44 protein-coding genes, 16 tRNA genes and 3 rRNA genes (2 of these 63 only partly in view) are annotated in these 57,671 nt (G+C 36.9%); 52 read left to right on the forward strand and 11 right to left on the reverse strand.

Annotation, left to right across the window (positions count from 1 at the left end):
• Positions 1–60 carry the 3' end of a nucleoside tri-diphosphate phosphatase gene (gene ntdP / locus QRY57_RS04330; protein ID WP_026592530.1) on the forward strand. It extends 471 nt beyond the left edge of the window, so only the last 60 of its 531 coding nucleotides appear in the window; the start codon falls outside the window, past its left edge; the stop codon is at positions 58–60.
• A gap of 53 nt (positions 61–113) precedes the next feature.
• Positions 114–1,874, forward strand: a complete 1,761-nt coding sequence (locus QRY57_RS04335) for an ABC transporter ATP-binding protein (protein WP_208018675.1) — start codon at positions 114–116, stop codon at positions 1,872–1,874.
• A gap of 13 nt (positions 1,875–1,887) precedes the next feature.
• On the opposite strand, the gene QRY57_RS04340 is transcribed toward QRY57_RS04335, so the two are convergent.
• From QRY57_RS04340 to hemL, 3 genes are all read right to left on the reverse strand, one after another.
• Positions 1,888–2,976 carry an aromatic acid exporter family protein gene (locus QRY57_RS04340; RefSeq protein ID WP_026592532.1) on the reverse strand — a complete coding sequence of 363 codons (1,089 nt, stop codon included), beginning with the start codon at positions 2,974–2,976 and terminating at the stop codon, positions 1,888–1,890.
• A 298-nt stretch (positions 2,977–3,274) separates the two neighbouring features.
• On the reverse strand, positions 3,275–7,711 hold the full coding sequence (locus QRY57_RS04345; protein WP_286016742.1) for a glutamate synthase-related protein: 4,437 nt from the start codon (positions 7,709–7,711) through the stop codon (positions 3,275–3,277).
• 203 nt (positions 7,712–7,914) lie between these two features.
• Entirely contained in the window at positions 7,915–9,210 is a 1,296-nt protein-coding gene (gene hemL / locus QRY57_RS04350; RefSeq protein WP_026592534.1) for a glutamate-1-semialdehyde-2,1-aminomutase, read from the reverse strand.
• A 127-nt stretch (positions 9,211–9,337) separates the two neighbouring features.
• On the opposite strand from hemL, the gene QRY57_RS04355 reads away from it, so the two are divergent.
• The 6 genes from QRY57_RS04355 to perR all read left to right on the forward strand — a co-directional run bounded on the left by QRY57_RS04355 (position 9,338) and on the right by perR (position 13,646).
• Complete coding sequence (locus tag QRY57_RS04355; RefSeq protein ID WP_208018677.1) at positions 9,338–10,351, forward strand: ABC transporter ATP-binding protein; 1,014 nt, start codon at positions 9,338–9,340, stop codon at positions 10,349–10,351.
• Positions 10,344–11,135, forward strand: a complete 792-nt coding sequence (locus QRY57_RS04360) for an ABC transporter permease (RefSeq protein ID WP_026592536.1) — start codon at positions 10,344–10,346, stop codon at positions 11,133–11,135. Before QRY57_RS04355 ends, QRY57_RS04360 begins: the two co-directional genes overlap by 8 nt.
• A 4-nt stretch (positions 11,136–11,139) precedes the next feature.
• Positions 11,140–11,925: an ABC transporter permease gene (locus tag QRY57_RS04365; protein ID WP_208018679.1), complete on the forward strand. Its 786-nt coding sequence runs from the start codon at positions 11,140–11,142 to the stop codon at positions 11,923–11,925.
• 70 nt (positions 11,926–11,995) lie between these two features.
• A complete protein-coding gene (locus QRY57_RS04370; protein WP_286016743.1) occupies positions 11,996–12,400 on the forward strand; it encodes a potassium channel family protein in 405 nt (134 codons plus the stop codon).
• 45 nt (positions 12,401–12,445) lie between these two features.
• On the forward strand, positions 12,446–12,901 hold the full coding sequence (bcp, locus tag QRY57_RS04375; RefSeq protein ID WP_286016744.1) for a thioredoxin-dependent thiol peroxidase: 456 nt from the start codon (positions 12,446–12,448) through the stop codon (positions 12,899–12,901).
• A gap of 316 nt (positions 12,902–13,217) precedes the next feature.
• The gene (gene perR, locus QRY57_RS04380) at positions 13,218–13,646 is read left to right on the forward strand and encodes a peroxide-responsive transcriptional repressor PerR (protein ID WP_170833688.1); all 429 of its coding nucleotides are present in this window, start codon (positions 13,218–13,220) and stop codon (positions 13,644–13,646) included.
• A 62-nt stretch (positions 13,647–13,708) separates the two neighbouring features.
• Here perR and QRY57_RS04385 read toward each other — a convergent pair whose 3' ends face one another.
• Complete coding sequence (locus QRY57_RS04385; RefSeq protein WP_026592541.1) at positions 13,709–14,065, reverse strand: YgzB family protein; 357 nt, start codon at positions 14,063–14,065, stop codon at positions 13,709–13,711.
• 344 nt (positions 14,066–14,409) lie between these two features.
• On the opposite strand from QRY57_RS04385, the gene QRY57_RS04390 reads away from it, so the two are divergent.
• The 34 genes from QRY57_RS04390 to QRY57_RS04555 all read left to right on the forward strand — a co-directional run bounded on the left by QRY57_RS04390 (position 14,410) and on the right by QRY57_RS04555 (position 39,883).
• Positions 14,410–15,960, forward strand: a 16S ribosomal RNA gene (locus QRY57_RS04390).
• A gap of 145 nt (positions 15,961–16,105) precedes the next feature.
• Positions 16,106–19,026: ribosomal RNA gene (locus tag QRY57_RS04395) — 23S ribosomal RNA — on the forward strand.
• A 101-nt stretch (positions 19,027–19,127) separates the two neighbouring features.
• A 5S ribosomal RNA gene (rrf, locus tag QRY57_RS04400) occupies positions 19,128–19,243 on the forward strand.
• The 16S, 23S and 5S rRNA genes sit together here with 15 tRNA genes alongside, the layout of an rRNA operon.
• A gap of 9 nt (positions 19,244–19,252) precedes the next feature.
• A tRNA-Asn gene (locus QRY57_RS04405) sits at positions 19,253–19,327 on the forward strand.
• 5 nt (positions 19,328–19,332) lie between these two features.
• A tRNA-Ser gene (locus tag QRY57_RS04410) sits at positions 19,333–19,424 on the forward strand.
• Positions 19,425–19,434: 10 nt separating this feature from the next.
• Positions 19,435–19,509: transfer RNA gene (locus QRY57_RS04415), tRNA-Glu, on the forward strand.
• 4 nt (positions 19,510–19,513) lie between these two features.
• Positions 19,514–19,589 (forward strand) — tRNA-Val (locus QRY57_RS04420).
• Positions 19,590–19,619: 30 nt separating this feature from the next.
• A tRNA-Met gene (locus tag QRY57_RS04425) sits at positions 19,620–19,696 on the forward strand.
• 3 nt (positions 19,697–19,699) lie between these two features.
• Positions 19,700–19,775 (forward strand) — tRNA-Asp (locus QRY57_RS04430).
• A gap of 9 nt (positions 19,776–19,784) precedes the next feature.
• Positions 19,785–19,860: transfer RNA gene (locus tag QRY57_RS04435), tRNA-Phe, on the forward strand.
• A gap of 15 nt (positions 19,861–19,875) precedes the next feature.
• Positions 19,876–19,951: transfer RNA gene (locus QRY57_RS04440), tRNA-Thr, on the forward strand.
• Between the two features lie 10 nt (positions 19,952–19,961).
• Positions 19,962–20,045, forward strand: a tRNA-Tyr gene (locus QRY57_RS04445).
• A 14-nt stretch (positions 20,046–20,059) separates the two neighbouring features.
• Positions 20,060–20,133, forward strand: a tRNA-Trp gene (locus QRY57_RS04450).
• 15 nt (positions 20,134–20,148) lie between these two features.
• Positions 20,149–20,224 (forward strand) — tRNA-His (locus tag QRY57_RS04455).
• A gap of 112 nt (positions 20,225–20,336) precedes the next feature.
• Positions 20,337–20,411 (forward strand) — tRNA-Gln (locus QRY57_RS04460).
• A 5-nt stretch (positions 20,412–20,416) separates the two neighbouring features.
• Positions 20,417–20,491 (forward strand) — tRNA-Gly (locus QRY57_RS04465).
• A 10-nt stretch (positions 20,492–20,501) separates the two neighbouring features.
• Positions 20,502–20,572 (forward strand) — tRNA-Cys (locus QRY57_RS04470).
• A gap of 10 nt (positions 20,573–20,582) precedes the next feature.
• Positions 20,583–20,664: transfer RNA gene (locus QRY57_RS04475), tRNA-Leu, on the forward strand.
• Positions 20,665–21,340: 676 nt separating this feature from the next.
• Positions 21,341–22,060 (forward strand): YebC/PmpR family DNA-binding transcriptional regulator, encoded by a 720-nt coding sequence (locus QRY57_RS04480; protein WP_017149848.1) that lies wholly within the window; start codon positions 21,341–21,343, stop codon positions 22,058–22,060.
• Positions 22,061–22,845: 785 nt separating this feature from the next.
• Positions 22,846–23,622, forward strand: a complete 777-nt coding sequence (locus QRY57_RS04485; protein ID WP_286016745.1) for a transglycosylase domain-containing protein — start codon at positions 22,846–22,848, stop codon at positions 23,620–23,622.
• Between the two features lie 190 nt (positions 23,623–23,812).
• Positions 23,813–24,466 carry a DsbA family protein gene (locus tag QRY57_RS04490; protein ID WP_026593987.1) on the forward strand — a complete coding sequence of 218 codons (654 nt, stop codon included), beginning with the start codon at positions 23,813–23,815 and terminating at the stop codon, positions 24,464–24,466.
• A gap of 114 nt (positions 24,467–24,580) precedes the next feature.
• Positions 24,581–24,654: transfer RNA gene (locus QRY57_RS04495), tRNA-Gly, on the forward strand.
• Between the two features lie 208 nt (positions 24,655–24,862).
• Entirely contained in the window at positions 24,863–26,005 is a 1,143-nt protein-coding gene (gene queG, locus QRY57_RS04500; RefSeq protein WP_286016746.1) for a tRNA epoxyqueuosine(34) reductase QueG, read from the forward strand.
• Between the two features lie 47 nt (positions 26,006–26,052).
• Positions 26,053–26,940 carry an amidase domain-containing protein gene (locus tag QRY57_RS04505; protein ID WP_286016747.1) on the forward strand — a complete coding sequence of 296 codons (888 nt, stop codon included), beginning with the start codon at positions 26,053–26,055 and terminating at the stop codon, positions 26,938–26,940.
• Between the two features lie 58 nt (positions 26,941–26,998).
• Entirely contained in the window at positions 26,999–27,487 is a 489-nt protein-coding gene (gene trmL, locus QRY57_RS04510) for a tRNA (uridine(34)/cytosine(34)/5-carboxymethylaminomethyluridine(34)-2'-O)-methyltransferase TrmL (protein ID WP_026593984.1), read from the forward strand.
• 396 nt (positions 27,488–27,883) lie between these two features.
• Entirely contained in the window at positions 27,884–29,779 is a 1,896-nt protein-coding gene (locus QRY57_RS04515) for a PrkA family serine protein kinase (RefSeq protein WP_090693059.1), read from the forward strand.
• A gap of 676 nt (positions 29,780–30,455) precedes the next feature.
• Entirely contained in the window at positions 30,456–31,631 is a 1,176-nt protein-coding gene (gene yhbH, locus QRY57_RS04520; RefSeq protein WP_026593982.1) for a sporulation protein YhbH, read from the forward strand.
• Positions 31,632–31,917: 286 nt separating this feature from the next.
• Positions 31,918–32,466, forward strand: coding sequence for an NfeD family protein (locus QRY57_RS04525; protein WP_286016748.1), 549 nt, complete (start codon positions 31,918–31,920; stop codon positions 32,464–32,466).
• Positions 32,467–32,478: 12 nt separating this feature from the next.
• On the forward strand, positions 32,479–34,038 hold the full coding sequence (floT, locus tag QRY57_RS04530) for a flotillin lipid rafts scaffold protein FloT (RefSeq protein ID WP_286016749.1): 1,560 nt from the start codon (positions 32,479–32,481) through the stop codon (positions 34,036–34,038).
• 560 nt (positions 34,039–34,598) lie between these two features.
• Positions 34,599–35,312, forward strand: coding sequence for a response regulator transcription factor (locus tag QRY57_RS04535; RefSeq protein ID WP_026593979.1), 714 nt, complete (start codon positions 34,599–34,601; stop codon positions 35,310–35,312).
• A complete protein-coding gene (locus QRY57_RS04540) occupies positions 35,309–36,367 on the forward strand; it encodes a sensor histidine kinase (protein ID WP_286016750.1) in 1,059 nt (352 codons plus the stop codon). Before QRY57_RS04535 ends, QRY57_RS04540 begins: the two co-directional genes overlap by 4 nt.
• Before the next feature lie 120 nt (positions 36,368–36,487).
• Complete coding sequence (locus tag QRY57_RS04545; RefSeq protein WP_286016751.1) at positions 36,488–38,791, forward strand: binary toxin-like calcium binding domain-containing protein; 2,304 nt, start codon at positions 36,488–36,490, stop codon at positions 38,789–38,791.
• 304 nt (positions 38,792–39,095) lie between these two features.
• Positions 39,096–39,407 carry a heavy metal-binding domain-containing protein gene (locus tag QRY57_RS04550; RefSeq protein ID WP_000587631.1) on the forward strand — a complete coding sequence of 104 codons (312 nt, stop codon included), beginning with the start codon at positions 39,096–39,098 and terminating at the stop codon, positions 39,405–39,407.
• A gap of 206 nt (positions 39,408–39,613) precedes the next feature.
• Positions 39,614–39,883, forward strand: a complete 270-nt coding sequence (locus tag QRY57_RS04555) for a hypothetical protein (RefSeq protein ID WP_286016752.1) — start codon at positions 39,614–39,616, stop codon at positions 39,881–39,883.
• 148 nt (positions 39,884–40,031) lie between these two features.
• Here QRY57_RS04555 and QRY57_RS04560 read toward each other — a convergent pair whose 3' ends face one another.
• On the reverse strand, positions 40,032–40,826 hold the full coding sequence (locus tag QRY57_RS04560; protein WP_286016753.1) for an EcsC family protein: 795 nt from the start codon (positions 40,824–40,826) through the stop codon (positions 40,032–40,034).
• Between the two features lie 249 nt (positions 40,827–41,075).
• On the opposite strand from QRY57_RS04560, the gene QRY57_RS04565 reads away from it, so the two are divergent.
• The 3 genes from QRY57_RS04565 to QRY57_RS04575 all read left to right on the forward strand — a co-directional run bounded on the left by QRY57_RS04565 (position 41,076) and on the right by QRY57_RS04575 (position 43,259).
• Positions 41,076–41,330 carry a hypothetical protein gene (locus QRY57_RS04565; protein WP_090693041.1) on the forward strand — a complete coding sequence of 85 codons (255 nt, stop codon included), beginning with the start codon at positions 41,076–41,078 and terminating at the stop codon, positions 41,328–41,330.
• A 181-nt stretch (positions 41,331–41,511) separates the two neighbouring features.
• A complete protein-coding gene (locus tag QRY57_RS04570) occupies positions 41,512–42,456 on the forward strand; it encodes an alpha/beta hydrolase family protein (protein ID WP_090693038.1) in 945 nt (314 codons plus the stop codon).
• Positions 42,429–43,259, forward strand: a complete 831-nt coding sequence (locus tag QRY57_RS04575; protein ID WP_286016754.1) for an ankyrin repeat domain-containing protein — start codon at positions 42,429–42,431, stop codon at positions 43,257–43,259. The genes QRY57_RS04570 and QRY57_RS04575 overlap by 28 nt, the downstream gene beginning before the upstream one ends.
• 48 nt (positions 43,260–43,307) lie before the next feature.
• On the opposite strand, the gene QRY57_RS04580 is transcribed toward QRY57_RS04575, so the two are convergent.
• Genes QRY57_RS04580 through QRY57_RS04605 form a run of 6 tightly spaced genes read right to left on the reverse strand, consistent with a single transcriptional unit; the run spans position 43,308 to position 49,753 of the window.
• Complete coding sequence (locus QRY57_RS04580; protein WP_090693035.1) at positions 43,308–44,453, reverse strand: hypothetical protein; 1,146 nt, start codon at positions 44,451–44,453, stop codon at positions 43,308–43,310.
• A complete protein-coding gene (locus tag QRY57_RS04585) occupies positions 44,450–45,787 on the reverse strand; it encodes a F390 synthetase-related protein (protein ID WP_286016755.1) in 1,338 nt (445 codons plus the stop codon). Before QRY57_RS04585 ends, QRY57_RS04580 begins: the two co-directional genes overlap by 4 nt.
• Complete coding sequence (locus QRY57_RS04590; RefSeq protein ID WP_286016756.1) at positions 45,780–46,631, reverse strand: MBL fold metallo-hydrolase; 852 nt, start codon at positions 46,629–46,631, stop codon at positions 45,780–45,782. The genes QRY57_RS04585 and QRY57_RS04590 overlap by 8 nt, the downstream gene beginning before the upstream one ends.
• On the reverse strand, positions 46,628–47,614 hold the full coding sequence (locus QRY57_RS04595) for an NAD-dependent epimerase/dehydratase family protein (RefSeq protein ID WP_286016757.1): 987 nt from the start codon (positions 47,612–47,614) through the stop codon (positions 46,628–46,630). The genes QRY57_RS04590 and QRY57_RS04595 overlap by 4 nt, the downstream gene beginning before the upstream one ends.
• Entirely contained in the window at positions 47,611–48,774 is a 1,164-nt protein-coding gene (locus QRY57_RS04600) for an ATP-grasp domain-containing protein (RefSeq protein WP_286016758.1), read from the reverse strand. Before QRY57_RS04600 ends, QRY57_RS04595 begins: the two co-directional genes overlap by 4 nt.
• Positions 48,764–49,753 carry a beta-ketoacyl-ACP synthase III gene (locus tag QRY57_RS04605; RefSeq protein WP_090693023.1) on the reverse strand — a complete coding sequence of 330 codons (990 nt, stop codon included), beginning with the start codon at positions 49,751–49,753 and terminating at the stop codon, positions 48,764–48,766. The genes QRY57_RS04600 and QRY57_RS04605 overlap by 11 nt, the downstream gene beginning before the upstream one ends.
• Positions 49,754–50,352: 599 nt before the next feature.
• Between QRY57_RS04605 and QRY57_RS04610 the strand changes: the two genes are divergently transcribed.
• The 7 genes from QRY57_RS04610 to QRY57_RS04640 all read left to right on the forward strand — a co-directional run.
• On the forward strand, positions 50,353–51,450 hold the full coding sequence (locus QRY57_RS04610) for an ABC transporter ATP-binding protein (protein WP_286016759.1): 1,098 nt from the start codon (positions 50,353–50,355) through the stop codon (positions 51,448–51,450).
• On the forward strand, positions 51,450–52,382 hold the full coding sequence (locus tag QRY57_RS04615; RefSeq protein ID WP_286016760.1) for a carbohydrate ABC transporter permease: 933 nt from the start codon (positions 51,450–51,452) through the stop codon (positions 52,380–52,382). The genes QRY57_RS04610 and QRY57_RS04615 overlap by 1 nt, the downstream gene beginning before the upstream one ends.
• Positions 52,379–53,200, forward strand: coding sequence for a carbohydrate ABC transporter permease (locus QRY57_RS04620; RefSeq protein WP_286016761.1), 822 nt, complete (start codon positions 52,379–52,381; stop codon positions 53,198–53,200). The genes QRY57_RS04615 and QRY57_RS04620 overlap by 4 nt, the downstream gene beginning before the upstream one ends.
• A gap of 27 nt (positions 53,201–53,227) precedes the next feature.
• On the forward strand, positions 53,228–54,604 hold the full coding sequence (locus QRY57_RS04625; protein ID WP_286016762.1) for an ABC transporter substrate-binding protein: 1,377 nt from the start codon (positions 53,228–53,230) through the stop codon (positions 54,602–54,604).
• Between the two features lie 482 nt (positions 54,605–55,086).
• A complete protein-coding gene (locus tag QRY57_RS04630; RefSeq protein ID WP_208018378.1) occupies positions 55,087–55,791 on the forward strand; it encodes a metallophosphoesterase family protein in 705 nt (234 codons plus the stop codon).
• A 570-nt stretch (positions 55,792–56,361) separates the two neighbouring features.
• A complete protein-coding gene (locus QRY57_RS04635; RefSeq protein WP_026593961.1) occupies positions 56,362–57,033 on the forward strand; it encodes a response regulator transcription factor in 672 nt (223 codons plus the stop codon).
• A protein-coding gene (locus tag QRY57_RS04640) for a sensor histidine kinase (RefSeq protein WP_286016763.1) crosses the window boundary here: on the forward strand, positions 57,030–57,671 show its 5' portion. 630 nt of this gene lie beyond the right edge of the window; 642 of the gene's 1,272 nt are visible here — the first part of the coding sequence; the start codon lies at positions 57,030–57,032; its stop codon lies off the right edge, out of view. The genes QRY57_RS04635 and QRY57_RS04640 overlap by 4 nt, the downstream gene beginning before the upstream one ends.

Consider the following 57,671-nt stretch of genomic DNA (forward strand, 5'->3'; position numbering starts at 1 on the left):
CCTTTTGCGCCAGATTTTGTAGACATGTGGTATGAGCGGTATTTAATGTATAGAGATTAGAACAAACCTGCAGGGATTTTCCCGGCAGGTTTGTCCTATTGAGGGGGGATTACATGCAGGGAATAAAAAGATATTTACAATTTGTAAAACCATATCGGTGGCTTATTACGATTACAATTATTATTGGACTCATTAAGTTTGGTATTCCGCTTATTATGCCGTGGTTATTAAAGTATATTATTGATGATGTCATTCAAGGTGGTGGATCACTCAGTGAAAAAACATCCCAATTGATAACGGCAATCGGGATTGCCTTTTTCATTTTTGGTGTACTGAGACCACCTGTTGAATATTATCGTCAATACTTTGCGCAACGTATTGGTAATACGGTACTTTATGACTTACGAAAACATATTTTTGGGCATCTGCAAAAGTTGAGTTTACGTTACTATTCAAATACAAAAACAGGTGAAATTATTTCGCGTGTGATCCATGATGTAGAGCAGACGAAGGATTTTGTTATTACAGGGCTTATGAACGTCTGGCTTGATACAGCTACGATTTTTATTGCAATCGTAGTTATGTTTTCTATGAATATAAAATTAACGCTCGTTGCATTGTTAATTTTGCCAATTTATGCAGTTGCGGTGAAATATTTTTTTGGGCGTCTTCGTAAATTGACGAGGGAGCGCTCACAAGCATTGGCAACGATGCAAGGTTACTTACATGAGCGTATTCAAGGGATGCAAGTGACGCGTAGTTTTGCGTTAGAAGAGTATGAAAAGGGACAGTTTGATAAGAAAAATAATGATTTTTTAACTAAAGCATTAACACATACAAGCTGGACAGCGCGAACATTTTCTGCGGTGAATACGTTAACGGATTTGGGACCATTACTTGTTATTGCGTTTGCGGCGTATGAAGTGATTCAAGGTTCCTTAACACTTGGAACGATGGTTGCTTTTGTTGGCTATATGGATAGCTTATATAGTCCGTTACGCCGCCTTGTTAACTCTTCTACAACACTCACACAATCATTTGCATCAATGGATCGGGTATTTGAGCTTTTAGACGAAAAGTATGATATTGTAAATACGCCAAATGCGCTTGAACAAAAAAAGCTTTTTGGTGAAATTGTATTTGATCAAGTTTCGTTTCGGTATAATACTGATGAAAAAGATGTACTACACCATCTTTCTTTCTCAATTCGTCCTGGAGAAAAAATCGCTCTTGTTGGAGCGAGTGGAGGTGGAAAGTCATCCCTAGCTAGCTTAATTCCAAGATTTTATGATGTTTCTAGTGGTGCAATTTATGTAGATGGTGTGAATGTGAAAGATTATAATGTAAGAAATTTACGTAGTCATATTGGTATTGTCTTACAAGATAATTTGTTATTTAGTGATACGATTCAATCTAATATTTTATATGGAAATCCAAAAGCAACGAAAGAGGAAGTCATTGCGGCTGCAAAAGCAGCACAGATTCACAATTTCATTATGAAATTACCAGACGGCTACGATACAGTTGTTGGAGAGAGAGGCGTAAAATTGTCTGGTGGGCAAAGGCAGCGTGTAGCGATAGCGCGTGTGTTTTTAAAGAATCCTTCTTTACTTATATTAGACGAAGCAACTTCGGCTTTAGACTTAGAGAATGAAAGGTATATTCAAGAGGCGCTTCAAATATTAGCTGCGGATCGTACAACAATTATTATTGCTCATAGGTTAGCTACCATTACACATGTGGATACAATTATATATATCGAAGATGGTGAAATAAAAGAAAAAGGTTCTCATGAACAATTAATGCAAAAACGAGGATTTTATTATAATTTATATCAAATTCAACATATAGAAGAAACAGCCCATTCGAAATAAATGGGCTGTTTCTTTATTCATCATCTTTTTTTTCATCGATTTGTAGTTCATTCTCTGGTTTGTGATACGTATAAAAACTATCTACAAGTAAATCAAGATGCTCAACTTCTTCACTGTAATTGATAATGGAAGAAATAAGAGGGAAGAGATGTAACCATATTTTATACGATTCTTCATCATCCTTATTTTGATAGTCCATAAATATATCAATTAATTCTTGCTTACCAGTTTCTACTTCATCAAGCATTTCAACAGACTGTTGTTTTTTTGCTTTACCGATAAATTTTAACAAAACTTGTTCATGATAGTGTGTTAATGAATCTAATTCATTTTGAATGGATTCCTGAAATGACTCAGGCATATACCTCAATTCATTTTCCGTGCGATGTAATGCTTTTAGTGTACTTAATGCACGGCTGGTTGTTGCTAACATTTGTCTAAATAAAACGAGCTTACGAATTTTTGCAAATTGTACTTTTTTCGTATAGCTTCTTTCTTCTTTGTAAAGCAAGTAGTAATGATTTAATTTAATCATTTTTTCTTTCATACGATCAATATCTGTTTTTAGTGTTGTAAAATCAGAAGCTTGCCTGCTGTTCATACGAATCCATTTTACAATTTCTTCTGTATCATCAACGATGCGATGATATAGTTTTGTTTCGTATTTTGGTGGCATAAAGATTAAGTTTACAAGTGAAGCTGCAATAATCCCGACCATAATAGTTGCAAAGCGAAGCAAGGCGAAATCAAAGAAGTTTGCTCCTTGATATTCCATAATAGCAATAACCGTTACTAAAGCAATGGATATTGTATTTTCTAAACGTAATTGTAGTGTAATCGCAATAACTAATATACAAGTTAATCCAATGATAAAAGGATTGTGTCCAAAAGCAAATGCAAATCCGATAGCGAATACTGCACCAATTACGTTTGCTTGAATTTGTTCCAGTGCTGTCAAATACGAACGGTATACAGATGGTTGGACAGCAAAAATTGCTGAAATTCCCGCGAATACGGGACTCGGTAGTTGGAGCAAAGTACAAGCAAATAAAGCTAATGTAATGGCAATACCCGTTTTTAAAATGCGAGCACCAAGTTTCATACCCTATTTAATATCCTTTCTCTCTTGTCATAATGAATGTACAACATGATACTATACATTCATTACAATATGTTAGCAAGTGATATTTTAGTGATATTTTAGTCATATTCAAAATTTGAGTAAAAATAGCCTTCGCATTTCTTCGTTGCTTCGCTAGTAGGGTAAGTTATGTATCCTTCCTTTTGAATCTGCACTTTAGTGAAAAAAGCCCGCTGAAATTTAGCAGGCTTTTAAATGATTATAGATTACTACGGAATACTCACCTCATCGGTTTTAAACGAATGTAATTGAAATTGTATCATTCAGTTGAAATAGATGGATCTGCTTGTTCTTTTTTCGGAATGATTTCATAAAAGTGAAGCTGAATGTCATCTAATAACGGTGTTAAGAGAGCAACTTCTTCATATTGTTCATGCTCATTTAATACGCGAATGTAGTCTAATAATAATTCTGTAATGTCTGTTTCTCCATTTTTGCTAAGTGGACGTAATGTTACGTTTGCTCCTTTTGCGATTCTTCTTCGCAAAGCAGATTCTGTTAAACCGAGTTTAGGCTGATGGCGTAAATAAACGACACCACCGGTCATGCCTGCACAAATCCATGGACCAGGATCGCCAAGAACGAGAGCGCGACCATTTGTCATATATTCAAAAGCGAAGCCTTTAATATTTGCATGAACGCCAAGATTCCCATGTTCTTTTTCTCGAATTGGTTTTGTGATTCTCCCACCGATAATCATATCCGCTCCAGATAAGCGGATGCCAGCACGTGCATCGGCGTTACCTTGCACATATAAAGTTCCTTTTTGTGCACCGTATCCAAATCCTTTTCCGACAGAACCGTTATAATATGCTCCATCTTTTCCTTTTGCTTTTGTAATATAAATGCCGCCACCGAATGATGTTTTTCCGATGCCATCTTGCGCCCCGCCATTTACATGGATAAATAAGTTTTCACTATTGTAGGCACCTAACCCGTTTCCAGGAACAGAGCCATTTGTATATTTTAATGTAATTGGTTCAAGCGTATGATTGTCATATAATTTACTGCGAACGCGGTAGCATGATTCCAGACCACCCATTACGCGTTGATCTACCCCAACACCAACTAGCTCTTTTGATTGGAAAGAGTCAGTTGTTACATAATCTTGTTGCTGTACTCTGTCTGTTATTGTGTGAGACGTACTTTCCAATGTTTGTAATAAATGTTGTAAGTCTAATAGTTCTATTCCTCGCGTTTGTTCTAGTAAATCAGAACGACCAACAATTTCTTGTAAGTTCGTATAGCCGAGCTCACTTGTTAAACGTTTAAGTTCTGTTCCGAAAGTAGTAAATAGGTGTAATAAACCTTCTACAGCTTTTTCCAATTGACGTGGAACAAAACGGCGTAGTCCATGTTCTTTTGCTTGTGCTTCTGATTCAATTTGTGTTGCAATACCAACATGACAAGTATCTAAGTGACAGCCCCGGCACGTTGTACAGCCAATTGCAATCATGGATAAAGTACCGAAGCCAATACGGTTTGCACCAAGAAGCATAACTTTTAGTGCATCGTTTACACTCCGAATACCACCATCTGCCCAAATTTCTACGTTCTGTCTCATATTTGCTTCTAATAGAGCGTTATGAGCAGCTTTTACTCCAATTTCAACTGGAAGGCCTACATGCTGAAGGGCATGAATACGTGCAGCACCCGTGCCGCCATCAAATCCGCTAATATTAATAAAATCAGCACCAGCCTTTGCGATTCCTACAGCAATTGTTCCAATGTTAGGGACAACTGGAACTTTGACAGCGACTTTTGCAAGTTGATTGGCTGTCTTAATTTCCGTAATAATTTGCGCCAAGTCTTCAATTGAGTAAATATCATGATTATTGGACGGAGAAATTAAGTCTGAACCAATTGTTGCGTTACGTGCTTCTGCAATTTTGGAAGTTACTTTTGAACCCGGCAAATGTCCACCTTCACCAGGTTTTGCTCCTTGCCCAATCTTAATCTCAATTAAATTTGATGAGTTTAACAGTTCGGCATTCACACCAAAACGTCCTGACGCAATTTGTTGACCACGTGTATGTGGATATTTACCAATCATATCTTTAATTTCGCCGCCTTCACCGTTTAAACTAATCATATTGAGACGGTCTGCTGCTTCTGCATAGGCGCGGAATGCAATTTCATTTTGAGAGCCAAATGACATGGAACTAATAATAAATGGTAAGTCATGATTTTTTACGCTAATTGAAACGCGCTCAGTTGACACTGGTTGCTCTGCTGCTTTCATTTGGATAAGATGGCGAATTGCAATTGGGTTCTTATCTTCTACTTCCGCTAATTTCTCACGATAATTATCGTAAGCATTCCCTTTTGCGACATCACCAATTGCTTTCCAAATGCGAGGGAATACATGAAATGTTTTTCGCATTCTAACTTTTGGATTGTTATAATCAAGTGCCCGGACTTTCGCATCTTCTGCTAAAGATTCAAGTGAAAACGCTACAGTACGTGATCCTAAAAAGTTTGTAATCTGCAGTATGTTTGCAATTTCTTCGTGTAAACCAATTGAAGAGAAGAGACGGCCATAACCGCGCAGTTCATGAATGCCGATAGTTGAAATCACTTTTTCAAGTCCTTTGTTTAGCGCTTTATATAAATTAGAAATTGGTATCGTTGTCCCATCGTTTACGGTTGCAAACATTAAATATGGATTAATAACATCAGCACCTAATCCATATAGTGTAACAATGTCATGTAAAGAACGAAGAGCACCGGATCTTACAACAATGGAGCATTTGCGTCGTAATTTATGTTCAGTAAGTTCTTGCTGTACTTTAGCTGTAACTAAATGTGGATCAATCCATAATTGTTCATTTTGATGAGCTTTTGCATCATCAAGTAATAGTAGAGAAGCTCCTTTTTTGATAGCAGCTGTAGCTTCGGTGCTAATTCGATTTAATGCATCATGTAAAGTTTCCGATGCTGGAAAGGTAACGGATAACCTGTAGACTGTGCTATGAGTTGCAAATAGATGTATCAGTTGTTCATATGAGGTGATTTCTAAATCTTCTGATACAGATTGCGCTAAAGCACCTTCTATTATAATTGGTGACAAAAGTTCAGTAACAAAGGTTTGTTGTCCACCGCTAAATAAGCTAGGCCGCTCCCCCAGTACTGTACGTGTAGAGAAGTGTTCAACCTCCCTGTCACGGTCGATCGCTGGGTTTGTAACAACAGCAACACTCTCTTTTATAAAATCAGCGATGTTTCGTCTGTCTGGATCAAGTGCAGCTAGAGGGGCATCATGTCCGAGTGAACGAATTGGTTCAACGCCTTTTGTTGCCATTTGCTCAAGAAGTTGGATATGTTCACGATCCCATCCGAAAGCTACATATTGCTCTGTTTCAACTTGAGAAAGGTTAGATAACCCTTCAATTTTTTCCACAGCTGGAGTAGATAAGTTGAAATGATAATCTGAAAAATGAATGTGTTGTTTCATTCGTTTATATACTTCTTCTTGATATGTTTCATATTCGTAGAGAACAAGGTCACCTTGGGGGTTCCACTTTAAACCTACTTTTTCTCCAGGGGCAAGTGACTTTGGTTCTGCTACGTATTCAGATGGTGATACAACACCTGGTTCGGAAGAAAAGACATAGGAACTTTCTGTTTCAATTTTCCAAACAGGTCTTAAACCAAGTGAATCTACACTAAAAACGGCTTCATCTTTATAACGTGAAATAATGCCGGCTGGTCCTTGGGCGAAATGTCCCCATGCTTCACGAATATACGTATATAAATCTTGCATATGTGGCTCGTATAATTTAATCTCATTAATAATTGGTGGAAATAATATATCCATTGCTTCAAATAGACTGTAGTTGTAGCGAACGAGAAGAGTTTCTAAGGTGCGGTTTAAATCTTGAGAATCACTGCCTCCGGCAGTAAGTGGTACATCAATCATTTCAGCTTGATCACGTAACTTGGAAATTGTATTAATTTCACCATTATGCCCAAGGATGCTAAATGGTTGTACGCGAAAAAAATTAGATAATGTATTTGTAGAATAGCGATTATGTCCAAGGGTCATCGTTGATGCAATAAGTGGATGTTGCAAATCGTCATAATAGGCAACAAGTGTATCGCCAGCACCAAGAACTTTATACACAACATGGTCGTGACTTAACGATGCAACATGAATTGCTGTATTTTTCTCTATATCGATCGTTAAAGCGAATAGTACTTGATTGATGTCTTCAGTTGGTGTTTCTGAAAGAATGGCAATTTGCCAAAATAAAGGCTCTTCTTGTTTACCAAGAGGACCAAGGGCATCAGAGTTTATCACATCATCACTTTCGAAAATAACAGTGAGATTTTTCTTGTTTAATTTATTATGAATACTGTTTTTTAAGAGTGTAGGATCTTCTTTTTTGTTTAGAAAAAAATGTCCAACGATAAAGTGGGGATGATCCACAATCGCTGGATTATATCCGCTATTTTTTAATTTTTCTTTCCAAAGGGCTTTCGGTAAGTCGATATGAACGCCAATACCATCGCCTTCACCATTAATAAAGCCGGCGCGATGATTCATTTTTACAAGTGATTGTATACACAGATCGATGTTTTCTTTTGTTGGCACATTATGTTTTTCCATAACGGAAACGATTCCACACGCATCGTGTTCTGCATTTACGTAATCTCGAAATAAAGACGGTGACCATTTATTTGTATTGTTAGGCATCCGTCAATCCCCCCTCTGTTGTGAAGTTGTGAATAATCTGATTTTTAAAAGGCGTATATTGCCTTATAGACAACAAATGAATATAAAATTCGAAATAAAACAGATAATTATGAATAATTATACTATTGATGTGCGATTTATGAAATAGAAAAAAGAAAAAAATAGAGGGCATCCTCTATTTTTTTCTTTTGAATGTGTATTTTTTAGGCGTTTGCTAAGGCAGCAAATGCCTTGCCGACAGCTTCGACTGTATATTCGATATCCTCTTTTGTATGTTCTGTTGTTAAGAACCATGCTTCATATTTAGATGGAGCTAAGTTAATTCCTTCATTAAGCATAAGTTTGAAGAATTTGCCGAACATTTCTCCATCTGTATTTTGAGCAGCGTCATAGTCTTCAATTGTATCTGTTGTGAAGTAAACAGTTAATGCGCCTTTTAGACGGTTTACTGTAATATCGATATTATGTTTTGTAGCTTGTTCTAAAATACCTTTTTCAAGCATTGCTCCAAGCTCATCTAGTTTTTCGTATACACCTTCTTGTTTTAGTACTTCTAGGCATGCGATACCAGCCGCCATAGAAGCTGGATTTCCAGCCATTGTACCAGCTTGGTAAGCAGGACCGAGCGGTGCAACTTGTTCCATAATTTCCTTCTTACCACCATATGCGCCAATTGGAAGACCGCCGCCGATTACTTTACCAAGTGCTGTTAAATCCGGTGTTACGCCAAGTAAATCTTGAGCACCGCCGTACATAAAGCGGAAAGCTGTGATTACTTCATCATAAATAACAAGTGCGCCAGCTTCGTGGACAAGCTCATTTACTTTTTCTAGGAAGCCAGGTTTAGGCTCTACAATTCCGAAATTCCCAACGATTGGTTCTACAAGAATAGCTGCTACTTCATGTCCCCATTTATCTAGTGCCTCTTTTAATGTTTCCACGTTATTAAATGGAACGGTAATAACTTCCTGTGCAATACTTTGCGGTACACCAGCAGAATCAGGAGTACCAAGAGTAGAAGGGCCAGAACCAGCTGCTACAAGAACTAAGTCTGAATGACCGTGGTAGCAACCAGCAAATTTCATAATTTTTGTACGACCTGTATAAGCACGAGCTACGCGAATTGTTGTCATAACAGATTCCGTACCAGAGTTTACGAAACGAACTTTATCTAAAGCTGGCATTGCTTCTTTTAGCATTTTCGCAAATTTTACTTCTAGAGCTGTTGGTGTTCCGTATAATACACCATTTTCAGCTGCGATTTTGATTGCTTCTGTTACGTGAGGATGAGCGTGACCTGTAATGATCGGACCGTATGCTGCTAAATAATCGATATATTTGTTACCATCTACATCCCAAAAATAAGCACCCTTTCCGCGTTCCATTGCAACAGGTGCCCCACCACCAACTGCTTTAAAAGAACGAGAAGGACTGTTAACACCACCAACGATATGTTCTAACGCTTCTTTATGTAATGCTTCTGATTTTGTGAAATTCACTACAATTCATCTCCTTACAAAAATCTATGTATTATTCTAACATGTTTTTCAAAAAGACGTATTGTTTGTGATAGGAATGGCAGTTGGGTAAACTATTCGTTGTGGTATCGAGGAAGGGGGGCCGATTATGAAATCGGTAATTGAAGTACAAGGATTACGCAAAGAATTTACAGCGTATTCAAGTCGTTCTGGTTTAAAAGGTGCATTTCGCGATTTATTAAATCGTAATTATAAAATCGTACCAGCAGTTAATGATGTTTCCTTTACTGTAAAACAAGGAGAAATGGTTGGTTATATCGGTGAGAATGGCGCGGGTAAATCTACAACTATTAAAATGTTAACTGGAATTTTAACACCGACGTCTGGTCAGATTATAGTAAATGGTATGAACCCACATAAACAGCGAGAAGAATTTGTAAGAACAATTGGTGTTGTATTTGGTCAACGTTCGCAACTTTGGTGGGATATTGCAGTACAAGAATCATTTCGTTTATTAAAGAAAGTGTATGGTGTATCGGACGCGCAATATAATGAACATATGGAGCACGTTATTGAAACGTTAGATATTGGGCCTTTGTTAGATAAGCCAGTAAGAAAGTTATCGCTTGGTCAAAGAATGCGTTGTGAATTAGCAGCGGCATTAATTCATAATCCACCGCTTTTATTTTTAGACGAGCCAACCATTGGACTAGATGTTCTTGTAAAGTTAAAAATCCGTGAGTTTTTAAAGGAAATGAATGAACGTTATAAAACAACAATTTTATTAACGACGCATGATATTACTGACATTGAAGCTTTATGTGAACGTGTGATTATGCTGGATGAAGGAAGCATTATGTATGATGGATCATTAGAAAAACTTCGTTCGCAGTGGGGAGCAGAAAAAGAGATACATTTTCAATTTACTGCACCTGTTTCATATCAACAATTATCAGTGCTAATGCCTGATGATCATGTAGTTTGGTCGCAGGGGAAAGAAGAATATACATGGATTGCGAAAATACCCAATGAAGAAGTTGTAATTTCTATGCTCATTTCCAAAGTGGTCCAAGCTTTTCAAATTAAAGATTTGAAAATTAATGAAGTGTCGACAGAAGAAATTATCCGTAATATTTATGAAGAGGGTATGATTCATGGGTAAGTATATTGAAATGATTCGGATTCGTTTTTTAATGATGCTTGCTTACCGAACGAACTACTATAGTGGAATTTTAATTTATACAATTAATATCGGAGCATATTATTTTTTATGGCAAGCCATCTACAGTGGGAAAGAGAATATTGAAAGCTTATCAATTTCTCAGATGACAACATATATTGCTATTGCATGGATGGCTCGGGCTTTTTACTTTAATAACATTGACAGAGAAATTGCGATGGAAATTCAAGAGGGACGTGTAGCTGTTGAATTAATTCGTCCATACAATTATTTAGGAATGAAAGTTATGCAAGGTCTTGGAGAGGGAATCTTCCGTTTTGCTTTCTTTTCTATTCCCGGCATGATTATTGTTACACTGTTATTTTCATTGCAAATTACAACAAATTTTCAAACCTGGCTGTGGTTTTTCCTATCGTTAATATTCAGCTTTATTATTAATACGCAAATTAATTTAATGACAGGCATGCTTACTTTTTTCTTATTTAATAATAGTGGGATTATGTATGCAAAACGTGTGGTTATCGATTTATTTTCAGGTTTATTACTACCCATTAGCTTTTATCCTTTATGGGCACAAAAAGCAATGGTATTTTTACCATTTCAAGCAATCAGTTATATTCCGAGTATGATTTTCTCTGAGGGAATACAGGGAAGTAAGTTGTATCAGGCTTTATTATTTCAAATGATTTGGGCAGTTGTACTTATTGTTCCAATTGTGCTGATGTGGAAAACGGCGAGAAAACGCCTAATTGTACAAGGGGGATGATGGGATGCTGTATATAAAACTGTTTTTGCAATATGCAAGCCAATATATAAAAACGAAACTCGAGTATCGTGGTGATTTTATTGTTGGATTATTATCTGATTTACTATTACAAGCTGTTAATTTAATTTTTATTCTTGTTGTTTTCGGACATACACAAGCGTTAAAAGGATGGAACCGAGAAGAAGTTATCTTTATTTATGGCTTTTTCTTAGTACCGTTTGCTATCTTTTCTGCTTTCTTTAATATATGGGATTTTAATGATCGTTACATTATTAAGGGAGAAATGGATCGTGTTTTAACAAGACCGATTCATAGTTTATTCCAAATTATATTAGAGCGAATGGAACTGGAGTCTTTAATTGGTGCAGTTACTGGGATCATTGTAATGGGATATGCGGCAGTAGAGCTGCATTTATCCTTTTATTGGTATGATTACTTTTTGTTCTTGTTCATGGTAGCAGGAGGTGCTCTTGTGTATGGTGGGATATTTGTAACGCTTGCAAGTATTGGCTTTTGGTCAGATGCGAAAAGCTCTATTATGCCGCTTATGTATAACATTGGGAATTATGGGCGATATCCTGTAAATATTTATAATCGTGTGATTCGATTTGTGTTAACGTTTGTATTGCCATTTGCATTTGTGGGTGTGTATCCAGCGGCGTATTTTCTTAGAAAGACAGAATGGAACAGTTATGCGTTTGCGACACCATTTGTTGGTGTGATTTGTTTTGCGATTGCAATCACACTTTGGAATCAAGGTGTGAAAAGATACCGCGGTGCCGGGAACTAAATAGAGGATTATCAGTTTCTATGGGATAAATTATGTATTGTCCTCATACATATGAGATGAGGTGGAGGACATGTTATGGGGACTTATTTTATTCATTGCAGCAATGGCTGTGTTAAGAAGTATTCAAATATTATGGAGCTCATACCCAGATTCGAAGCGTTACTTTTCTTTGTATAATCTGACTGTATTATTTCTAATTTATACAACAGTACTTATCGCATTTGGATTAAGTTATGTTGTATTAGAGGAAAGTGGCTTTTCCGTCTTAAGAGAAGACGGGAAAAGCTTAAATGTTCATTCTTTCCAGCTGGTAGAAGTATGCTTATATTTTAGTGCGGTTACTTTATTATCAGTTGGATATGGTGATGTAACCCCTATTGGAATTGGGCGCTGGATTGCAATTGTTGAAGCGCTGATTGGATATACTTTGCCGTTTGCATTCGTAGTTCGAACCGTGATCGACAATGAAAAATAAGATAACATTTGTTATAGTAGAAGGAAAAGACAAGGAGTGATAAAGATGGTCGCAGTAGGAGAAATGGCACCGGATTTTACACTAGAAGGAAGTAATGGAGAACAGATTAAACTATCTGATTTTCACGGCAAAAATGTAGTATTATATTTTTATCCGAAAGATATGACACCAGGATGTACAACAGAGGCATGTGATTTCCGTGACGCATACGGGTTGTTTCAAGAAAAAGATACAATTATACTGGGGGTAAGTCCAGACCCAGCAAATAGACATTTGAAATTTATTGAAAAACATGATTTGCCATTCTTACTTTTAGTGGATGAAGATCATAAAGTGGCAGAGTTATATGCTGTATGGAAGCTGAAAAAGAATTTTGGAAAAGAGTACATGGGAATCGAAAGATCTACGTTTCTTATCAATAAAGATGGTGAACTTGTAAAAGAGTGGCGCAAAGTAAAGGTGAAAGGGCATATTGAGGACATCCTTTCTTATTTAAATTAAGGTTTTGTATAAGAAGGAACTGAAAAAATTATTATGGTGTAAGTGCTGTGAGGCATGTGTCTATACACTTTTGCTAATGCCTCATATATTAAAAGAGTAGGGCATACCTCCTCAGAAGATAGTATTCCAAGTGCGATTATTTCGCACTTTTTTCTATGTGAATGTATAAAGGATGGACAAACATACATAAAAATAAGGTTAGGTGAAAAATAAACCACATAGTTACAGTTGAAATATTGACGATTGACAAGAAAAGGAGTACACTCTTTATAAGAATTATAAAATAATAATCCGTATAGAATCGGGGTGCATGACGGTGGTCAAAGAAGAATTAAAAGAAGCGCTAGAAATGCTGAAAAATACGGGTGTACGCATTACTCCACAGCGTCATGCTATTTTAGAGTACCTTGTGGAATCTATGACGCACCCAACAGCGGATGAAATTTATAAAGCGCTAGAAGGTAAGTTTCCGAATATGAGTGTTGCAACTGTCTATAATAATTTACGTGTATTTAAAGAGGTAGGGCTTGTAAAGGAACTAACTTATGGAGACGCTTCAAGTAGATTTGATTATGTTACAAGTCAGCATTACCATGTGATTTGTGAAAAGTGTGGTAAGATTGTTGATTTTCCTTATGGAGGTTTGGAAAAACTTGAAGATGAAGCTGCACAAGCAACAGGCTTCGTTATTAATAGTCATCGTCTAGAGATTTATGGCGTATGTCCAGAGTGTCATAAGGCGTAATATATAATGAAAAAAGAGACTGACGGTTACGTCGGCCTCTTTTTTCATTATATGCACCTATTTTATGCCTTGTAGTTCTTTTTATTGTACTTCTCATCAAACTCTTTTCCTTCTAGAGTACGATCAAGCGTTAAGGGTTGATTGCAGTGCATACATGCATCTACTCGTCCGAGCATTTTTGTAGGTTTGTTACAACTTGGGCACATGATTTGCACAGTTTTTGTAGATAACATACCAATCCAAAAGTAAACGACAGTGCTAGCGATAACTGCGAAAAAGCCAACCATCATAAGAATGGTCATAATAATAATATTTTCCCGGAAAAATACACCTAAGTATGCAATGAAGAGTCCAATAAATACTAAACTTAATGCGAAAGTCCGAATTTTATTGATCTTGTTCGAATATTTAATCCCCATTCCCATCACGCTCCTATAGCAATAATATAACATACAATTTTGAATTTTTCGTTTAAAAGAAGTAGTGGTCAGTAAAAAGATGAAAAGGAAAAGAGATAAGCGGGATGTGAAATTTTTTTTATAAAAAGTATTGACCGTATATAACCTGCATGATATATTAATAACCGTCGCTGATGCGAAACAGCAGGAAGCGAAAAAGAAATTGAAAAACTTAGTTGACATCGAAATACAAAGATGTTAACATGAGGAAGTCGCAAATGAGCGACAAACGAGTTCTTTGAAAACTGAACGAAACAAACAACGTGAAACGTCAATTTTTATTTTAGATGCTAGACAAACTAACTTTATTGGAGAGTTTGATCCTGGCTCAGGATGAACGCTGGCGGCGTGCCTAATACATGCAAGTCGAGCGAACCGATTAAGAGCTTGCTCTTATGAAGTTAGCGGCGGACGGGTGAGTAACACGTGGGTAACCTGCCCATAAGACTGGGATAACTCCGGGAAACCGGGGCTAATACCGGATAACATTTTGCGCTGCATGGCGCGAAATTGAAAGGCGGCTTCGGCTGTCACTTATGGATGGACCCGCGTCGCATTAGCTAGTTGGTGAGGTAACGGCTCACCAAGGCAACGATGCGTAGCCGACCTGAGAGGGTGATCGGCCACACTGGGACTGAGACACGGCCCAGACTCCTACGGGAGGCAGCAGTAGGGAATCTTCCGCAATGGACGAAAGTCTGACGGAGCAACGCCGCGTGAGTGATGAAGGCTTTCGGGTCGTAAAACTCTGTTGTTAGGGAAGAACAAGTGCTAGTTGAATAAGCTGGCACCTTGACGGTACCTAACCAGAAAGCCACGGCTAACTACGTGCCAGCAGCCGCGGTAATACGTAGGTGGCAAGCGTTATCCGGAATTATTGGGCGTAAAGCGCGCGCAGGTGGTTTCTTAAGTCTGATGTGAAAGCCCACGGCTCAACCGTGGAGGGTCATTGGAAACTGGGAGACTTGAGTGCAGAAGAGGAAAGTGGAATTCCATGTGTAGCGGTGAAATGCGTAGAGATATGGAGGAACACCAGTGGCGAAGGCGACTTTCTGGTCTGTAACTGACACTGAGGCGCGAAAGCGTGGGGAGCAAACAGGATTAGATACCCTGGTAGTCCACGCCGTAAACGATGAGTGCTAAGTGTTAGAGGGTTTCCGCCCTTTAGTGCTGAAGTTAACGCATTAAGCACTCCGCCTGGGGAGTACGGCCGCAAGGCTGAAACTCAAAGGAATTGACGGGGGCCCGCACAAGCGGTGGAGCATGTGGTTTAATTCGAAGCAACGCGAAGAACCTTACCAGGTCTTGACATCCTCTGACAACCCTAGAGATAGGGCTTCCCCTTCGGGGGCAGAGTGACAGGTGGTGCATGGTTGTCGTCAGCTCGTGTCGTGAGATGTTGGGTTAAGTCCCGCAACGAGCGCAACCCTTGATCTTAGTTGCCATCATTAAGTTGGGCACTCTAAGGTGACTGCCGGTGACAAACCGGAGGAAGGTGGGGATGACGTCAAATCATCATGCCCCTTATGACCTGGGCTACACACGTGCTACAATGGACGGTACAAAGAGCTGCAAGACCGCGAGGTGGAGCTAATCTCATAAAACCGTTCTCAGTTCGGATTGTAGGCTGCAACTCGCCTACATGAAGCTGGAATCGCTAGTAATCGCGGATCAGCATGCCGCGGTGAATACGTTCCCGGGCCTTGTACACACCGCCCGTCACACCACGAGAGTTTGTAACACCCGAAGTCGGTGGGGTAACCTTTTGGAGCCAGCCGCCTAAGGTGGGACAGATGATTGGGGTGAAGTCGTAACAAGGTAGCCGTATCGGAAGGTGCGGCTGGATCACCTCCTTTCTATGGAGAATTGATGAACGCTGTTCATCAATATAAGTTTCCGTGTTTCGTTTTGTTCAGTTTTGAGAGAACTATCTCTCAGAAATAAATGTATGTTCTTTGAAAACTAGATAACAGTGTAGCTCATATTTTTTAATTTTAGTTTGGTTAAGTTAGAAAGGGCGCACGGTGGATGCCTTGACACTAGGAGTCGATGAAGGACGGGACTAACGCCGATATGCTTCGGGGAGCTGTAAGTAAGCTTTGATCCGAAGATTTCCGAATGGGGAAACCCACCATACGTAATGGTATGGTATCCTTATCTGAATACATAGGGTAAGGAAGACAGACCCAGGGAACTGAAACATCTAAGTACCTGGAGGAAGAGAAAGCAAATGCGATTTCCTGAGTAGCGGCGAGCGAAACGGAATCTAGCCCAAACCAAGAGGCTTGCCTCTTGGGGTTGTAGGACATTCTATACGGAGTTACAAAGGAACGAGGTAGACGAAGCAGTCTGGAAAGGCTCGTCACAGAGGGTAACAACCCCGTAGTCGAAACTTCGTTCTCTCTTGAATGTATCCTGAGTACGGCGGAACACGTGAAATTCCGTCGGAATCCGGGAGGACCATCTCCCAAGGCTAAATACTCCCTAGTGATCGATAGTGAACCAGTACCGTGAGGGAAAGGTGAAAAGCACCCCGGAAGGGGAGTGAAAGAGATCCTGAAACCGTGTGCCTACAAATAGTCAGAGCCCGTTAACGGGTGATGGCGTGCCTTTTGTAGAATGAACCGGCGAGTTACGATCCCGTGCGAGGTTAAGCTGAAGAGGCGGAGCCGTAGCGAAAGCGAGTCTGAATAGGGCGTTTAGTACGTGGTCGTAGACCCGAAACCAGGTGATCTACCCATGTCCAGGGTGAAGTTCAGGTAACACTGAATGGAGGCCCGAACCCACGCACGTTGAAAAGTGCGGGGATGAGGTGTGGGTAGCGGAGAAATTCCAATCGAACCTGGAGATAGCTGGTTCTCCCCGAAATAGCTTTAGGGCTAGCCTCAAGTGTTAGAGTCTTGGAGGTAGAGCACTGATTGGACTAGGGGTCCTCATCGGATTACCGAATTCAGTCAAACTCCGAATGCCAATGACTTATCCTTGGGAGTCAGACTGCGAGTGATAAGATCCGTAGTCAAAAGGGAAACAGCCCAGACCGCCAGCTAAGGTCCCAAAGTGTGTATTAAGTGGAAAAGGATGTGGAGTTGCTTAGACAACTAGGATGTTGGCTTAGAAGCAGCCACCATTTAAAGAGTGCGTAATAGCTCACTAGTCGAGTGACTCTGCGCCGAAAATGTACCGGGGCTAAATACACCACCGAAGCTGCGGATTGATACTTACGTATCAGTGGTAGGGGAGCGTTCTAAGGACAGTGAAGTCAGACCGGAAGGACTGGTGGAGTGCTTAGAAGTGAGAATGCCGGTATGAGTAGCGAAAGACGGGTGAGAATCCCGTCCACCGAATGCCTAAGGTTTCCTGAGGAAGGCTCGTCCGCTCAGGGTTAGTCAGGACCTAAGCCGAGGCCGACAGGCGTAGGCGATGGACAACAGGTTGATATTCCTGTACCACCTCTTTATCGTTTGAGCAATGGAGGGACGCAGAAGGATAGAAGAAGCGTGCGATTGGTTGTGCACGTCCAAGCAGTTAGGCTGATAAGTAGGCAAATCCGCTTATCGTGAAGGCTGAGCTGTGATGGGGAAGCTCCTTATGGAGCGAAGTCTTTGATTCCCCGCTGCCAAGAAAAGCTTCTAGCGAGATAAAAGGTGCCTGTACCGCAAACCGACACAGGTAGGCGAGGAGAGAATCCTAAGGTGAGCGAGAGAACTCTGGTTAAGGAACTCGGCAAAATGACCCCGTAACTTCGGGAGAAGGGGTGCTTTCTTAACGGAAAGCCGCAGTGAATAGGCCCAAGCGACTGTTTAGCAAAAACACAGGTCTCTGCGAAGCCGTAAGGCGAAGTATAGGGGCTGACACCTGCCCGGTGCTGGAAGGTTAAGGAGAGGGGTTAGCGCAAGCGAAGCTCTGAACTGAAGCCCCAGTAAACGGCGGCCGTAACTATAACGGTCCTAAGGTAGCGAAATTCCTTGTCGGGTAAGTTCCGACCCGCACGAAAGGTGTAACGATTTGGGCACTGTCTCAACCAGAGACTCGGTGAAATTATAGTACCTGTGAAGATGCAGGTTACCCGCGACAGGACGGAAAGACCCCGTGGAGCTTTACTGTAGCCTGATATTGAATTTTGGTACAGCTTGTACAGGATAGGCGGGAGCCTTTGAAGCCGGAGCGCTAGCTTCGGTGGAGGCGCTGGTGGGATACCGCCCTGGCTGTATTGAAATTCTAACCTACGGGTCTTATCGACCCGGGAGACAGTGTCAGGTGGGCAGTTTGACTGGGGCGGTCGCCTCCTAAAGTGTAACGGAGGCGCCCAAAGGTTCCCTCAGAATGGTTGGAAATCATTCGTAGAGTGCAAAGGCATAAGGGAGCTTGACTGCGAGACCTACAAGTCGAGCAGGGACGAAAGTCGGGCTTAGTGATCCGGTGGTTCCGCATGGAAGGGCCATCGCTCAACGGATAAAAGCTACCCCGGGGATAACAGGCTTATCTCCCCCAAGAGTCCACATCGACGGGGAGGTTTGGCACCTCGATGTCGGCTCATCGCATCCTGGGGCTGTAGTCGGTCCCAAGGGTTGGGCTGTTCGCCCATTAAAGCGGTACGCGAGCTGGGTTCAGAACGTCGTGAGACAGTTCGGTCCCTATCCGTCGTGGGCGTAGGAAATTTGAGAGGAGCTGTCCTTAGTACGAGAGGACCGGGATGGACGCACCGCTGGTGTACCAGTTGTTCTGCCAAGGGCATAGCTGGGTAGCTATGTGCGGAAGGGATAAGTGCTGAAAGCATCTAAGCATGAAGCCCCCCTCAAGATGAGATTTCCCATAGCGTAAGCTAGTAAGATCCCTGAAAGATGATCAGGTTGATAGGTTCGAGGTGGAAGCATGGTGACATGTGGAGCTGACGAATACTAATAGATCGAGGACTTAACCATATAATATGAAGCAAATGTTATCTAGTTTTGAGAGAACATAAAAAACTTATTGACTTTTTTAATCAATCAAGTATAATAATGTTTGTCTCGAGTGAATATAGTCTGGTAATGATGGCAGAGAGGTCACACCCGTTCCCATACCGAACACGGAAGTTAAGCTCTCTAGCGCCGATGGTAGTTGGGGCCTTGCCCCTGTGAGAGTAGGACGTTGCCAGGCTAATATCATTCCGCAGTAGCTCAGCGGTAGAGCTATCGGCTGTTAACCGATCGGTCGTAGGTTCGATTCCTACCTGCGGAGCCATGATTGGAGAGCTGTCCGAGTTGGCCGAAGGAGCACGATTGGAAATCGTGTATACGTCACAAGCGTATCAAGGGTTCGAATCCCTTGCTCTCCGCCATGATAATTTTGGCCCGTTGGTCAAGTGGTTAAGACACCGCCCTTTCACGGCGGTAACACGGGTTCGAATCCCGTACGGGTCACCACTTTGGAGGATTAGCTCAGCTGGGAGAGCACCTGCCTTACAAGCAGGGGGTCGGCGGTTCGATCCCGTCATCCTCCACCATATATAAAAATAGTATATGAATAGTATTATCGCGGGGTGGAGCAGTCTGGTAGCTCGTCGGGCTCATAACCCGAAGGTCGCAGGTTCAAATCCTGTCCCCGCAACCAAATGGTCCCGTGGTGTAGTGGTTAACATGCCTGCCTGTCACGCAGGAGATCGCCGGTTCGACCCCGGTCGGGACCGCCATTTATTTCTGGCTCGGTAGCTCAGTCGGTAGAGCAGAGGACTGAAAATCCTCGTGTCGGCGGTTCGATTCCGTCCCGAGCCACCATTTTTAAATAAATACGCCGGCTTAGCTCAATTGGTAGAGCAACTGACTTGTAATCAGTAGGTTGGGGGTTCAAGTCCTCTAGCCGGCACCATGTAAGTTTCGGAGGGGTAGCGAAGTGGCTAAACGCGGCGGACTGTAAATCCGCTCCTTCGGGTTCGGCAGTTCGAATCTGCCCCCCTCCACCATTTACATTTTATATAGGGGTATAGTTTAAAGGTAGAACAGAGGTCTCCAAAACCTCCGGTGTGGGTTCAATTCCTACTACCCCTGCCAAATAAATACAACATGGCGGTTGTGGCGAAGTGGTTAACGCACCGGATTGTGGCTCCGGCATTCGTGGGTTCGATTCCCATCAGTCGCCCCATTTTTTTAAAATTTACAAATTAATTTAACTTTGATAAGATATTTAATGTCTTACTTAAATATTAATTGTAATAAAATAAGAATTGTAAACATATAATGTATTAGTAATTCGATGGGCTATAGCCAAGCGGTAAGGCAACGGACTTTGACTCCGTCATGCGCTGGTTCGAATCCAGCTAGCCCAGCCATTTTTGCGGAAGTAGTTCAGTGGTAGAATACAACCTTGCCAAGGTTGGGGTCGCGGGTTCGAATCCCGTCTTCCGCTCCAAATTTAATATGGCGGCATAGCCAAGTGGTAAGGCAGAGGTCTGCAAAACCTTTACCACCGGTTCGAATCCGGTTGCCGCCTTTCTTATTATGCCGATGTGGCGGAATTGGCAGACGCGCACGACTCAAAATCGTGTTCCTTCGGGAGTGTCGGTTCGACCCCGACCATCGGTATCAAATAACGTGAAAAAAGACTTTAACAGAAATGTTAAAGTCTTTTTTTGGATTTTTTAGCATAGCAAAATAATAGGAGAGCGTGTGCATCGAATCGTGTACGTGAGCAATTATAAGGGAGCGTAATATATAGGTGGAATTTTTATCCCGCTATTTGCGGGCAGTAATACTCCCACCTCAAAACTCAGCGAAAGCATTGTCCAGTTCCAGTGGACAGAATGTTCGATGTTTTCGCTTCTTCCTGCGAGGCAAAAAATACCTCTACGTCAGAAGCTCCATCCTCCTCACATTCTGGACGAGCCACTTCCACTTTTCTTTAAGAAGTTAGGTGGGAGATAAATTGCCCGTAAAAGCCCGATTGGTGAGGGCTAATAATCAGCGGGGGATGAAGCCCCCCACTGATTAAAGTTTCACTTTATCCTGTTATTCGTGAGCAGTATACTAAACAACATTACACTGTAAAATCATGTTATTTGAGTGTTAAACTCGTAATGAATTATAGAATTAAGGTATAATATAATTTGGGAATGAACTAAATTATATCGATGTATATTATGTCAATAATGTGAGTCGATAATGAACTTTTTGTATTTATTTTGAAAAAGTGTTGAATAAACATTATATTTCATATTAATATTTTTTATGTAGATTTAAACGTGAAAGAGAGTGGAACAGAATGGGTCGTAAATGGAATAATATTAAAGACAAAAAAGCATCAAAAGATGCAAATACAAGTCGCGTATACGCTAAATTTGGACGTGAGATTTATGTAGCAGCAAAACAAGGTGAGCCAGATCCAGAATCAAACCAAGCTTTAAAAGTTGTACTTGAGCGTGCAAAAACGTACAGTGTACCAAAAACAATTATTGACCGTGCAATTGAAAAAGCAAAAGGTGGTTCAGAAGAAAATTATGACGAACTTCGTTATGAAGGATTTGGACCAAACGGATCTATGGTAATTGTAGATACACTTACAAATAACGTGAATCGTACTGCAGCAGATGTACGTGCTGCGTTTAGTAAAAACAGTGGTAATATGGGTGTAAATGGATCTGTAGCATATATGTTTGATGCGACAGCTGTTATTGGACTTGAAGGAAAAACTGCAGATGAAGTGCTTGAAATTTTAATGGAAGCAGACGTAGATGCACGTGATATTTTAGAAGAAGAAGAGGCAGTTATCGTTTATGCTGAGCCTGATCAGTTCCATGCGGTACAAGCAGCGCTTAAGGATGCTGGTATTACAGAATTCACAGTTGCTGAACTAACAATGCTTGCACAAAGTGATGTAACACTTTCAGAAGATGCACAAGTACAATTTGAAAAAATGATTGATGCATTGGAAGATTTAGAAGATGTTCAACAAGTCTACCACAATGTAGATTTAGGGGAATAATATATGAAAAAGAGACCTTTTGTTATTTAAAGCAGAGAGTCTCTTTTTTTATTCCATATGAGACATGGAGAATAGATCTTTATGATTTGATAGGAAGATTATAGGTTATTTCAGTTATTATTAATTTAAGAAGGACAAATGATTTGAGGGGTTATCAAATCATTTGTCCTTTTTAAAATATATTGTGGAATTAAAAACGTCTAGGATGTTGTTTAATCGGTAAGACTAGATAAGATAGTAGAGTAAAAAGTATGCATGGTCATATTGATTGTAAGAACGTTTGTTTGGTGTTATATTTATATTGTTCAAAGTGGAGTATTATATTCATTTTTTTAGAAATACTGTAGAAAAAAGGTTAGCAAGGGACCGACTAAAACTAAAAACTTGCCAGGTGATATAATAGAAGAAGGATGGATATGTGATTTTAAAGCAATTCATCTGAATATATTATATCCATTTTGATTTTATGACATATAAGCCGCGGCCATGAAAATAAAAAGGAACATCCGCTCTTTTCCCCCTTTGTTTTCAAGTGCCATAGAGCTAAAAAGTACTGGCTGCTTCTATATATGGCCGGATTCTCTCTCCAAACTAAAAAGAAGGTATTATGTCGTTTTTTAATTGGGATGTATATAGAAGCTTGCTACTTTTTCTGATAGAATATGTATTTTATAGCTTACAACATTGTAAGGTAAGTGTAAGAGAAATCAATTGGTGATTGCATTAAGAAACAGTATTCTTAATATAAGGGTTATTATAAGCTGCAAAGAAAAGAGGTGTGAACGATGAAAGAACGAGTACTATCTAAGGTTAACTATCATCAAAAGGTTTCATTCAATCCAATTTCAAAATTTCTTTATAAAGCTATTATTTTATTATTACTACTTAGTTGTACATTATTATTAATTGGAAATGTAATGATTGAACGAAGTGATATTAGTAAGCTACATGTACCCGCTAAATTAGAGATGCCAGAATCTCTGGCCCAGGCATTTATTGCGACAGAAGATAAAAGGTTTTATCACCATAATGGTCTAGACTATATAGCAATTGTTCGGGCTTCTATTGAAAATATAAAAGCTGGTGGTATTGTACAGGGCGGAAGTACAATTACACAACAGCTTTCCAAAAATGCCTTTTTATCCAATGAACGTACATTTTCTCGTAAATGGAAAGAGATTTTTTATACAAAAAAAATTGAGCGTACATTTACTAAAGAGGAAATTTTAAAATTATATGTAAGCAATATTTATTATGGAGAAGGTGCGTGGGGGATTGAAAAAGCATCCCAGCTATACTTTGGTAAAAGAATAAATCAATTAACATTGAGTGAGAGTGCAACGATGGCCGCTGTTGTGAAAGCTCCTGCTTATTATTCTCCTGCTCAGAATTATGATAAAGCAGTAGAAAGACGAAATGTCGTTTTGAAATTAATGGAACGAGAAGGATACATTAGCCATGCTGAATATATGCAAGCAATTGGTGAAAAATTAGTAATTCGTCATGATATTGCAACGAAGCATTCGTTGCAAAAAGTAGCCCGTAATAAGGCAGTAAGCTAAAAGCGAAGTTCCATAGAGAGAACTTCGCTTTTTTGAATAGAATAGCCAAAGAGGAGACACAATATTGACACATTTGTTATGTTTTTGGAAATTATGTGAGCGTGTTCATTGCACGACCTGTATAAGTATTGATATTATGTGTAATGTGTACAATAATGTATACAGAATATGAAATTAAAGAGGAATGTATATGAAATCATCAAATAAAATCATGGCTCTTGGTATAGTTTTTTCTATCGCAGTATTGATTGTAATCGGGACAATTGCGTACAGTATCATAAATGATAAAAAAGATAAAGGGGATGAGATGTTTGCTTATTCTACCCAGCAATCTTTAGGGAAGAAAGATGCTCCCGTTAAGGTTGTAGAATTTGGAGACTTTAAATGCCCAGCTTGTCGGACTTGGGATGCGACTGTATTACCTCGTTTAAAAGAAGAGTATATTAATAAAGATAAAGTACAGTTTTATTTCATTAACTTCCCATTTATCGGAAAAGATTCTGATTTAGGTGCTGCTGCTGGTGAGGCAATTTATAAACAGGACCCAGAATCCTTCTGGACATTCTATGATGAAATTTATCAAAGTCAGAAGAAAGATACTGAAAAATGGATTACAGAAGAACTACTTCTTAATATAGTAAAGGAAAAACTTCCGAAAGTTAATGTAGATCAGTTTAAAAAAGATTTACATAGCAAAGAAATTCAAGAGAAAGTACGCAAAGATTCAGACCGTGCACAAAAACTGAAAGTACAAGGTGCGCCTTCAGTATATGTAAACGGAAATCTTGCGAATCCAGATTATGACAGTATAAAAAAGGCAATTGATAAGGAATTGAAAAAGTGATGAGTATACTCATCACTTTTTCGACTTTTTTCGATAAAATTCTTGCTTAGGCTTTTGGGACGTGCTATACTACGTTACATAAGTTATTCAGATAAATTATATTTTTTCATATTTGCGGGTGTAGTTTAGTGGTAAAACAAGAGCCTTCCAAGCTCTGGTCGAGAGTTCGATTCTCTTCACCCGCTCCAAATTTCATTTTATATCTCATAATAAATTGTGATCAACGCAGTGTTTCGTTTCTAAGATAAACGGGGCATTGCGTTTTTTAATGTTTGGAAATGAAGATTTTATACGAAAATAGAATTAAGAACTATGATGACGAAGTGAATTGCTAACCATCAGTAGGTGATTACTTGTTTGATGAGGATATGTATTCATCGTAGAAGGAGGCCAAGCATGGATTTTGAGCAATTAAAACAAGATGTAATAGCGTATAGTAAAACAATTGGAATAGATAAAATAGGCTTTACGAGTGCCTCACCATTTGAAGAATTAAAACAGCGTTTAATTCAGCAGCAACAATTAAATTATCAGTCTGGTTTTGAAGAGCCTGATATTGAGAAAAGAACAAATCCACAGTTATTATTACCAGGAGCAAAATCAATTATTGCAATTGCATTAGCATATCCATCAAAGTTGAAAAATGCACCGTTAAGTAAACGAGGAGAACGACGTGGTATTTTTTGCCGTGCTTCTTGGGGACAAGATTATCATCTTGTTTTACGAGATCGCCTGCAAAAATTAGAGGCGTATTTAATCGAGAGGCTCCCAGATATAGAAGTGAAATCAATGGTTGATACGGGAGAATTGAGCGATCGTGCGGTTTCAGAGCGTGCTGGTATTGGGTGGAGTAGTAAAAACTGTTCCATTATTACGCCAGAATTTGGCTCCTATGTGTATTTAGGTGAAATGATTACGAATGTACCGTTTCCACCGGATAAACCAATAGAAGATCAGTGCGGAAGCTGTACAAAGTGTATTGATATTTGTCCAACTGGTGCACTTGTACAAGGTGGACAATTAGATTCTAAAAAATGTATTGCCTTTTTAACGCAAACAAAAGGGTTTCTTCCAGAAGAATATCGGGATAAAATTGGAAATCGTATTTACGGTTGTGATACATGCCAAACGGTTTGCCCAAAGAACAAAGGGATGGATTTTCATAACCATCCAGAGATGGAGCCGGATCCAGAGCTTGTTAAACCACTGTTAACGCCATTATTAACGATAAGTAATCGAGATTTCAAAGAAAAATATGGCATTATGTCTGGATCATGGCGCGGAAAAAAACCATTGCAACGAAATGCGATTTTAGCTCTTGCTCATTTTAAAGAAACCACAGCAATTCCTGATTTAATTGGTGTTATGAAAGATGATCCAAGACCTGTAATTCGAGGGACAGCAGCATGGGCTTTAGGGAAAATTGGTGGTGAAAATACAAAAGAAGCAATTGAAAAGGCGATGGGACGTGAGAAGGATGAAGAAGTTCTTCATGAGATGAATCGTGGTCTTGAAATGTTAGCTGAGAAAAAACAGTAGATAATACCTCTTTTTTTCATATTGTGTAATATGGGAGGGAGAGGCCTATGTTGGTAAAGAAACAGATTGAACAACAGATGCAACAATTTTTAGCGTATATTACAAATAAACGTGCAAGTGTTGATAAGATTCCGGCTGATGTACTACAGGTACTACAGCGAAAAAGAAATTTGTTTCAAAACCGTGATGCTGAAATTGTAAAAGCAACAGCAGATGTATCTTTTATAAGACAATTGAATAGTGAGCAATATCAAGAAGTAGATTATCAAGTTCATTTGAAATATTTAGTTCATCACCATGAATTATTTTATATGGAAGAAGAACAATTAGAACGGCGTATTTATCTGAAAGATGGGCGTATTGTAGAAGATAAAGATATAGAGGCAAAAGAAGTGAAAGTTCAAGGCGAAACATTAGAGCGTGAGATAACGAAAGGAAATTATGCTTCTAATCAATATAATCGATTAGAAGCTGTCAAATATGCAGAGCGTTGGTGGGATGATCGGAATCCATTGTATCGTAACTTTCCTGATAATTGTACGAATTTTATTTCACAGTGTTTACATGCTGGTGAAACACCAATGACTGGGTATCCTAACATTCGTAAAGGATGGTGGCAAAGGGAGAATCAATGGAGCTGGAGCTGGGCTGTTGCTCATTCATTTTATTGGTATTTATCGGGGGCTACAACAGGACTTCGGGCTAAAGCGGTAGAAAAACCAGAAGAACTTTTACTTGGTGATATAATTGTCTATGATTTTGAAGATGATGGTAGATGGAATCACACAACAATAGTTGTAGCCAAAGATGCAGACGGCATGCCGCTTGTAAATGCCCACTCTGCTAATAGTCGCAGGCGGTATTGGAATTATGAAGATTCCAGTAAATATACGCCACAAATGAAATATAAATTTTTTCATATTATTAATGGGTAGAGATTTTTCAGTCAAGTGGTATAATACGTAGTAGACAAAAGATTGAGGTGAATATCACGTGGGAGTACATGTTGTTTTATATCAACCAGAGATTCCAGCAAATACAGGGAATATTGCACGTACTTGTGCAGCTACTGGGACAGAATTACATTTAATTAGGCCATTAGGATTTTCAACGGATGATAAAATGTTAAAACGTGCGGGCCTAGATTATTGGCAGCACGTAAAAATTACGTATTATGATTCGATTGAAGAATTTTATGAAAAAAATAGTGACGGTGAATTCTTTTATTTAACAAAGTATGGCGAAAAAGCACATACAGCGTTTGATTATAGTAAGCCTGAGAAGGATTATTATTTTGTATTTGGAAGAGAAACAAACGGATTACCAGCAAACGTAATCGAAGAAAACTTCGATCATTGTTTACGCATTCCAATGACTGACAAAGTGCGTTCTTTAAATTTATCCAATACAGCAGCAATTTTAATTTATGAAGCATTTCGTCAACAAAATTTTCCAGGTTTAGATTTGGAAATTGTATATTAAAAGTTGTATGTGATAGAGAACAAAAAGTGATGAGCCTAGGCTCATCACTTTTTGTTTGTACCAGGTTTATCATTATAACCTGAAGTGAAAATTGCAGTAAGAAATGTAAGTGATACACCTAAAATTAATAATAATTTCATATGAATCCTCCTTCTTCATATTTTAGCTAATTTGGTCGGGAGTTTATGTAGATTCTGTGGAAGTAAAGAAGAGATATTTGTGAAAATGAGGGAGAAGTTCCCTGATAAATTCATTATACCGAATTTTCTTTTAACTTTGGAATGAAATTTATAATGTTTGTAGAAGATTTCATTTTGATTTAAAGAATGTTTAAGGACATCCTCGCATACCTTTTATAATAATCCGATTGAACAAGGAGATGGGGGAGGAGCTATAATGGATATTCTAAAGAAAATTGAACAACATCGAGAAGCAGAAGAACGTTTACAATGGGAAGGTACGTTTGCGGAGTATTTGGAGCTTGTTAAAGAAAGACCATGGGTGGCTCAAACTGCACACTCTCGCATTTACAATATGATTAAAGATGCTGGTATTGAGGAAGTAGAAGGTAGAAGAAAATATAACTTTTTTAGTAATCAGCTATTTGGATTAGAAGATGCATTAGAGCGTCTTGTAGAAGAATATTTTCATCCGTCTGCGAAACGTTTAGATGTTAGAAAACGGATTTTATTATTAATGGGGCCAGTTAGTGGTGGTAAATCAACGTTAGTTACTATGTTAAAACGAGGATTAGAGACATACTCGCGTACAGATCGCGGAGCCGTTTTTGCGATAAAAGGTTGCCCGATGCATGAAGATCCTCTTCACCTAATACCACATCATTTACGTGACGATTTTTACGATGAGTATGGTGTAAGAATTGAAGGGAACTTGTCACCATTAAATGTAATGCGTTTAGAAAAAGAATATGGTGGAAGAATTGAAGATGTAGTTGTAGAAAGGATTTTCTTCTCTGAAGATCGCCGGACAGGAATTGGTACATTCAGTCCTTCAGACCCAAAATCGCAGGATATTGCGGATTTAACAGGAAGTATTGACTTTTCAACAATTGCAGAATATGGTTCAGAGTCAGATCCGCGTGCATATCGCTTTGACGGAGAGCTGAATAAAGCGAACCGTGGCATGATGGAATTTCAAGAGATGTTAAAATGTGATGAGAAATTTTTATGGCATCTATTATCACTTACACAAGAGGGGAATTTCAAAGCGGGGAGATTTGCACTTATTTCAGCGGATGAATTAATTGTAGCCCATACGAATGAAACAGAGTATCGCTCTTTTATTTCCAATAAGAAAAATGAGGCCTTACATTCAAGAATTATTGTGATGCCGGTTCCGTATAATTTACGAGCTAGTGAAGAAGAACATATTTATGAAAAGATGATTTATGAAAGTGATGTTTCAAATGTGCACATTGCGCCGCATACACTTCGCGTCGCAGCAATGTTTACGATTTTAACACGTTTGAAGGATCCGAAGCGCCCAGATATTGATTTAATTAAAAAGATGCGTTTATATGATGGAGAAATGGTCGAAGGTTATAATGCAATTGATGTAGAAGAGTTACAACGTGAATATCAGGATGAAGGTATGAGTGGTATTGATCCACGTTATGTTATTAACCGTATTTCCTCTACTATTATTAGAAAAGAAGTACCATCGATTAACGCACTGGATGTATTGCGCTCGTTAAAAGACGGGTTAGATCAGCATCCATCTATTAGCAACGAAGACCGTGAACGCTATATGAATTTTATTTCATTAGCACGGAAAGAGTACGATGAGATTGCTAAGAAAGAAGTCCAAAAGGCATTCGTGTATTCGTATGAAGAATCAGCTAAGACGCTTATGGATAATTACTTAGATAACGTTGAAGCATATTGCAATAAATCAAAATTACGGGATCCATTAACAGGCGAAGAAATGAGTCCAGATGAAAAGCTTATGCGTTCTATTGAAGAACAAATTGGCATTTCAGAAAATGCGAAGAAAGCATTCCGAGAAGAAATTTTAATCCGCATTTCTGCGTATGCACGTAAAGGGAAACGTTTTGATTACAACTCACATGAGCGTCTTCGCGAAGCAATCCAGAAAAAATTATTTGCTGATCTGAAAGATGTTGTGAAAATTACAACATCGACTAAAACACCAGACGAAAATCAGCTGAAGAAAATTAATGATGTTGTAGCACGCTTAATCGATGAACATGGCTATAATTCTTCATCAGCGAATGAATTGCTTCGCTATGTAGGTAGCTTGTTGAATCGATAGTTTGATAATAAAACGCTGTCTCTTATGAAATCAGAGGCAGCGTTTTTGTATCTATCTGATTGAAGTGATAAACCCCCACTATATAAATCCATTTTGATTTTCCAATATCTAAATTGCGGCTATGAAAACAAAAGAAAATCAACACTCATTTCGTCCCTTTGTTTTTATATGGAATGGGGCAAAGAAGGAACCGATCGCTACTACGCTCGGCAGGATGCTCTCTTCCTACTAAAAATTAGGTTTTGGGTCGGTATTTCAATCTGTATTTATATCGTGAATGTTTCCTAGAGGCTTGTCCAAATATAATAAATTAAGGCGCAATTTTATGAATTTATTGTCAATTATTTTTACAATATGCATATGATAGAGTAACCAACCATTCATACAGAAAAAGCCAACACAATACAATATGTTGCAGAGTGAAGAAGTGTGCAACAATGAATTGTGTTTCTTTCTTATCAGCTAAAGAAATTTCAATTTAAAATGGATGTTAAAGTCTTGTTAAGGAAGTTCAGGGTAATATGTAAACAAACTATGGTGCCTTATGATTCTGGAAAAAGTAAATTCTAATGAACAGATCTTTTGTAACTACTTTTGTTGCTACATCATAACCTCAAATCCGTATATTACTGTTTATTAGAGAAAATAAGGGAAATTACAGTAAGGAGGGAAAAGGATGGGCGAAGAAAATCAACCAAATTATACAATTTCACAGGAAAACTGGTCCCTCCATCGCAAAGGACATGACGATCAACAACGCCATCAAGAAAAGGTACAAGAGGCAATTAAGAATAACTTACCAGACCTTGTGACAGAAGAAAGTATCGTTATGTCTAATGGTAGGGACGTTGTTAAAATACCAATTCGGTCTTTAGATGAATATAAAATTAGATATAACTATGATAAGAATAAACATGTTGGGCAAGGAACTGGTGATAGTAAAGTTGGCGATGTGGTTGCAAAAGATGGATCAAGTGGCCAAAAGCAAAAGGGACCAGGAAAAGGGCAAGGTGCAGGAGATGCAGCTGGAGAAGATTATTATGAGGCAGAAGTATCTATTTTAGAATTAGAGCAAGCATTTTTTAAAGAGCTGGAGCTACCTAACTTAAAGCGGAAAGAAATGGATGAAAATCGTATTGAACATATTGAATTTAATGACATTAGAAAAACAGGATTATGGGGAAATATTGATAAAAAACGGACGATGATATCAGCTTATAAACGAAATGCCATGAATGGCAAGCCTGCTTTTCATCCGATTCGTCAAGAAGATTTGAAGTTTCGGACGTGGAATGAAGTGTTGAAGCCAGATTCAAAAGCGGTTGTATTAGCAATGATGGATACAAGTGGATCTATGGGGATTTGGGAGAAGTATATGGCACGTAGCTTTTTCTTTTGGATGACAAGATTTTTACGTACAAAGTATGAAACAGTAGATATAGAATTTATTGCTCACCATACAGAAGCGAAGGTCGTGACAGAAGAAGAGTTTTTTTCAAAAGGAGAAAGTGGTGGAACAATCTGTTCCTCTGTTTATAAAAAAGCACTTGAGCTTATAGATGGAAAGTATTCACCGGATCGCTATAATATTTATCCATTTCATTTTTCAGATGGAGATAACTTAACATCAGATAATGCTCGTTGTGTGAAGCTTGTGCAAGAATTGATGAAGGTATGTAATATGTTTGGGTATGGGGAAGTAAATCAGTATAATCGTCACAGTACACTTATGTCAGCTTATAAAAATATTAAAGATGAGAATTTCAGGTACTACATTTTAAAACAGAAAGCTGATGTATTCCATGCGATGAAGAGCTTTTTTAGAGAAGAATCAGGTGAGAAAATGGCGTAGCCCCTTTTTTAAGGGGTTTTTATTGTAAATAAGATTTGGGTGAAATAGAAATATATATATAACTTTACTTTTTATGTAAAATAGTATATTATATAGATATATAATATAACGGTTATTTTCTAGGAGGAGCCTGTCACCATAGGCTCCTCCTGTTCTTTTTTAAGCAGCCTGTCGTACAGGCTTTTCTTTTAAGGGGAAATAACTGAAAATTACGAAATATAATTTTTGAAAGAGGTGAGGCATACATATAAGAAAGAGAGAAGCAATGGTGAAAGGGGGATAAGGCATGACATTGTTTGGTTATCCACTTGAAATAATTTATTTATATGGATTTATTATTACTACTATACTTACTGTTATTTATATCTTTTTTGGAGATATATTTGAATCCATATTTAGCTTCGGAGGGGGATCTATATCCATTGTAACGTTGCTACTCAGTTTCCTTGCAATGCTTTGTGGGTTTAGTTATATAGGTGAGTACTTATTTTCTTTGAATAGTATTGTTATTTTTAGTCTCTCTTTTGGTATATCCTTTATTGGTGTTTTTCTAATGAAGATATTGATTTTAAAACCAATTGCAGAAGCTGAACAAAATACAGTGCAACGTATGGATGAATTTGTTGGTTGCAAGGGAGAAGTGATTATTACAATACCAAAGGAAGGATTTGGAGAAGTATTAGTCTCTTCACAATTTGGAAGCAATGCGATACCAGCTAAGTCAATTGGAAGGAAAGATATTTTACAAGGAACAGAGGTCATGGTTGAGGAAGTTCAAGATGGTGTTTTGCTTGTAAAAAACATCGCTTATTCTTTAAAAAAACCAAAGTTATAAGGGGGAATATGAATGATTCCATTAATTATCGGTGGTGTACTACTCGCAATTTTACTTTTACTTATTTTGGTGTTTATTACAAAATACCGTACAGTTGGTCCAGATGAAGCATTGATTGTCACCGGGAACTGGCTTGGAAGCGGAAAAAACGTTGTTACAACAGATGATGGAAAGAAAATTAAAATTATTCGTGGCGGAGGTACTTTTGTCGTACCGATTATGCAACGAGCAGAACCTCTTAGTTTATTAAACTACAAATTAGAGGTTGGAACACGTGATACGTATACAAAACAAGGGGTACCAGTTACAGTAAATGGTGTTTCTATTATTAAAGTAGGCTCAACAATTGAAGAAGTATCGACAGCGGCTGAGCAATATTTAGGAAAAGAAACAGAAGAGTTAAAGATTGAAGCGAAAGAAGTGTTAGAAGGTCATTTACGTGCTATTTTATCTTCAATGACAGTGGAGGATGCTTATAGCAATAGAGAGCAATTTGCACAAAAAGTACATGAAGTTGCTTCGACAGATTTAAAGAAAATGGGACTTCGTATTGTCTCCTTTACGATTAAAGAAATCATGGATAAAAATGGTTATTTAGATGCTTTAGGTCAACCGCAAATCGCAACAGTGAAACGTGATGCAACAATTGCGAATGCGGAGCGCGAAAAAGAAGCACGTATTGAAAAAGCTCGTGCAGAAAAAGAAGCAAAAGAAGCTGAATATCAACGTGATGCACAAATTGCTGAGGCTGAAAAGCATAAAGAATTAAAAGTACAATCGTATAAGAGAGAGCAAGAGCAAGCTCGTGCTGATGCGGACCTTTCGTATGAATTACAGCAGGCGAAAGCACAACAAGGCGTTACAGAAGAACAAATGCGAGTTAAAATTATTGAGCGTGAAAAACAAATTGAATTAGAAGAAAAAGAAATTGCGCGTCGTGAAAAACAATATGATGCGGAAGTAAAGAAAAAAGCAGATGCAGATCGTTATGCAGTTGAACAATCAGCGGAAGCCGAAAAAGTAAAACAAATGAAAAAAGCAGATGCAGATCAATATAAGATTGAGGCAGAAGCAAAGGCACGTGCGGAAGAAGTACGTGTAGAAGGTTTAGCAAAAGCCGAAATTGAAAAGGCACAAGGGCAAGCAAAGGCAGAAGTTCAAAAAGCGCAAGGTACAGCGGAAGCGGATGTTATTAGGTTAAAAGGTTTAGCAGAAGCAGAAGCAAAACAAAAAATTGCGGAAGCATTTGAATTATATGGGCAAGCAGCAATTATGGATATGGTTCTTAAAATGCTTCCAAGCTATGCGAAAGAAGTTGCAAGCCCACTTAGCAATATTGATAAAATTACTGTTGTTGATACAGGCGGCGGTGGAAAAAACAGCGGCGCTGGAAAAGTGGCAGGATACGCGACGGATCTAATGGCAACGATGCAAGAAACATTAAAAGCTTCTTCTGGTATTGACTTAAAAGAACTATTAGAAAGCTTTGCTGGAAAAGGTACTGTGCAGCAAGCGGTAAGTGAGAAGCCTGTTGTGCAAGTAGTGGAAGAAAACGAGAAAACTGAAAAATAAAAGCGGAAGGCCCCTAGCATTAGGGGCCTTTTTAGGATCTAATGCAAAGAGAATATACTCCATATATTTCCAGTGAGATTATATTCGATGATATCAGTGGAAACAATTGATGGATGAATTCCTTCAATTAGTTAAATTTAATTTGAATAAAGTAAATACAGATTAATGGAGAAGTGATTATGTGTTAAACTACATTAAAATATATTTAATTATAATTCGTTACATAACTTGCTACAAGAACATTAGGAGGATTAGAAAGATGAGGAAATTGAAAGCAGAGATATATAAGTATGGAAAGATTACTACCTTTTACTAAACAAGCTCATTTCAAGTGAGATTACAAATAGGATGGACTGTCGTGTATAGAGTAACTCAAACATTTTTATGGTCATATAAAAAATATTTTGTAACCCATTTTTATTTTTAACATTCTTTAAAGTTGATAAGAAGCAAGAAATAACTTAGGAAGGCTAATTATATCAGCACTATTTTGTAAAAGTATAATTTTATTTAGTGTGTTGTTATCGCAGTTTTTATAAGGAACTAAGGAGATTTAATGTATGAAAAAGAGAATTGTAATCATAGAAGATGAAGATAATATCCGAGACATATGTAAACGGTACTTGGAAAGAGAAGGATATGAAGTATACACCGCTGTAAATGGAACGGAAGGTTGGGATGTATTTCAGCAATATCAACCAGATTTAATTATTTTAGATTTGATGATGCCGAAAAAAGATGGTTGGGAATTATGTGAGGAAATTCGCCAATACTCTAATATCCCTATTATTATGTTAACAGCTAGGGGAGAGGAAAGAGATCGAATTTTAGGATTAACAATGGGTGCGGATGATTATGTGACAAAGCCGTTTTCACCTCGTGAATTAGTATTAAGGGTACAAATTATATTAAGAAGAGGAAATTATGTAACACCACAAACACAAGAACCGGTATCGGAAATGATAGAGTTTTTAGATTTGAAGATTTGTCCAACAAAAAGGCGTGTATTTGTTTGTGAACATGAAATCGAGCTAACTGTGAAAGAGTTTGAGGTACTTTATCTAATGGCAAAACATCCAAAACAAGTATTTTCCCGTTCTCAACTTCTTGAACAAATTTGGGGTTTTGAGTATGAAGGATGTACAAATGCAGTTACTGTGTTAATGAGTCGCTTACGTGAAAAATTAGAGAAGCATACAACAAAGAGCCGTTGGATTCATACAGTTTGGGGCATTGGTTATCGCTTTGAGCCAGAGGAAGGAAGTCAAGCATGAAATTACGTAATCAATTGTTATTGATGAATCTATTAAGTACAAGTATCATGTTAATTTTTATTTGGTACAGTGAAAGGCGAATGTTACTTAGACCGGAACAAACAAAATTATTAATAGGAATTGTGATTGTAGCAATGATTGTTTCAACGATTATTTACTGGTTAATGACACGTCCTATTATGAGATCTATTCAAAATTTGATTGCATTAACCCAACAGTTTAGTGATAGGCAATTTGGAACGATATACATAATAGGAAAAGAACCAGAAGAATTTAAGGAATTAGCGACAGCTTTTCAACAAATGGCTAAAAAATTAGAAGAAAGCTTTACTAAGTTAGAAAAAGGGGAGAAAGCACGTACAGAGTTAATTGCGAATATTTCCCATGACTTACGAACTCCTATAGCTAGTATACAATTGATGATAGAAGCGTTACAGGATGGTTTAATTGAGGAACCTAACATGAAAATGCAGTACTTAACGACAATTCTAAACGAAATACAAAGATTAAGTGGATTAATTAATAATTTGTTCGATCTTTCTAAGTTAGAACTTGGACAAGAAGCATTTCAGCCAAATTTAACACATGTAGATAGCATTCTATTAAAAGTACTAGATTCACATTCAATTTTACTAGAGGAAAAAGATATTCAGTTGCAATTGCAAGTTGCGGATACATTGCCACGACTTTGGATTATGCCATGTAAAATAGCACGAGTTATAGGGAATTTGTTACAAAATGCGATTCGGCATTCTCCTACGTTTGGAACAATTGAATTAATTGTAGAGGAAAATAAACAGAAACAGCAAGTCAAATTCACTCTACGTGATGAAGGAGAAGGGATTTCTTACGATGACCAATTACGTATATTTGATCGTTTTTTCAGAACAGACCCATCAAGAAGTTCACAATCTGGAGGATCTGGACTTGGGCTCGCCATTGCAAAATCGCTAGTTGAAATGCACAATGGGGAAATTGGTGTTCAGGATCGTCCAGATGGAAGACAGGGATGTGAATTTTGGTTTACTCTTCCTGTTATATCAGAAAAGAAATAAGACGGTTGAAAGACTTTTGTAACATTTATGAGAGAGAAATGAAAGCTTTGTTGGCTATGATGAAGTTAATCTTACTAGTAGATGTTCGAGCTCATCTAGAAAACAAGGAGAAAAATGACGATGAAGAAATTAAAACCAACACTTGGGGTATTAAGTGGTGTAACGATGGCGCTGACTTTAGCATCCCCTACTTTAGCTGAAACAACACCTGAACAAGGCGGAAAAGTGGAAACTTTTAAAGAAGATAAAAATATGAAGGAAGGGCAAAATATTATCTATGATGGTTCTGAAAAAAAAGGAATCATAATTATGGAAGAGCCTCAGGAAAATAATGACTGGGATAATGATGGCATTCCTAATGATGTAGAAGAAAAAGGATTTAAAATTGTATTTAATAAAAAGACAGGAAAAAATGAAGCCCAACTATGGGATCAACAGCAAGACTTTGGTGAAAAGAGATTTATAACAAATCCTAGGAGTGCAAACTCAGATGGAGATCCTTTTACAGATAGCTATGAAGTGGAGCATTATGGCAGTGATTCTGATGTAGATTTCAATCCTATGATTGCGAATGTACCAAATCTACAAATTGCTGTAAAACGCATCGATATTACTCCAGTTGCTAGTATTACAGATTCAAATGGTGAATCACGTACTAAGACTTGGGAAAAAAGTTTATCGGTACAACATTCTTTTAATATAGGTTTAGCTGGTGAAGCCGGTGCTGAGGGATCAGCAGCGGGTCCTGTACCTTCAGGAAAAGGATCGTTAAATGTGGGGTATGGTTATTCTAATACAAAAACGGAAACAGAAAGTATCTCTAATAGTTTTGATTGGTCAACAGCAACCACTGTTGATTCAGCTAAAGCAGCAAATGTGCGCTTTCATCTAGAATATAAAAATACGGGTACAGCATCTGCTGGAGATGTTTCACCTCACTTTAACATTCGATTAGGAAATAAAATTATCAATACTGTAAAGGCAACACAAGACCGTTATAAAGCAAACTTGTTAACTACAGAAAAAGGAGGGAACAATAAAACTGAAATTCTAATGGACAGTGTAGAAGGTCAAGCCGATGTGAAAATTTCCCTAACACTGGATGAATTAAAAGCAGTAGAACAAGGGGCACCTCTTTCTATTGAAGTATTGCCTACTAGTACGATGAATGTGTATACAATGAAAGATGGAAAATTTGAAAATTTAGGAGATTGGGCGCATTTTGCATCTAATGTAAATGCTTCTACTACATTAGTAGAAGCAAATTTGGGTTCTATACCAAAATTTAGAGTGTATACACCAAAAAATGATAAAACAAAACCTGCTAGCGTTGATCATAATCTTTCATTGGACGAATTTTTTAAACATAGCGGGATAGATAGTTATGTTTGGTCAGTAAACGCTGTAGTGAATGGTCAGTTAAACAAAAATCTAGTTCGTTATGGTCCAAATCGGACTCTTTTAGAACGAGGTAAGAACCTTGGTTTCTTTGATAACCGCGCACTACGACCAACTCTATCATATAGCAGTTATGATTATAGCAAGAAAAAGATCTATGCATCGGTTATACCAGGTTTATTTAATATAAGTGAAGAAATCTTTGTTACGGTTAGAAATAAAGCAGGTGAGCAACAAAAGGTAAAGTTAGTTCGAAATAAGAATTCAAATGTGTATGAATCTAAAGAGAATGAACCTGTAGACTTAGCAGTAAACAAAAGAGCTCTTGGAGAAATTCCAGTTAAGTTTGAACTCAGTGATGTCCAAGATAATAAAACTGAAGTTTCTGTGCCTCTTGTTTCAAATAAAAGCTATCTAGAGGCTATCGATAAATTAGTAGTAGATAATTCCGGAGAACCTATTCTAGAAGGAAAACAGTACTATTTGAAGACGAATGTTAACATACGTGAAGGGGTACAGGAGAATTGGCACATTGGTTTAGACCAAACAATTAGTGGGCGATATGTACACTTTTCACCTCAGTCGAATTGGGATAGATTGAGACTCGGTCCTATACAAAAAGCAATACATGGGGCAGACATTCAAGCAACACCAGTAATGATAGAAAGAAAAGGACAGCCTAAACCAGGACAACCATTCAAGAAAGATGAAGAAGTGTTCCTTAAGTTTACTAGCAGTAGTTATAGTGGTTATCAGTATTTAAATATTGGAAATGGTTATGATTATAACTGGTTAGATACTGAAAACAATAGATCTTCTATTAAATTAGACAAGCTTCCTAATCAGAATAGCTTCTATCTAAAATCTGATTCTACTTATATCACATTTAGACAAAATAATTGGCTAAGTAGTGTTGCAGATAATGGTAGCGCCCCACTTGTAGCAGGTAGTGAGTTTATTTTAAAACCTGAGCATACAACTTCACCAGGTAATAACCATAAATGGGAATTAGAAAGTATTAAGTAAAGTAAGAGATTATAAGGCTGGAAGTATGGTTTTAGAAGACTTAGCGACCTATGCATATTTGAAAGCTACGTGCGGTAACAATCAATAAAGGTTAAGTTTATCTTGTTATTTACGCGGGCAGTAATACTACTGCCTAAGAACAAAGAGTAGAAGTACTACTGTCCGTAAAATTCTAATAAGTGAAATCTTACAAAACTGTCATCTTTATGTAAGGTTATTAGATGGTTCATTTATTATTTCAATGTGATAATAAAGGTATAAGAAATACCAGTAAATTTGTAGATATTATAGGAGAGTGTCAGTGATGATTATAACAACAACTTCAACGATTCAAGGAAAAGAAATTATTGAGTATATCGATATTGTAAACGGTGAGGCGATTATGGGTGCAAATATCGTACGTGATCTATTTGCTTCTGTTCGTGACGTTGTCGGTGGCCGTTCGGGTGCATATGAAAGTAAATTAAAAGAAGCTCGTGATATTGCAATGGAAGAGATGAAAACTCTTGCGAAGCAAAAAGGTGCAAATGCAATTGTTGGTATTGATGTAGACTATGAGGTCGTTCGTGATGGAATGTTAATGGTTGCTGTAAGTGGCACAGCTGTACGTGTATAAAATAAAAAGTATAATTGCTAAAGCACCTTGTTAAGAGTAAGGTGCTTTTCCTTTTTTGTAAAATGAGAAAGGTGAAACACTTAAAGGGAAATAATATCTTATTTTCTTTAAGTTACTGTAGTGTTTTTTGTACCATTAATATTTTCAATTATGATATATTTTTTAGCAGAAGAAGATGTTCAATTCATCATAAAAAGGAGAATGTTTTGTTGGAGAAAAGTGGGGTAACTACAATTATATCGATTTCAATACCGGTTTTATTGATCTTACTTATAGTTAACTTTATAAATGAAATTATTTTAACTGTATTTCATGGGATTTCTCTTGTTTTACCTTTATTTCTTTGTCCTATTGGATTTATTTTAGCTATATTTTCTTATACAGTAGATAAAAATAATGGAGCAAAGATTGGGATAGTATTAAATGTGTTAGTATTCTTAATTCCTTTTATTTTGCTGATACGGGGAACGATGTGATTTCTAATTTGATTATATTTAAATAGAGTTACTTTCTCTAAATGGGAAAAAACGTAGAAAAAATCCTTGATAATTTTGGGGGATTCTGGTGCTAGAAATATATGTGGTATATTCTCTTTTATTTTGCACCAGCCCCCCTTTTTAGACACTATTTAGAAGTGTATTTTATTTCTTCTAGTCTATCCAGTATCCTTCTTTTCTTATAAAGCATTTTCCCTACTTCTGCAATTTCTTCAATTGTTTTTCGGTTTAAGTAGGCTCCAAAAATCATGCCAGCAACAGGAATCATCTGAAATAACTTTTTCCAACCATAATTGTCACGATACACAGTAAACACTTCTCGCCATGATTTAATTTGTGACACACTGTCGTCATGACTGGCGCGGACATCAAAATGTTTTAATTCATGAAGGATTGTTTGTTTTCCTACAATATCAGATGAAGAGAATTGTAAGCATTTTACGATAAATAACCTCTCTTGAATATCTTCGGGATTATACCCGTAGCAAATTGCAATTTCTTGCAAAATATTTAGTGACATACTTAAAACTGCTGGAATATCAATTGCTAGAGTGAAAATACCGCCAAATCCAGTTGTGGCTCCTTGGGCTGTTGCGACAGATTTTCTATTTTCGATAATTTTATCAACGATTGTATCCATCTCATGTAAAGAGAATTTTTGAACATCTGTTAAAGAAGCTGCATTTTCAAATTTCTTTATTGTTGTTTGTGGATGAATTAAATATTTACTTCCAGAATTGAGATATTGAATGAGTTCATCTAGTAAAATATTAATTTTTTTATGAATGAATTTTGGAGTTAGTTTATCAAGAATAGCAAACGGAATTTTCCCCCACTTTTCAAAGAACCAAAGATCTTCCTGGTCTTTCTCCCATTTTTCAATCATTGCGATTTCTTTTAATAAAAGTTCCTGTGACTCCATTTTTCACCCTACTTTCTTATAACCGTATCTTTTTATTTTACTGGATATTTTTTGAATAATAAATAAAATTAGGAGTTTGGATTAGGGTGGAATATGGTAAATAATTAGAGAAATAATGTTATTAAACGCATAATTGTCATTTTATTTATGAATTTAATTTTGAATTTTTAAAAACATAATGAGTTTATTACATGAGTGATAGAATAGATGAGAAAAATAGAGAAGCGTGAAGTAGGGAGTAGATTTTGAATGAAAGCGATGATTGAAGAAATTTATAGTTCATATAAAGGAAGAGTAGAAGAGATTTTCGTTGATGAATCATCTTACGTATATGAATGGGAACAACTAATGACAATTCGAAAAAATGATGGAATACTGGAAAAAGTAGCAGTAGGAATTAGTGGTCATATACGATCTATAAATATAGAGATTGGTCAGGAAATTGATACGGATACATTGTTACTTAAGTTAGAAGATGATTTATTAATTACTGGCTGTGAATGAAAAAAGATGTGTAGAAATTGCTACACATCTTTTTCATTAGTAATAGTTCTTCATATATAATATAAACATCTGTATTATATACTTGTTCTCATTTTTGATAATATAGGCATAGGATATATTAGGAAAGAAGAACGCTTTTAACTATATATTATTCTTGGAAAACAGTGAGGAGAGAATAAACATGGGGAAAGAACTGTTTGTGACGATGGAATGTGCGTATACACTTCAAGGAACATTAACACTCCCTACATATTATTCTGAATCGTATCCAGCTATTTTAATAATTGGTGGTAATGGAACCGGAGATCGTGATGGAAATACAGGTCGTTTGCAGTTAAACTTATATAGAGGGTTAGCGGATTATTTTACCTCTCTAGGATTTGCGGTGCTTCGTTATGATAAGCGTGGTACTCATAAAAGTAAGGGGGATTATTATAAATCCGGGGTAACAGACTTTATTGATGATGCTGTTTTATGGATTAGGTTTTTAAAGGATCACCCGCAAATAGATCCAAAACGTGTTATTATTGCAGGACATAGTGAGGGTGCTTTACTTGCACCAGCTGTCTACGCAAGAGAATCAGTTGCAGGATTAATATTACTTGCTGGTGCAGCAGAACCATCTAAATCTTTGTTTGAAAGACAAATAGAGAAAGTTGCTAACGAGTTAACAACTGCATCAGGGTCTATTGGATGGTTATCTAGAATGTTGAAGATTCCAGAGCGGATGAAGAAGAAAAATGAAGTGCTTATGAAAAAGGTGCAAGATTCAACAAAATCTGTAATATGGATAAAAGGTATAAAAGTGAATGCAAAATGGCTACGAGAACAGTTACAATATAATGTAGTTACATATTTAGAACAAGTATCATGTCCTGTTTTAGCAATTACGGGAGACAGTGATATACAAGTGCCACCTGAGCATGCTAAACTAATTGCTTCATATGTTAATGGGGAAGCAGAGTGGCATATCATTCCGCACATGAACCATATTTTAAGAAATTATGAACATAAGCATACAATGATTCGATTAATGAAGGAATATAAGGGGCTTATGGATAAATCTATTGAAGAAGAGTTGTTACATGTGATGAAGGGATGGTTAAAAAAACATTATCTTTCATAGGAGATGTAGTTGTGAGGAAACAAAAGTTTTTATTATTTATGTTGTTAGGGCTTTTCACCATGATAGTAGCTTGTGAGAAGCAAGAAGAGGCTGAATCTAAACCGGTTCAAGTAAAAAATGAAAAAAAACAAGAGAAGACGCATACAGAGGAAGAAGAGAACAAAGAGAAAAAGGGTATGAATTTAATGGATAGGCAATTGTTACTTTCTGCAACACTTGGTGATACAGAAACAGCTATGAAATTAATAAAAGATGGGGCTAATATAAATATATCAGGAGATAAAGGAGAAACACCTGTAATGGCAGCGACGTATCATAATCATGTTGAGACAGTGAAAGCATTGATTGATGCAGGTGCAAATATTGAATTGCCAGATAAAAATAAAGAAAATCCATTCCTTTATGCGAGCAAAGAGGGTTATGTTGATATTGTGAAACTAACAATTGATGCAGGAACGAATATTAGACAAACAAATCGTCATGGTGGAACAGCGCTCATTTCAGCGGCTGAAAGAGGGCATGTGGAAGTTGTAAAAGAGCTAGTAGATCGTACAGATATCGATGTGAATTATAAGAATGACTTTGGTTGGACGGCATTACTCAAAGCGATTGCTGTTGGGAATGGCAGTGAAAACCATAAACAAATTGTACAGTTACTTATTGATCGTGGTGCAGATGTAAATATGCCAGATCGAGAAGGAATTACTCCTTTGCAGCATGCGGAGAATCGAGGATTTAAAGAAATAGCAAATATGCTAAGAGTAGCAGGAGCAAATGAAATTATCAAACAATCTACTGAATAATGTAAGATATGGAAACAGAGATAAGATAGAATCTTATCTCTGTTTTGTTTAAAAACGATATTTTTTTGCCATCGGTTCCATACATGTATTTAATATCCAACTTAAGATTTTCCAGACCTTTTGTTGTTTATGTGGCAAATGTGCATTATATATATAGCTGTATTCAATCTGCTGTTTTGCACCGCGATTTCGTTTGAATTCCCCAGCTCCAGCACTGCAATGACAAATTAAATTTTTTTCGATAGAATCCATTGTAATAAGGAGCGAAAGAATACGATATAAGCCTTGCTGTTGGTCGGAGTTTGTATCATAGCCAAGTATAGGAGTTGTCATAACTCCATCTCTAATAAAATAAGCAATGACACCATCAATTGTATCTCCTTTTTTAATGACTTTTATTTCAAATAAATGATGCTGAAGTGCATTCCATAAATAAGCTGGTGTAAACATTGGATTATGGACGGAATACTTTTCAATATATAGTTGATTGTACAACTTGGAAATTTGTACAATGTCCTCTTTTGTTAATCCCTCATTCGTAATTATTTCATAATTGCTTTTTTTTAATAAATTTTTATCGTTTAATAAGTCTTTTCGTTCTTTTCGGTTCATTTTCTTATAGTGTTTCGGATCAAATAAGTATATGGAACGGGACATAATTTTATTGTAACCTACTGTAGATAATGCTTGTGTAATTGTAGGGTATAATTCGTTATTTAAAGAACGGAATAGAATTGTATGCTCTGGAAATTTCTCAACAAGTAAATTTGTAATCTGTTCGATTTGTTGTTTATTGACAGAATGATAAAGGTTTGTAGATAGCATCCAATTATTTACTACAATTACCTTATTAATATTCGTTCGCCGTAACCAGCTTCCGATAAAATGAATCGGATAGGTTAGTAACTTCTCTAACCACGGTTTTTTTAATTCCCATAACTCTTCTAGTGCATAGGATATGTAATGGGTATAAGGAGAACATACATAAGAGTTTTCAAATTCCTCGTTATTAACAGTAACTGGCAAGATAAGATCATCAATTTCTAATAGAAATAGCTGAGTGTTAACATTTTCAATAAATGCTGTAAGGTCATTTTGTAAGAGGGGCAGGAAGCTGTCTCTTACATATGCTCCATCTTTTTTTGTGGTCCATTCAATGCTGTGTAAGGAATGAACATCATGTAACTTAATCATACATGCTCACCATGCTTTATAAGGCTCTCTATTCTTTTTAATTTTTTATCATATAGTTCAATATCATAATGCGAAAAGAAAAAGTGTGGTACAATGCAATTTTTTGTGCTCCATAGTGTGTTTAATTCTCGTATCACATTTGATTTACATGATTTGAAATGTTCAGGTGGTATTTTAAGTTGAATTTCAATTTCCTCTGTGCTGTGCTGAAGCACTTTAAATTCTTGAATGTCATTGGATGCAAACATAATTGCTCTTCGAATGAAGTCAGGAAAAATAGATACTTCACTCTTATCCAATTCATTTATCCCAATAAATATATCATCACATCGACCATCAATTCGTTCTAAGGCTAAGAAGGGAGAACCACAGGCGCACGCTGTTTTTTTCTCAATTAATATGTCATTGAGACGATAGCGGATTATAGGCTGTGTTTTCCTCATGAAATCAGTAATAATGGGAACGAATATCCCTTTTTCCTGATCTAAGTATTCTTTCTCAATATGAACGAGATCTTCATTGATATGTAATGTACCATGTTTACATGTTGTAGCAAGAAATCCTTCTGTGCATTGGTAAATTTGGTGTACTGTCTGTTGAAAAATTGTACGGATAAACTCTCTATCAATATCTTCAAGTACTTCTGCAACAGAAATAATTTTCTTTGGACAAATCTTAATAAGCCCTTCTTCTTGCCAATGTGCGATTTTTCGCAACATTGAAGGGGGAGCAACTAAAATAGATGGATTTACTTCATTTAGTCGAGTGATATGTTGTTGAAAGGAATCTAGTAGATCGAAAAAATGAAATGAAATGCGCTTGTTCTTTGTCGTTTCATATAAATTGCTGTTCGCTCGTAAGAAAAAGGCAATTGTATGTTTATGTAGAATGCTAGAAGGAAGCACTTTGCCGATAATAGAACCAGCCCACATCATTTGTTCCTCTTCAGAAACGAGAAAGATTCCGCGATTTCCGCTAGTGCCAGATGATAGTCCAACAGTTATATTACGGATTGTTGGAGAGAAATTTCGGGTCTTTTCCGCTTCAAATGCTATATGAAAGGCCTCTTCCTTTGAAATATCAACCGTATTTAATGTGTCAAAGTGCGCCATCATTACTTTTTTGTCAATGATGGGAAGTGCAGTTAAATTCCCCTTGTGGATTTCTTTTAAAAAAGGGGTATATAACTGGCGATAGAACGGAGACGTTTCTATCGTAAACAAAAGTTGTTTTGTTATTTTTTGCTGATGAAACTGTTCCAATTGCTGGCGATTTGAAAAACGTAAGTAATATTTTGTTTTCAAATATTGCTTTAGAATTTGTAATTTATTCATAGTGTACTCCTGTTTTAATTTTGTCCCATGTGTACTCACAGTGAGTTGGAAGAATTTCAATTTCTGGTGATATTCGCGATAAATGATGTAACTTTTCGATGTTCCGACGATAAGATTTCGTATCTCCAGTTAAAAAATTGGCAACCTTACTTGGAAATACAAGATTCTTATAAGTTTTACTTAGCCACACTGCATCTGCACAAAGAAAAACAATTTTATTACTATGTAAATGGACGAATACACCAAATTGTCCAATTGCATGTCCTGTTAAATCAACAGCGAGTAATGAACCATCACCAAATACATCATAGCCCTCTTCAAACTTTCCATATGTAGGGGGTAGGGTAAGTAATGTGGTTTGATCAATGAATGTCATTCGTTGTTCTAAATCAATTGGTAGCGTATCTTTTAAGCAACCTTTTAATAGAGCACCAAATTTACTTCTTTTTTTTATATCCTCATAAGCTTTCGCGAAAGTTAGTATTTTTGCTTTCGGAAAGTCTGGTAGCCCTGCTGTATGATCACCATGAAAATGAGAAAGAATGATATATTTAATTTCTTCTGGCCGTATGCCATCAAGAATCAGTTGCTGTTTAATAGATTGCTCCTCCGTAAAATGAACAGGGGTAAGTTTAGCATATACAGAGTAAGGAAATTTTTTGGTTGCTTCTTTAAAGTGCTCGGCATATCCAGTATCAAACAAAATATATCCTAAGCTTGGATGTTGGAGTAATCCTACTGTGGCTGGAAAACGTATTTGTTTCCAACTCCCCTTGGAATATGCAATTTTTTCGGGATGTGTGCAATATCCTGTATCATATAGCTTTAAAAACTTGATTTTCATTGTATTTTCCACCATTCTACAAAGTTTGTGATTCCTTCTTCTATGCTGATGTTTGGAGCATAGCCTAGTTCTTTTTTAGCTTTATCAATACTTAAAGTCTGGCTTTTTGAAAGCACACTGACTGTATATTTTGTGAGAATAGGTTCTTTCCCGAATAAAATAGTTTTTGAAATGCCCTCTAGTATAGCAGCAATTGTAAAAGCAGCTTTGTAGGAAATTTTTTTATATTGTACCTCCTTTCCAAGGCGCTTCATTACATTCTCAATTACTTCATATAAATTTACACGTTCGCCATTTGTTATATTGTATTTTTGTCCTAATGTATGCTTAGGCGAATGCATACAAAGAAGCAAGGCATCTACGACATTATCGATATATGTAATATCGACAAGTACATCCTCTGTACCAATTCTCGGTAGAGCGCCTTTTTCACATACTTTAATAAGGCGTGGAAGAATGGCGTTATCTCCTGGGCCAAATAAAGCACGTGGGCGTATCGTGATGACCGGTAACCCATGTTCAAACGCTTGATCAACTGCTTGCTCGGCCATGTATTTTGTTTTCGCATAATGGTTTACAAATGTATTAGGAAGTTTCGCATTCTCTGCTACATCTTGTCGTTCATCATAATAAAAATAAATACTCGGTGTTGATACATGAATGAGGCGCTTTACATCAGACTTTAGACTTCCTTCGATAATATGCTTTGTTCCTAATACATTTGCATTGTAAAAATCTTTATATTTGCCCCAAGGAGAAGAAAGGGCACCGCTATGAAAGATATAGTCTTTATTCTTACAAACTTGTAGAACACTATGCCTGTCTTCCAGGGGACAGTGTACAAACTCAATTCCATTTTGCTCTAATAATTTGCCAATTGTTTTATTTCTTCCGATTGCTGTTACTTCATAGCCCATACTGGCTAATCGAAAAGCGAGTTTTTGTCCTAGAAAACCAGTTCCTCCAGTTACCAGCATTTTCATAACTTTTCACCGTCCCATGATATGTCATATGTTGTTTGCTCCAAAATAGTTCGACCATGTTTATTGCTTTCAAGCCATAGTTTATACATGCTATAGAACTGATAAAAAAATGGTTTCCTATCAGAGGGACTATAAATGATATCTGGATAGGAACATACGACTTTCCACCATCGTTTACGTGTTTGTTTGTTTTTTAAGTAAGGAGGTCCATATAAAAACATTGCTAATCGAATTGCACATTGGGAATCTGGCTTTGGAATTAGCATATTGTTCATTTTTTTATCAAAAAAGGCGGATAATATTTCTTCATCGAATAAATGTAATCCACTTGTGGTACGAGGATTACACTCAATCGGAATAGCATCTCCATCCTCTGTAATTATAAAATCAAAGGCAATTTGCCCAGAGAAATTTAGCTCTTTTACAATATGTTCAACAAATTGGTCAATTTTTGGATGGTTAATATGCTTGAAAGCAATAGTAGCGCCTAAACCAGCCGTGAACTCCGTTTTGTAGACAGAGTGAACTAATACTTTTCCAGCATGTACAACACTATAGGAGCAATGTTGAACTCCTTTTATAAACTCTTGAATGATATGATTTTGCTTGCCCATCGTGATGCCTGCTGCAACATCTTCTTTTGTAATAAACAGTACTTTATCGGAAAAACGAGAAAAAATAGGTTTTAGTACAAAATAAGTGACAGGCAATGTTTGCTGAAGCATTAGCTGAACGGCTTGTTCATTATTTGTTTTATATGTTGCAGGAACTTGCCAACCTAATTTCGTGACTAACTGAATAAACTCCCATTTATTATGGAGTAAGGAAAGTTTGTGAAACTCGTCTACTAATACATGACAAAATCGGCTTAACTCCTGTTTATGTCTAGATATATAAAATACTTCTTCACAAGTAGGAATAAGTAAATCTACATTATGATTTTGAATAATTGATTGTAGTGCATAGATACTTTCATATGTGTTCCATTTTGGAGAAGGAATTTCATAAAAATAATCAGTACTCGTTGACACTTTACTTAATGGATAAGGGATACTATCTGTCATAATGACGGTATGTCCACTTTTCTTGAACAGTCTGCCTAAATGTAATGCTGCTGGTGCGCGTGCCCCTGTGATTAGTACTGTTTTCTTAGTACTCAAGAAGAATGCCTCCGATAGAAAGTCCCGCAGAAGTACCCAATAACAATATTTTATTCCCGCGTTGCACTTTCTTTTGTTTAATGGCTTCGAAAAGAGCGACTGGAATAGATGCAGAAATCATATTCCCATAGTCTTCAAAAATAGTCATAAAGCGATCCTCATCGACACCCAATTTTTTACGAATCAGCTTCATAGCTGGCCCGCTTGCTTGGTGAGGGATAATTAAATCAATATCATCTAGGGAATAACCAGTATGCATAAGCAGTTTCTCGATAAAACCTAACATATATTTAGCCGACAATTTGAAAATTGCTCTGCCATTCATATCAAACAAGAAGTCTTCTTTTCGTTCTTCGCTATATTCTCTAGGGTGAATCATTGTTCCGCCACCGCGAATTTCTGATAGGTGCGCACCAGAGCTGTACGTTTCCATATGGGAAGCTATAATAGAAGAAGTTTGATCGCTTTTTGTTACAACAATAGCGGCTGCGCCATCCCCGAATAAAATGCTGCTTTCGTTTTGTCCCCAATTTAATCCTACAGAAGAAATTTCAGAAGAAATGATGACAGCATTTTTGTATCTCCCACATTCAATTGCATAAGAAATTGTATCAAGCGCTGTTACGAAACTTAAACATGTGGAGTTGATATCAAAACATGGAATACCAGAATGCTGTAGTCCAAGTTGTTCCTGAATTAGTGAAGCAGTAGAAGGAATTGCCTGCTGAATTGTTCCGCTTCCGCAGATGATACAATCGATATCTTCCCATGTTAAGTTAGCATCTGCTACAGCTTTTTTGGCAGCTTCGGCTCCCATATAAGAAGATGTTTCATCGTCAACAAAGTATCGTGTTTTCACCCCGGCCTTTTTTAATGTCCAGCCTTCTGGGACACCTAACATACGATCTATTTCAAAAGAATTTACTTTTCTTTTTGGAAAATATGTACCAATTCCTTTTATTTTAATATATCTTTTCATTCTATATCGCCTCTTAATCTTTTTATAAATTTATAAAATTCTATCATATATATATATTATTATAGATAAAATATGGAAAAAAGTTTTTTTTGAAATTTAGTATTTTTATGTTAATTTGTGGCGTTGTAAGAAAAGGCAGTACGAAATGTATCCTGTTGTAAGTGATGTGATGAATATTGTAAAAAAACTATTAACATGTGATTAACATCTTATTAACAAATCATCAAAACTGACTTAATAAATAAGTAATATAGTAAAGATAACAACGTAACTAGGGTAGAAAACATTTGAGAACACCCGCTTACATATAACAATCCATTTATATTTCTTACATTTACTCTAGTTTATAGCGTTTTAAATGAGAAGAAGATTGTTCTATGTAGGTTGTTTTAGTTTATTTATCTATAAGTATATTTAAATTATATAAAAATCGAGAAAAATCAATGTTTATGGAACCTTTTCCTTATGAATCTACTTGTAGAGAAGTTGTTTTTTAGATGTATTTAAGCCAAAAAAAGAGGTGGGAATTGCAGTTAAAGCGGATTTCACTAAGCTGCTGTGAAGTATGGTTATAAGAACAAAAAAAGGAGTGCAAACTGATGATTGAATTAAGAGATGTATCAAAAATTTATAAAAATTCAAAGGAAATAGCAGTTGAAAATGTTTCGGTGCAGATTCAAAAAGGTGAATTTTTTGTTCTAGTTGGCCCTTCTGGATGTGGAAAAAGTACATTACTGCGAATGATTGCAGGTTTAGAAGAAATTACTTCTGGGGCGTTACTTATTAATGAAAATGTTGCGAATGATTTAGAACCGAAAAATAGAAATTTATCAATGGTATTTCAAAATTATGCTTTATATCCACATTTGACGGTAGAAGAAAATATTTTATTTGGATTGAAAATACGGAAAATTCCGAAAGAAGAACGACAAAAACGACTAGTAGAGGCAGTAGAAATGGTAGGGCTTACGGAATATACAAAATCAAAACCAGGGCAATTATCAGGTGGACAAAGGCAACGTGTGGCGCTTGCGCGAGCAATTGTAAGTCAAGCACCAATTTGTTTAATGGATGAACCACTTTCTAACTTGGATGCAAAGTTGCGTGCACAAATGCGTATTGAAATTAGAGAGATTCAGCAGCGATTAGGTATTACGATGATTTATGTGACCCATGATCAAATTGAAGCGATGACGATGGGAGATCGTATTATGGTGTTAAACAAAGGGAGTATACAACAGGTGGGCACACCGCTGGATATATATAACTATCCTGCAAATGAATTTGTCGCTGGCTTTATCGGTTCACCATCCATGAATATTGGTGATGGAATCGTAGATAAAGGAATGGGGAGCTTACATGTTGATGGGTTACAAATTCCATTGTCTTTTGGACAATTCCAACAGTTTCCAGAACAGAAAGTACGCTTAGGGATTCGTCCCGAGCACATTGTACTAGCTGAAGAGGGTCAAGAAGTTACACTACAATCTGTAGAAGTATTAGGAAATGAAACAATCTTAAATTTTGTAGTAAATGAAAAAACATGGAGTGCAAAAGTAACTGGACAACTTATTTTGAAAAAAGGTAATAAAGTCAAATTACAGTTTCCGGTAGAAAAACTATGTTTCTTTCATAACGATACAAACGAAAGGATTCGATTGGTTGCCGATGAAGAGTTGAAGGCGGTGGCAAAGTGATGATTGAGATAGAAAACCTACCTGTTCAAACAGAAGTTTCAAGAAAGAGGACGTTATGGAGCCGCACGAAAGATTTACGTACAGGATTGTTATTTTTAGCACCTTCCATAGTCTTATTTGCAATCTTTTTGTTTTATCCATTGTTTCGCACTATCTATTATAGCTTTTATTTAACAGATGTTCATGGTGAGGCAAACCTTTTCGTAGGACTTGAAAACTATCAATATTTATTGTCTGATCCAACTTTTTATAAAAGCCTAAAGTCTACTTTACTCTTTGTATTGTATACAGTTCCAACTAGTATTGTGTTGGCTTTGTTTCTTGCATTAATTGCAAACGAAAAAATAAAAGGAATAGGGTTGTTTCGAGTATTATTCTCTTCAACAATGGGAATTTCAGTAGCAGCTAGCGCAGTAATTTGGTTATTTTTATTCCATCCAAGTGTCGGTTTATTCAATAATATACTCGGTTCGATGAATCTTCCTTCAATTGCATGGCTAACAAGTCCGGACTGGGCATTATTTTCTGTATCAGTTACAACTGTGTGGGTAAATACAGGTTTTACATTTTTAGTTATATTGGGTGGTTTGCAAAATATTGATACGACTTTGTATGAGAGTGCATCTATTGACGGTGCTAGTTATTTACATAAACTTCGACGCGTTACATTACCAATGCTATCGCCTACATTGTTTTTTATTATAACTGTTACTTTAATTAGTGCATTTCAAAGCTTTGGACAGATCGATATTTTAACGCACGGTGGACCGAATGATGCAACAAACTTAATTGTGTACTCTATCTATAAGGAAGCTTTTGCAAATCATCAATTTGGCACAGCGAGTGCACAGGCAATGATATTGTTTATTTTTATTTTCATTGCTACATTACTTCAATTTAGGTTTGCGGAGAGAAAGGTGCATTATAAATGATTGCTAAAAGGTGGAAACAATATATTCTGTTATATACTTTGCTTACTATTAGCGCAGTGATGGTCTTTTTTCCAGTTCTATACGCATTTTTGTTAGGGTTTATGACGCCGGAAGATATTCAAATGAGAAGGATGCTTCCGACACAATTTACATTCGATAATTTTATACATATCTTTCAGAAAGTGCCGCTGTTTTCTTATTTATACAATAGTTTTATAGTTTCAACAGGGGTAATGGTCGGACAGCTTGTTGTATCAAGCTTAGCCGCTTATGCATTTGTATTTTTAAACTTTAAAGGACGAAATCTTATTTTCTTTCTGTTTATTTCAACGATGCTTATTCCGTGGGAAGCAACGATGGTACCCAACTTTTTAACGGTACAACAATTTGGATGGATCAATACGTTTACTGGAATGACAATACCGTTCTTTGCAACTGCTTTTGGTATTTTTTTATTACGCCAGCATTTTATGACACTTCCAAATGAGTTGAAAGAAGCTGCTTTTATCGAGGGGATTGGCCATGTGAAGTTTTTATTCCGAGTAGTCATTCCGTATTGTAAAACAAGCTTTATTACGCTTGGTATATATAGCTTTTTAACAACATGGAATATGTACTTATGGCCGCTTCTAGTTACGAATGATGAGAAAATTCGAACCGTGCAAATTGGAGTGAAACAACTTCAATCTCAGGAAGTTGCGACAGATTGGGGGAGTGTGATGGCTGGAGTTACAGTCATTGTTATTCCAACTTTAATTTTATTGTTTTTAGGTCAGAAGCAGTTACAACAAGGTTTAACAAAAGGGGCAATTAAGTAATCATACATGTGAAAGGATGGGAGTAAGATGAGATTTTGGAAAAAAGGTGCTGCTATTATAATGGCAGCGACAATGGCATTATCGACTGCAGCGTGTTCAAGTAGTAAAACAGAGGGGAAATCTGAAGCGAAGGAAAAGATAGCTCCCGTAGAGAAAAGTGGAGACAAAACAGTCATTCGCTTTTGGCATGCAATGGGTGGAAAAACGCAAGGTGTACTAGATGGAATTGTTGCAGACTATAATAAGTCACAAAATAAATATGAGGTGAAGGCTGAATTTCAAGGTTCCTATGAAGAATCTTTAACGAAGTTTAAAAATATAACAGCGTCAAAGGAGTCACCAGCTCTCGTTCAATCTAGCGAAATTACAACGAAATATATGATTGATAGTAAAAAAATTACACCGATTGATAGTTGGATTAAAAAAGATAAATATGATACATCGAAGTTAGAAAAATCGATTACGAATTATTATTCAATTGATGGGAAAATGTATTCCATGCCATTTAATTCATCTACACCGGTATTAATTTATAATAAAGATGCCTTTACGAAAGCGGGACTCGATCCAGAAAAAGCACCGAAAACATACACTGAATTAAAAGAAGCAGCAAAAAAATTAACTGTTAAGGAAGGCGAAAGCGTAAAACAGTACGGTTTTTCAATGTTAAATTACGGATGGTTCTTTGAAGAGCTCTTGGCAACACAAGGTGGGCTATATGTTGATAAGGAAAATGGACGTAAAGATGTGGCAACAAAAGCTGTATTTAATGGAAAAGAAGGACAGAAAGTATTTGATTTATTAGATGAACTGAATAAAGCTGGTACATTAGGAAAGTATGGGGCAAGTTGGGATGATGTTCGTGCCGCATTCCAATCCGGGCAAGTTGCGATGTATTTAGATTCTTCAGCAGGTGTTCGTAATGTAATTGATGCATCTAAATTTAATGTGGGAGTGGCATATATCCCATATCCAGAAGATGTGAAACAAAATGGAGTTGTGATTGGTGGTGCATCACTATGGATGACAAATATGGTTGCAGAAGGAACACAAAAAGGTGCTTGGGACTTTATGAAATACTTAACAAAAGCAGATGTGCAGGCAAAGTGGCATACAGAAACAGGCTATTTCTCTATTAATCCAGATGCATATAATGAACCTTTAGTAAAACAACAATATGAAAAATATCCACAGTTAAAAGTAACAGTAGAACAGTTACAAGCAACAAAACCATCTGTTGCAACACAAGGTGCACTTATTAGTGTATTCCCTGAATCTCGCGATGCGGTTGTAAAAGCGCTAGAAGCAATGTATGACGGAAAAAATAGTAAAGAAGCGCTGGATGAAGCAGCAAAAACAACAGATCGTGCAATTAGTATTTCGAATCGTACAAGTCAAAAATAAAAGAAAGCCGTATCTGTAAAAAAGGATACGGCTTTCCTATTAGGGAGATAAGGGACCAAAAGAATGATGAAACCTTATCTCTCTTTAGGTCATTATATATGGCATAGTAGTTTTCCTCGTTTCTTTATTTGTTTAACTCTATCGCAACTTGTTTTCCGTTTATGAAAACCTCTACCACCGCTACTACAACTTCAATCACTTTTTTCATCTCTCATCTCTCCTTGTTTTTATCGTATTTCTTACTTTAATTATAGTGAAGCATGAGCTTTATAACTATCGAATTGAGTGACAAGAGACTTACAATCTTGTAAGAGAAATTTGGTAGGTTTGTAAGGAGAGCGCTATTTGAGGACTAATAATCAGTGGATGATAAAGCCCCCCATTGATTTATTTTTTGAATGAGGTTTCGGAATATAAGCCAGAAGATTCAGATATGATAAGTTATAATATGGAGTAAGTTACTCTAGAAAGAAGGGGAATATATGCAGAGGTTTCTTGTAATAAGTGATATTCATGGAGAAATAGAGAAATTTGAAAAATTGTTAGTAGAAGCACAATATAATGCAAAACAAGATCAGTTAATTTTACTAGGAGATTACGTTGATCGAGGACCGAATGCAAAGGCTGTAATTGAAAAAGTGATGAAATTGAAAGAAGAAGGAGCTTTTGTTTTAAAAGGAAATCACGAAGATATGATGATTAAAGCATTAACAACCGATGAAGAGCAATTATGGAATCATTGGGTGAAGAGAAATGGTGGGAATAAAACGTTATATAGCTATAACTTTTCAGAGAATGATATTGCTACAGATGAAGAAGAGTTTAAGAAACCTGATTTGAAATCTGAGATACTAGAGAAGCATTTGCAATTTATCCAAAAACTAGAACATTATATCGAAACGGAACAGTATATATTTGTTCATGCTGGTGTAGAACCAACAAAACCAGTTTCTGAATCCGAGCCATACACGTTAATGTGGATACGGAATGAGTTTCATAGTGGATATAATGGTGAAAAGACCGTTGTATTTGGACATACAGAAACCAAGACACTTCATGGTGATGATAATTGTGATGTATATTTTGGGAATAACCGAATTATCGGAATTGATGGCGGGGCAGTATATGGAGGCCAGCTAAATTGTTTAGAGTTACCAAGCCAAATTGTATATGCAGTAAAAGAATAATATAAAAAGAGATAAGGGATCAAAGTAAAGACCAAACCTTATCTCTTTTTACGTGCTTATATAATTTATAAAACCATCACGGAGATTCATTATCGATTTAACTCCATTATAACTTGTTTCCCATTTATAAAAACCTCTACTACTGCCACTACAACTTCAATCATTTTTTTCATCTCTTATCTCTCCTTTGTTTGTTTTCTTATTTCTTACTTTAAGTATAATAGGCAGTAAGTTTCGTAACTATCGAATTAGGTGACGAGGGGATTACATTGTTGTAAGATACAAATCTTCTGTTTTTAAAACTCCTTTTTTAAGGGAAAGTTAAGGGAGGGATTTCATAATAACCTTTATATACAGAAAAACGGATGATAAAGTGAGAGAAAGAATGCTTTATATTATGACAAGCTTGCAGAGACAATGATATATAATTATTTTAATTACATATGATTTAGCGGTAACGGAGTGAGAGAGTTTTTTATGCTGCTCATAAAAGTCTGATTGGTGATGGCAGTTTCATTCTGTAAGTGAATAGAAAGAGATCTTATGTTAGATGAAAGGTGAGAAAGTGATATGCGCTTGTTAGTTGTAGAAGATAATGCACCTTTATTAGAATCAATTACACAAATTTTACGTGATGAGTTTGAAGTTGATACAGCAATGAATGGGGAAGATGGCTTATTTTTGGCATTGCAAAATATTTATGATGTAATACTTCTTGATGTGATGTTACCAGCGATCGATGGTTTTGAGGTAATTCAAAGAATACGAAATGAAAAAATTGAAACACCTGTCTTATTTTTGACTGCTAAAGATTCTTTAGAAGACCGTGTGAAAGGGTTAGATTTTGGTGGAGATGATTATTTAATAAAGCCATTTCAAGCTCCAGAATTGAAAGCAAGAATTCGAGCTTTATTACGAAGAAGTGGTAATTTAACAACAAAGCAAACCATTACCTACCGTGGAATCGAGTTGTTTGGAAAGGACAAAGATATTCACGTAGATGGAGAAGTAATGAAATTAACATTAAAGCAATATGAACTTTTAGAGTACCTGATTCAAAATAGTGGAAAGATTTTAATGCGTGAACAAATCTTTGATCGCGTTTGGGGATTTGATTCAGATACCACGGTAGCGATTGTTGAAGTGTATGTTCATCATTTACGAAAAAAATTGGAGCCATTTGGTTATCAAAAAGATATTCAAACCGTTCGCGGGATTGGATATATGTTAAAAGAACAATGAAGAGGAGAAGTATGTTTCAAAAAACACGCATTCGCCTTACAATTTTAAATTCATTAGTGTTTATTATATTAATTGGGATATTGGGAAGCGTTATTTATTCGTATACACACGACCGAATTTATAAAGGAATAGATGACTCTATAAGGAATTTTATTGTTAAGCAAACAAAAAATAATCGGGCACTGCAAAAACAGTTTGGCTTAAATAAAGATTTACGTATTGGAGATTCGAGGATTCTTGTATTGAAATGGGACGAAAAGAATCAGTTGATAGATATGGAGCCGAAATTTCGAGGGCCTAATTTTTGGGAAGATAATCAATCTAAGTTATTTCCAAAAAAACTTGGAGATTTTCATGATATAGAAGTAGAAAGAAAAAGTTTTCGAACATGGGCGTTTCAAATGAATTTGTTATCTGGAGAAAAAGTGACATTTCAAATATTACGTGAAACAACTGCTGAAAAAGAAATGCTCCACACACTATTACTAATTATCATCATTGGATGTAGCATTGGAAGTGTATGTGCAATTGGGATGGGATTTTTCTTAGCTGGAAGAGCTCTTATACCAATTCGTAATTCTTGGGAAAAGCAGCAACAATTTGTTTCCGATGCCTCTCATGAATTAAGAACACCGCTA

This window comes from Bacillus arachidis, assembly GCF_030285945.1.
In the GTDB taxonomy this organism is placed as follows: Bacteria; Bacillota; Bacilli; order Bacillales; family Bacillaceae_G; genus Bacillus_A; species Bacillus_A arachidis.

Coding starts and splice junctions, on each gene's coding strand:
- QRY57_RS04595 (WP_286016757.1), bottom strand. CDS start 47,614: ATGAAAATGCTGGTAACTGGAGGAACTGGTTTTCTAGGACAAAAACTC.
- QRY57_RS04535 (WP_026593979.1), top strand. CDS start 34,599: ATGAAAAAGAGAATTGTAATCATAGAAGATGAAGATAATATCCGAGAC.
- QRY57_RS04345 (WP_286016742.1), bottom strand. CDS start 7,711: ATGCCTAACAATACAAATAAATGGTCACCGTCTTTATTTCGAGATTAC.
- QRY57_RS04545 (WP_286016751.1), top strand. CDS start 36,488: ATGAAGAAATTAAAACCAACACTTGGGGTATTAAGTGGTGTAACGATG.
- QRY57_RS04335 (WP_208018675.1), top strand. CDS start 114: ATGCAGGGAATAAAAAGATATTTACAATTTGTAAAACCATATCGGTGG.
- QRY57_RS04590 (WP_286016756.1), bottom strand. CDS start 46,631: ATGAAAATCAAGTTTTTAAAGCTATATGATACAGGATATTGCACACAT.
- QRY57_RS04515 (WP_090693059.1), top strand. CDS start 27,884: ATGGATATTCTAAAGAAAATTGAACAACATCGAGAAGCAGAAGAACGT.
- QRY57_RS04635 (WP_026593961.1), top strand. CDS start 56,362: ATGCGCTTGTTAGTTGTAGAAGATAATGCACCTTTATTAGAATCAATT.
- QRY57_RS04575 (WP_286016754.1), top strand. CDS start 42,429: ATGGTTAAAAAAACATTATCTTTCATAGGAGATGTAGTTGTGAGGAAA.
- QRY57_RS04570 (WP_090693038.1), top strand. CDS start 41,512: ATGGGGAAAGAACTGTTTGTGACGATGGAATGTGCGTATACACTTCAA.
- QRY57_RS04505 (WP_286016747.1), top strand. CDS start 26,053: ATGTTGGTAAAGAAACAGATTGAACAACAGATGCAACAATTTTTAGCG.
- QRY57_RS04630 (WP_208018378.1), top strand. CDS start 55,087: ATGCAGAGGTTTCTTGTAATAAGTGATATTCATGGAGAAATAGAGAAA.
- QRY57_RS04355 (WP_208018677.1), top strand. CDS start 9,338: ATGAAATCGGTAATTGAAGTACAAGGATTACGCAAAGAATTTACAGCG.
- QRY57_RS04365 (WP_208018679.1), top strand. CDS start 11,140: ATGCTGTATATAAAACTGTTTTTGCAATATGCAAGCCAATATATAAAA.
- QRY57_RS04485 (WP_286016745.1), top strand. CDS start 22,846: ATGAAAGAACGAGTACTATCTAAGGTTAACTATCATCAAAAGGTTTCA.
- QRY57_RS04480 (WP_017149848.1), top strand. CDS start 21,341: ATGGGTCGTAAATGGAATAATATTAAAGACAAAAAAGCATCAAAAGAT.
- QRY57_RS04490 (WP_026593987.1), top strand. CDS start 23,813: ATGAAATCATCAAATAAAATCATGGCTCTTGGTATAGTTTTTTCTATC.
- QRY57_RS04605 (WP_090693023.1), bottom strand. CDS start 49,753: ATGAAAAGATATATTAAAATAAAAGGAATTGGTACATATTTTCCAAAA.
- yhbH (WP_026593982.1), top strand. CDS start 30,456: ATGGGCGAAGAAAATCAACCAAATTATACAATTTCACAGGAAAACTGG.
- QRY57_RS04540 (WP_286016750.1), top strand. CDS start 35,309: ATGAAATTACGTAATCAATTGTTATTGATGAATCTATTAAGTACAAGT.
- QRY57_RS04385 (WP_026592541.1), bottom strand. CDS start 14,065: ATGGGGATTAAATATTCGAACAAGATCAATAAAATTCGGACTTTCGCA.
- QRY57_RS04615 (WP_286016760.1), top strand. CDS start 51,450: ATGATTGAGATAGAAAACCTACCTGTTCAAACAGAAGTTTCAAGAAAG.
- floT (WP_286016749.1), top strand. CDS start 32,479: ATGATTCCATTAATTATCGGTGGTGTACTACTCGCAATTTTACTTTTA.
- QRY57_RS04360 (WP_026592536.1), top strand. CDS start 10,344: ATGGGTAAGTATATTGAAATGATTCGGATTCGTTTTTTAATGATGCTT.
- QRY57_RS04340 (WP_026592532.1), bottom strand. CDS start 2,976: ATGAAACTTGGTGCTCGCATTTTAAAAACGGGTATTGCCATTACATTA.
- QRY57_RS04610 (WP_286016759.1), top strand. CDS start 50,353: ATGATTGAATTAAGAGATGTATCAAAAATTTATAAAAATTCAAAGGAA.
- bcp (WP_286016744.1), top strand. CDS start 12,446: ATGGTCGCAGTAGGAGAAATGGCACCGGATTTTACACTAGAAGGAAGT.
- QRY57_RS04585 (WP_286016755.1), bottom strand. CDS start 45,787: ATGAATAAATTACAAATTCTAAAGCAATATTTGAAAACAAAATATTAC.
- QRY57_RS04620 (WP_286016761.1), top strand. CDS start 52,379: ATGATTGCTAAAAGGTGGAAACAATATATTCTGTTATATACTTTGCTT.
- QRY57_RS04550 (WP_000587631.1), top strand. CDS start 39,096: ATGATTATAACAACAACTTCAACGATTCAAGGAAAAGAAATTATTGAG.
- QRY57_RS04525 (WP_286016748.1), top strand. CDS start 31,918: ATGACATTGTTTGGTTATCCACTTGAAATAATTTATTTATATGGATTT.
- queG (WP_286016746.1), top strand. CDS start 24,863: ATGGATTTTGAGCAATTAAAACAAGATGTAATAGCGTATAGTAAAACA.
- QRY57_RS04565 (WP_090693041.1), top strand. CDS start 41,076: ATGAAAGCGATGATTGAAGAAATTTATAGTTCATATAAAGGAAGAGTA.
- QRY57_RS04580 (WP_090693035.1), bottom strand. CDS start 44,453: ATGATTAAGTTACATGATGTTCATTCCTTACACAGCATTGAATGGACC.
- QRY57_RS04625 (WP_286016762.1), top strand. CDS start 53,228: ATGAGATTTTGGAAAAAAGGTGCTGCTATTATAATGGCAGCGACAATG.
- QRY57_RS04370 (WP_286016743.1), top strand. CDS start 11,996: ATGTTATGGGGACTTATTTTATTCATTGCAGCAATGGCTGTGTTAAGA.
- QRY57_RS04560 (WP_286016753.1), bottom strand. CDS start 40,826: ATGGAGTCACAGGAACTTTTATTAAAAGAAATCGCAATGATTGAAAAA.